The 55125-nt window shown below is 57.5% G+C and carries 58 protein-coding genes, 2 tRNA genes, 2 rRNA genes and 1 pseudogene (2 of these 63 cut by a window edge); 13 read left to right on the top strand and 50 right to left on the bottom strand.

The annotated features are described in order from the left end of the window. From rpsN to K529_RS01010, 11 genes are all read right to left on the bottom strand, one after another. A protein-coding gene (gene rpsN / locus K529_RS01060; RefSeq protein ID WP_005621844.1) for a 30S ribosomal protein S14 crosses the window boundary here: on the bottom strand, window positions 1-99 show its 5' portion. Its footprint begins 207 nt before the window's first position; only the first 99 of its 306 coding nucleotides appear in the window; the start codon lies at window positions 97-99; its stop codon lies beyond the left edge, outside the window. 19 nt (window positions 100-118) lie between these two features. Beyond that, complete coding sequence (gene rplE / locus K529_RS01055; RefSeq protein WP_005621847.1) at window positions 119-682, bottom strand: 50S ribosomal protein L5; 564 nt, start codon at window positions 680-682, stop codon at window positions 119-121. Next, window positions 682-987 (bottom strand): 50S ribosomal protein L24, encoded by a 306-nt coding sequence (rplX, locus tag K529_RS01050; protein ID WP_005621849.1) that lies wholly within the window; start codon window positions 985-987, stop codon window positions 682-684. The genes rplE and rplX overlap by 1 nt, the downstream gene beginning before the upstream one ends. Continuing rightward, window positions 987-1355: a 50S ribosomal protein L14 gene (gene rplN / locus K529_RS01045; RefSeq protein ID WP_005621870.1), complete on the bottom strand. Its 369-nt coding sequence runs from the start codon at window positions 1353-1355 to the stop codon at window positions 987-989. Before rplN ends, rplX begins: the two co-directional genes overlap by 1 nt. A 100-nt stretch (window positions 1356-1455) precedes the next feature. Further along, window positions 1456-1686 carry a 30S ribosomal protein S17 gene (gene rpsQ / locus K529_RS01040; protein ID WP_005621877.1) on the bottom strand — a complete coding sequence of 77 codons (231 nt, stop codon included), beginning with the start codon at window positions 1684-1686 and terminating at the stop codon, window positions 1456-1458. 12 nt (window positions 1687-1698) lie between these two features. Continuing rightward, the gene (gene rpmC / locus K529_RS01035) at window positions 1699-1899 is read right to left on the bottom strand and encodes a 50S ribosomal protein L29 (protein WP_005621881.1); all 201 of its coding nucleotides are present in this window, start codon (window positions 1897-1899) and stop codon (window positions 1699-1701) included. Between the two features lie 186 nt (window positions 1900-2085). Next, window positions 2086-2508 (bottom strand): hypothetical protein, encoded by a 423-nt coding sequence (locus K529_RS01030; RefSeq protein ID WP_005621884.1) that lies wholly within the window; start codon window positions 2506-2508, stop codon window positions 2086-2088. Then, window positions 2508-3548 (bottom strand): succinylglutamate desuccinylase/aspartoacylase family protein, encoded by a 1041-nt coding sequence (locus K529_RS01025; protein WP_005621887.1) that lies wholly within the window; start codon window positions 3546-3548, stop codon window positions 2508-2510. Before K529_RS01025 ends, K529_RS01030 begins: the two co-directional genes overlap by 1 nt. A 72-nt stretch (window positions 3549-3620) precedes the next feature. Further along, window positions 3621-4241 (bottom strand): 2OG-Fe(II) oxygenase family protein, encoded by a 621-nt coding sequence (locus K529_RS01020; protein ID WP_040642357.1) that lies wholly within the window; start codon window positions 4239-4241, stop codon window positions 3621-3623. 131 nt (window positions 4242-4372) lie between these two features. Beyond that, entirely contained in the window at window positions 4373-5083 is a 711-nt protein-coding gene (locus K529_RS01015) for a substrate-binding periplasmic protein (protein WP_005621893.1), read from the bottom strand. Window positions 5084-5152: 69 nt separating this feature from the next. Continuing rightward, on the bottom strand, window positions 5153-5407 hold the full coding sequence (locus K529_RS01010) for a hypothetical protein (RefSeq protein WP_005621896.1): 255 nt from the start codon (window positions 5405-5407) through the stop codon (window positions 5153-5155). Between the two features lie 276 nt (window positions 5408-5683). On the opposite strand from K529_RS01010, the gene K529_RS01005 reads away from it, so the two are divergent. Next, entirely contained in the window at window positions 5684-6334 is a 651-nt protein-coding gene (locus K529_RS01005; RefSeq protein WP_005621899.1) for a glutathione S-transferase family protein, read from the top strand. An 89-nt stretch (window positions 6335-6423) separates the two neighbouring features. Here K529_RS01005 and rplP read toward each other — a convergent pair whose 3' ends face one another. From rplP to K529_RS00975, 6 genes are all read right to left on the bottom strand, one after another. Then, window positions 6424-6837, bottom strand: coding sequence for a 50S ribosomal protein L16 (rplP, locus tag K529_RS01000; protein WP_005621901.1), 414 nt, complete (start codon window positions 6835-6837; stop codon window positions 6424-6426). A gap of 12 nt (window positions 6838-6849) precedes the next feature. Beyond that, the gene (gene rpsC, locus K529_RS00995) at window positions 6850-7569 is read right to left on the bottom strand and encodes a 30S ribosomal protein S3 (protein ID WP_005621904.1); all 720 of its coding nucleotides are present in this window, start codon (window positions 7567-7569) and stop codon (window positions 6850-6852) included. Continuing rightward, window positions 7569-7949, bottom strand: a complete 381-nt coding sequence (rplV, locus tag K529_RS00990) for a 50S ribosomal protein L22 (RefSeq protein WP_005621907.1) — start codon at window positions 7947-7949, stop codon at window positions 7569-7571. The genes rpsC and rplV overlap by 1 nt, the downstream gene beginning before the upstream one ends. A gap of 3 nt (window positions 7950-7952) precedes the next feature. Beyond that, window positions 7953-8231, bottom strand: a complete 279-nt coding sequence (gene rpsS / locus K529_RS00985; protein WP_005621910.1) for a 30S ribosomal protein S19 — start codon at window positions 8229-8231, stop codon at window positions 7953-7955. A 3-nt stretch (window positions 8232-8234) separates the two neighbouring features. After that, on the bottom strand, window positions 8235-9077 hold the full coding sequence (gene rplB, locus K529_RS00980; protein WP_005621914.1) for a 50S ribosomal protein L2: 843 nt from the start codon (window positions 9075-9077) through the stop codon (window positions 8235-8237). Between the two features lie 291 nt (window positions 9078-9368). Continuing rightward, window positions 9369-9872: a hypothetical protein gene (locus K529_RS00975; RefSeq protein ID WP_005621917.1), complete on the bottom strand. Its 504-nt coding sequence runs from the start codon at window positions 9870-9872 to the stop codon at window positions 9369-9371. Between the two features lie 200 nt (window positions 9873-10072). Between K529_RS00975 and K529_RS00970 the strand changes: the two genes are divergently transcribed. After that, window positions 10073-10447, top strand: a complete 375-nt coding sequence (locus K529_RS00970) for a hypothetical protein (RefSeq protein ID WP_005621920.1) — start codon at window positions 10073-10075, stop codon at window positions 10445-10447. Window positions 10448-10510: 63 nt separating this feature from the next. Here K529_RS00970 and K529_RS00965 read toward each other — a convergent pair whose 3' ends face one another. The 6 genes from K529_RS00965 to K529_RS00940 all read right to left on the bottom strand — a co-directional run bounded on the left by K529_RS00965 (window position 10511) and on the right by K529_RS00940 (window position 14022). Then, window positions 10511-10807 (bottom strand): 50S ribosomal protein L23, encoded by a 297-nt coding sequence (locus K529_RS00965; RefSeq protein WP_005621923.1) that lies wholly within the window; start codon window positions 10805-10807, stop codon window positions 10511-10513. Then, window positions 10804-11421 (bottom strand): 50S ribosomal protein L4, encoded by a 618-nt coding sequence (gene rplD, locus K529_RS00960; protein WP_005621925.1) that lies wholly within the window; start codon window positions 11419-11421, stop codon window positions 10804-10806. Before rplD ends, K529_RS00965 begins: the two co-directional genes overlap by 4 nt. Then, entirely contained in the window at window positions 11418-12137 is a 720-nt protein-coding gene (rplC, locus tag K529_RS00955) for a 50S ribosomal protein L3 (protein WP_005621928.1), read from the bottom strand. Before rplC ends, rplD begins: the two co-directional genes overlap by 4 nt. Window positions 12138-12155: 18 nt before the next feature. Further along, window positions 12156-12470, bottom strand: a complete 315-nt coding sequence (gene rpsJ / locus K529_RS00950; protein ID WP_005621947.1) for a 30S ribosomal protein S10 — start codon at window positions 12468-12470, stop codon at window positions 12156-12158. A 199-nt stretch (window positions 12471-12669) separates the two neighbouring features. After that, window positions 12670-13170: a hypothetical protein gene (locus K529_RS00945; RefSeq protein ID WP_065327216.1), complete on the bottom strand. Its 501-nt coding sequence runs from the start codon at window positions 13168-13170 to the stop codon at window positions 12670-12672. Between the two features lie 363 nt (window positions 13171-13533). Then, window positions 13534-14022 carry an NYN domain-containing protein gene (locus K529_RS00940; RefSeq protein ID WP_005621950.1) on the bottom strand — a complete coding sequence of 163 codons (489 nt, stop codon included), beginning with the start codon at window positions 14020-14022 and terminating at the stop codon, window positions 13534-13536. A gap of 213 nt (window positions 14023-14235) precedes the next feature. Between K529_RS00940 and K529_RS00935 the strand changes: the two genes are divergently transcribed. Further along, on the top strand, window positions 14236-15075 hold the full coding sequence (locus K529_RS00935; protein WP_005621953.1) for a hypothetical protein: 840 nt from the start codon (window positions 14236-14238) through the stop codon (window positions 15073-15075). Window positions 15076-15079: 4 nt separating this feature from the next. Further along, on the top strand, window positions 15080-15994 hold the full coding sequence (locus tag K529_RS00930) for an aldo/keto reductase (protein ID WP_005621955.1): 915 nt from the start codon (window positions 15080-15082) through the stop codon (window positions 15992-15994). Window positions 15995-16162: 168 nt separating this feature from the next. Here K529_RS00930 and tuf (K529_RS00925) read toward each other — a convergent pair whose 3' ends face one another. The 4 genes from tuf (K529_RS00925) to rpsL form a co-directional block, all read right to left on the bottom strand. Next, window positions 16163-17338: an elongation factor Tu gene (tuf, locus tag K529_RS00925; protein ID WP_065317462.1), complete on the bottom strand. Its 1176-nt coding sequence runs from the start codon at window positions 17336-17338 to the stop codon at window positions 16163-16165. A 62-nt stretch (window positions 17339-17400) separates the two neighbouring features. Then, window positions 17401-19521 carry an elongation factor G gene (gene fusA, locus K529_RS00920; RefSeq protein WP_005621092.1) on the bottom strand — a complete coding sequence of 707 codons (2121 nt, stop codon included), beginning with the start codon at window positions 19519-19521 and terminating at the stop codon, window positions 17401-17403. A 21-nt stretch (window positions 19522-19542) separates the two neighbouring features. Then, window positions 19543-20013, bottom strand: a complete 471-nt coding sequence (rpsG, locus tag K529_RS00915; RefSeq protein ID WP_005621089.1) for a 30S ribosomal protein S7 — start codon at window positions 20011-20013, stop codon at window positions 19543-19545. Between the two features lie 18 nt (window positions 20014-20031). Next, window positions 20032-20403 carry a 30S ribosomal protein S12 gene (rpsL, locus tag K529_RS00910; RefSeq protein ID WP_005621086.1) on the bottom strand — a complete coding sequence of 124 codons (372 nt, stop codon included), beginning with the start codon at window positions 20401-20403 and terminating at the stop codon, window positions 20032-20034. Window positions 20404-20740: 337 nt separating this feature from the next. Here rpsL and K529_RS00905 point away from each other — a divergent pair, with 337 nt between their 5' ends. Beyond that, a complete protein-coding gene (locus K529_RS00905) occupies window positions 20741-21547 on the top strand; it encodes a putative rhamnosyl transferase (RefSeq protein WP_005621075.1) in 807 nt (268 codons plus the stop codon). On the opposite strand, the gene K529_RS00900 is transcribed toward K529_RS00905, so the two are convergent. The 17 genes from K529_RS00900 to parC form a co-directional block, all read right to left on the bottom strand. After that, window positions 21526-22407, bottom strand: coding sequence for a DMT family transporter (locus tag K529_RS00900; protein WP_005621073.1), 882 nt, complete (start codon window positions 22405-22407; stop codon window positions 21526-21528). The genes K529_RS00905 and K529_RS00900 overlap by 22 nt on opposite strands. 1 nt (window position 22408) lies before the next feature. Beyond that, on the bottom strand, window positions 22409-23221 hold the full coding sequence (locus K529_RS00895; protein ID WP_005621061.1) for a glycosyltransferase: 813 nt from the start codon (window positions 23219-23221) through the stop codon (window positions 22409-22411). A gap of 161 nt (window positions 23222-23382) precedes the next feature. After that, window positions 23383-27615, bottom strand: a complete 4233-nt coding sequence (gene rpoC, locus K529_RS00890; protein WP_005621059.1) for a DNA-directed RNA polymerase subunit beta' — start codon at window positions 27613-27615, stop codon at window positions 23383-23385. Between the two features lie 53 nt (window positions 27616-27668). Further along, the gene (gene rpoB, locus K529_RS00885; RefSeq protein WP_005621057.1) at window positions 27669-31808 is read right to left on the bottom strand and encodes a DNA-directed RNA polymerase subunit beta; all 4140 of its coding nucleotides are present in this window, start codon (window positions 31806-31808) and stop codon (window positions 27669-27671) included. A 293-nt stretch (window positions 31809-32101) separates the two neighbouring features. Beyond that, complete coding sequence (gene rplL, locus K529_RS00880) at window positions 32102-32476, bottom strand: 50S ribosomal protein L7/L12 (RefSeq protein ID WP_005621055.1); 375 nt, start codon at window positions 32474-32476, stop codon at window positions 32102-32104. An 80-nt stretch (window positions 32477-32556) separates the two neighbouring features. Further along, on the bottom strand, window positions 32557-33075 hold the full coding sequence (gene rplJ / locus K529_RS00875) for a 50S ribosomal protein L10 (RefSeq protein WP_005621052.1): 519 nt from the start codon (window positions 33073-33075) through the stop codon (window positions 32557-32559). A 306-nt stretch (window positions 33076-33381) separates the two neighbouring features. Continuing rightward, a complete protein-coding gene (locus tag K529_RS00870) occupies window positions 33382-34329 on the bottom strand; it encodes a glycosyltransferase family 2 protein (RefSeq protein WP_040642320.1) in 948 nt (315 codons plus the stop codon). Between the two features lie 162 nt (window positions 34330-34491). Then, window positions 34492-35190: a 50S ribosomal protein L1 gene (gene rplA, locus K529_RS00865; protein ID WP_005621045.1), complete on the bottom strand. Its 699-nt coding sequence runs from the start codon at window positions 35188-35190 to the stop codon at window positions 34492-34494. Window position 35191: 1 nt separating this feature from the next. Then, window positions 35192-35617, bottom strand: coding sequence for a 50S ribosomal protein L11 (rplK, locus tag K529_RS00860; protein WP_005621043.1), 426 nt, complete (start codon window positions 35615-35617; stop codon window positions 35192-35194). Window positions 35618-35777: 160 nt separating this feature from the next. Continuing rightward, window positions 35778-36992, bottom strand: a complete 1215-nt coding sequence (locus tag K529_RS00855) for a glycosyltransferase family 4 protein (RefSeq protein ID WP_005621040.1) — start codon at window positions 36990-36992, stop codon at window positions 35778-35780. Window positions 36993-37107: 115 nt separating this feature from the next. Continuing rightward, complete coding sequence (gene nusG / locus K529_RS00850; protein ID WP_005621026.1) at window positions 37108-37641, bottom strand: transcription termination/antitermination protein NusG; 534 nt, start codon at window positions 37639-37641, stop codon at window positions 37108-37110. Window positions 37642-37836: 195 nt separating this feature from the next. Next, window positions 37837-38034, bottom strand: a complete 198-nt coding sequence (secE, locus tag K529_RS00845) for a preprotein translocase subunit SecE (protein ID WP_005621023.1) — start codon at window positions 38032-38034, stop codon at window positions 37837-37839. 339 nt (window positions 38035-38373) lie between these two features. Beyond that, window positions 38374-38449: transfer RNA gene (locus K529_RS00840), tRNA-Trp, on the bottom strand. 153 nt (window positions 38450-38602) lie between these two features. After that, entirely contained in the window at window positions 38603-39661 is a 1059-nt protein-coding gene (locus K529_RS00835) for a hypothetical protein (protein ID WP_005621021.1), read from the bottom strand. 213 nt (window positions 39662-39874) lie between these two features. After that, on the bottom strand, window positions 39875-41050 hold the full coding sequence (tuf, locus tag K529_RS00830; protein ID WP_009176153.1) for an elongation factor Tu: 1176 nt from the start codon (window positions 41048-41050) through the stop codon (window positions 39875-39877). 113 nt (window positions 41051-41163) lie between these two features. Next, complete coding sequence (locus tag K529_RS00825; protein WP_005616925.1) at window positions 41164-41748, bottom strand: hypothetical protein; 585 nt, start codon at window positions 41746-41748, stop codon at window positions 41164-41166. A gap of 134 nt (window positions 41749-41882) precedes the next feature. After that, window positions 41883-44231, bottom strand: coding sequence for a DNA topoisomerase IV subunit A (gene parC, locus K529_RS00820; protein WP_005616927.1), 2349 nt, complete (start codon window positions 44229-44231; stop codon window positions 41883-41885). Between the two features lie 305 nt (window positions 44232-44536). Here parC and K529_RS00815 point away from each other — a divergent pair, with 305 nt between their 5' ends. The 4 genes from K529_RS00815 (at window position 44537) to K529_RS00800 (ending at window position 46900) form a co-directional block, all read left to right on the top strand. Next, window positions 44537-45190 carry an SH3 domain-containing protein gene (locus K529_RS00815; RefSeq protein WP_005616929.1) on the top strand — a complete coding sequence of 218 codons (654 nt, stop codon included), beginning with the start codon at window positions 44537-44539 and terminating at the stop codon, window positions 45188-45190. 30 nt (window positions 45191-45220) lie between these two features. Further along, on the top strand, window positions 45221-46051 hold the full coding sequence (locus K529_RS00810; protein ID WP_005616932.1) for an SDR family NAD(P)-dependent oxidoreductase: 831 nt from the start codon (window positions 45221-45223) through the stop codon (window positions 46049-46051). A 71-nt stretch (window positions 46052-46122) separates the two neighbouring features. Then, a complete protein-coding gene (locus tag K529_RS00805) occupies window positions 46123-46326 on the top strand; it encodes a twin transmembrane helix small protein (RefSeq protein WP_005616935.1) in 204 nt (67 codons plus the stop codon). 1 nt (window position 46327) lies between these two features. Then, a complete protein-coding gene (locus K529_RS00800) occupies window positions 46328-46900 on the top strand; it encodes a cob(I)yrinic acid a,c-diamide adenosyltransferase (RefSeq protein WP_005616938.1) in 573 nt (190 codons plus the stop codon). 140 nt (window positions 46901-47040) lie between these two features. On the opposite strand, the gene K529_RS00795 is transcribed toward K529_RS00800, so the two are convergent. Further along, window positions 47041-47850, bottom strand: a complete 810-nt coding sequence (locus K529_RS00795; RefSeq protein WP_080929638.1) for a CatB-related O-acetyltransferase — start codon at window positions 47848-47850, stop codon at window positions 47041-47043. 294 nt (window positions 47851-48144) lie between these two features. On the opposite strand from K529_RS00795, the gene K529_RS00790 reads away from it, so the two are divergent. Further along, the gene (locus K529_RS00790; RefSeq protein WP_005616943.1) at window positions 48145-48903 is read left to right on the top strand and encodes an electron transfer flavoprotein subunit beta/FixA family protein; all 759 of its coding nucleotides are present in this window, start codon (window positions 48145-48147) and stop codon (window positions 48901-48903) included. Further along, on the top strand, window positions 48903-49832 hold the full coding sequence (locus K529_RS00785) for an electron transfer flavoprotein subunit alpha/FixB family protein (protein ID WP_005616945.1): 930 nt from the start codon (window positions 48903-48905) through the stop codon (window positions 49830-49832). Before K529_RS00790 ends, K529_RS00785 begins: the two co-directional genes overlap by 1 nt. Before the next feature lie 80 nt (window positions 49833-49912). On the opposite strand, the gene K529_RS00780 is transcribed toward K529_RS00785, so the two are convergent. Further along, window positions 49913-50737 (bottom strand): DUF6473 family protein, encoded by an 825-nt coding sequence (locus K529_RS00780; RefSeq protein ID WP_040641949.1) that lies wholly within the window; start codon window positions 50735-50737, stop codon window positions 49913-49915. 168 nt (window positions 50738-50905) lie between these two features. Between K529_RS00780 and K529_RS00775 the strand changes: the two genes are divergently transcribed. Together K529_RS00775 and K529_RS23395 are read left to right on the top strand one after the other, a co-directional pair. Continuing rightward, window positions 50906-51781, top strand: coding sequence for a 3-hydroxybutyryl-CoA dehydrogenase (locus tag K529_RS00775; protein ID WP_005616952.1), 876 nt, complete (start codon window positions 50906-50908; stop codon window positions 51779-51781). Window positions 51782-52034: 253 nt separating this feature from the next. After that, the gene (locus K529_RS23395; RefSeq protein ID WP_131665024.1) at window positions 52035-52256 is read left to right on the top strand and encodes a hypothetical protein; all 222 of its coding nucleotides are present in this window, start codon (window positions 52035-52037) and stop codon (window positions 52254-52256) included. Window positions 52257-52582: 326 nt separating this feature from the next. On the opposite strand, the pseudogene K529_RS22980 reads toward K529_RS23395, so the two are convergent. The 4 genes and pseudogenes from K529_RS22980 to K529_RS00760 all read right to left on the bottom strand — a co-directional run. Beyond that, window positions 52583-52993: pseudogene (locus K529_RS22980) on the bottom strand (IS66 family transposase); the annotation flags it as partial. Between the two features lie 173 nt (window positions 52994-53166). After that, a tRNA-Met gene (locus K529_RS00770) sits at window positions 53167-53243 on the bottom strand. Window positions 53244-53292: 49 nt separating this feature from the next. After that, a 5S ribosomal RNA gene (rrf, locus tag K529_RS00765) occupies window positions 53293-53407 on the bottom strand. Window positions 53408-53623: 216 nt separating this feature from the next. Beyond that, a 23S ribosomal RNA gene (locus tag K529_RS00760) occupies window positions 53624-55125 on the bottom strand (it continues 1341 nt past the right edge of the window).

The raw sequence follows: 55125 nt of genomic DNA, 5'->3' as shown, positions 1-55125 counted from the left end.
GTCATTCGCGATCTCTTTAAGCTCGGCACGTTTGGCAGCGTATTTGGCCACCAGGCGCTCGCGCTTTTTCTCGCGTTCGATCATTGCTTTTTTAGCCATGGTCTCTTCCTCTCCGCGATCAGCTGTTGAAGGGCATGTTGAAAGCTTTCAACAGCGCCTTAGCTTCCGCGTCGGTGTTCGCGGTGGTGGCAATTACGATGTCCATGCCCCAGGCTTCGTCGATCTTGTCGAAATCGATTTCCGGGAACACGATGTGCTCTTTCAGGCCAAGGGCGTAGTTGCCACGACCGTCGAAAGAGGTGCCGGACACACCGCGGAAGTCGCGGATCCGGGGCATCGCGATGGTGATCAGACGGTCGAGGAATTCATACATCCGCTCGCCACGCAGGGTCACCTTTGCACCCATCGGCATGCCTTCACGAACACGGAAGCCAGCGATGGAGTTCTTTGCAACGGTGGTCAGCGCTTTCTGACCGGCGATCTTGGTCAGGTCTTCCTGAGCCGATTTCGCCTTCTTGCTGTCTTTGACGGCTGCACGGCCGCAGCCGATGTTCAGAACGATTTTGTCCAGCTTAGGGATCATCATCTCGTTCTTGTAGCCGAATTCCTCTTTGAGGGCGCCACGGATGGTGTCCTTGTAGAGGGTCTTCAGACGCGGGGTGTAGGTTGCATCGTCAAGCATCAGACAGTCTCCCCGGTGGTTTTTGCAAAGCGCACCTTCTTGCCGTCTTCTTCGCGGAAGCCGACGCGGGTTGCTTTGCCGTTGGAGTCCAGCAGAGCCAGGTTCGAAAGATCGATCGGCAGGGCCTTGGGCAGGCGGCCACCTTGCGATGTCTGGGTCTGACGGGTGTGACGGATGGCCATGTTCACGCCATCTACGACAGCTTTACCGGCTTTGGGGTCAACGGAGGCAATGGTGCCTTCTTTGCCCTTATCGCGACCAGCAAGCACGACGACCTTGTCGCCTTTGCGCAGTTTAGCAGCCATTAGAGCACCTCCGGAGCGAGCGAGATGATCTTCATGAAGTTCTTCGCGCGAAGTTCGCGAACAACCGGGCCGAAGATACGGGTGCCGACCGGCTCGTTGTTGTTATTCAGGATAACAGCAGCGTTACGGTCAAAACGGATTGCGGTGCCGTCTTCACGACGGACCTCTTTGGCGGTGCGAACGACAACGGCCTTACGGACGTCACCCTTCTTCACGCGACCGCGCGGGATGGCTTCTTTAACCGAGACAACAATAATGTCGCCAACGGAAGCGTACTTACGCTTGGAGCCACCCAGAACCTTGATGCACTGAACTCGGCGAGCGCCGGAGTTATCAGCTACATCCAGATTTGTTTGCATCTGGATCATGTGGTTTCTCCCGACCTTTGGGGCAGCGATGCGTGCTGTGATCCCCCAGGGTTTCGACTGTGCTAAAAAGCCTAGTCGCCAGGAGCCTCAGACGAGGCTCTTAGGCTTCCAGAACTTCCCAGCGTTTCGTTTTCGATTTCGGCGCGCATTCGATGATGCGTACGGAGTCGCCGACCTTGAAAGCGTTCTTTTCATCGTGAGCCCGGTATTTTTTGGACTTACGGATGGTTTTCTTCAGAACCGGGTGTGTGAAACGACGTTCCACGGACACGGTGACGGTCTGAGCGTTTGCGTCGGAGGTCACGACGCCTTGCAGGATACGTTTGGGCATCTGAGAGGCTCCTTATTCGGCCGCTGCTGCGGCTTTTTCGTTCAGGATGGTTTTCACGCGAGCAGCGTTGCGGCGTGCCGCTTTGATGCCTGCAGTGTTTTCCAGCTGACCGGTCGCTTGTTGAAAGCGCAGGTTGAAGCTCTCTTTTTTGAGGTTTGCGAGTTCATCGCGGAGCTCGTCCACGGTTTTGTCGCGCAGATCCTTGGCGTTCATCGCCTTGCGTTCCTTTCCTTGGCACCAGAGGGCCCCTTATGGTGGGTCACCCTTTACCCTGGTGGGTTATGTCGTCTGCAGGATATGCAGAAAAAGAATCGCCCGACACAATCCGACTCGCGAATTGCGGTGAGCGATGCGTCCCTCTACAGGAGGGGGGCTGGGAGGGCAAGGGAAATCCTGTGGCTACTTAACAGCCCTTGTGCTTGTCACCCAAACGAGTGCGCCAAGGCCCACGACAATGGCGCCGCCCATAATGACCATTGCGTCACGTGCCGTCGCAATCCCTGAAAAGATCAAGCCAGCATTCAAACCGCACGCAGCGAGCGTCACCACAAAGACCCCAATAGACAGATTCCGCCGCAAGCCCGCCACGCTTACGCCCTCAGGTCTTATACATTTTTCAAAAAGACCACCGAAGATCAGGGAAAAGGCGATCACACTGAACAACCATGCAAATACACCGGTGATTACTATGTCTAAGTATGATCGATCTGCCCCTTGCCTCGCGAGAGTTGACGTAACCGTCAACCAGAAAAAGAGCTTCGCAATGTTATAAAATACCACGGGTGAAATGAGAACAAAGCTTACGAGCAGCCCTTTGCGCATCAGATAATCTCGTCCTCATCAAACATCGCTGCCCCATCAAGCTGCGCGTTCAGCGTCTCGATCTGCTGCTCTGCGGTTGCTGAGTTCACGGTTGCGATGTGAAACAACGCATCCCCCTCGTTCACGATGGGTAGGTTGGCGCGGCCGATGATGAGGCCCGTCTGGCTGGCGGTCAGTTCCATCTCTTCCTCGCCGAAAGGATCTGCAACGATCCCCAGCACGTCACCGGGCTCGACCATCTCACCGATGGTTTTATAGGCGCGCAGCAGCCCCCCTGCCGGCGCGCGCTCCCACACAGAATCGGCGGCGCGTACCGGCACGCCTTCGGCCAAGGGTACGCCGTCCTCAGGGATCATATCGAGCGCATGCATCACCCGTAGGATACCCGCAACGCCAACACGGGCCGATTGCTCGTCAAACCTCAGCCCCTCCCCTGCTTCATAGAGCAGAATATCAACGCCCGCCTTTTGCGCTTCTTTGCGAAGGGAGCCATCGCGCAAGCCCGAGCGGATCACCACCGGCGCGCCAAAGGCATCAGCATAGGCGAGAGTCTCTTGCGCCTTGGGAGAAACGCGGATCTGCGGCAGGTTTGTGCGGTGGATCGCAGCGGAATGCAGATCAATACCGAGGTCCGAGCGGGCCACGATCTCGGTCATAAAGAGATGCGCCAGACGGCTGGCGAGTGAGCCGCCTTCGCTGCCGGGAAAACAGCGATTGAGGTCGCGCCGGTCCGGCAGATAACGCGAATGATTGAGAAAGCCGAAGGTGTTGACGATGGGCACAACGATCAGCGTGCCGCGCAAGCGCGAAAACTGGCGGCTGCGCAACAGGCGGCGGGCAATTTCCACGCCGATCACCTCATCGCCATGGATGGCCGCAGACACAAACAGCGTCGGGCCCTCCTCAGCGCCGTGGATGACATGGGCGGACATATTGACCGGCGTATGGTCGGACAACACGCTCACCGGCAGATCGACCGTGCGCCTCGTGCCGGGCGGAATATGAAAGCCGCCGATTTCAAAAGGTGAACGCCGCGCCATGAAAAAGCCTCTCGGAAGTGTTTTCCAAGAGGCTATGCAGCTTTGCGGGTATTTACAATCTGTCTGGCGCGCTCAGGCCCAAGCGTAGTTGAAAGACACGGAAATCCGCTCGTCTTCGGACATGTTCATCGGCACCTCATGGCGAATGAAGCTCTCCCACAAGAGGACATCGCCCACATTTGGTGCCTCGTAGACAAAGGTGCGCAGCTCACGGCGACAGTCTTTGGTGCGGGGTGGGTGCGCCATCATCATGGCGTGACGCGGGTCTTCCAGCTTCAGCGCCGAGGCCCCGTCCGGCATCGACACATAGGTGGTGCCAGAGATCACGGAATGCGGATGGATGTGGCTGGCATGGGTGCCGCCTTCGGGCAGGATGTTGATCCACAGATCCTCCAGCTTCAGCTCTCGCCCGTCGAGATTGAGTTCCAGATCCTGCGCAAAGGCCCCGACATGTGCGTCCAGCGACTTGACCAGATCGGCAAAGATCGGGAACCGCCACGGCAGATCGGTGAGCGACGCATAGGAGGTATAGCCGGGATAGCCGTTTTCCTCGCACCAGTCCTGCCCCGCCTCGTCATCCTCGGCGATGGTGATGCAGGAGGCTTCCATCTCCTGCGGGTCAATCTTGGGGCCGTGCTCGGAGAGCGCAGCCCGGTAAAGGCGGGTCACAAAGAGGGAATCGATCTGGGCCATGGCGCTCTCATAGCGCAAGCGCGGCAGGTTTGGCGAGAGGCCCCGCATTCCGCACGCGGCTCTCGGGATCTATTTTTGCATGGGTGCACACGCCCGACGTGGGCGTGTGCTGTGTCACACAGGGTGACCGGTTATTCGTATTTCGCCATGATTTCGGCCTGCGTGCCGTCGTCAATCATGCTCTGCAGCGCCTCTTGCATACGTGCGACAAGTGCCTGATCGGTCTTGTGGCTACAGGCCACCGACATGGTGGTTGTTGAAATCACCAGCGCCTCTTCGATCTCGGCCCCATCGGCAAGTGCTGCCTCTAGGAACGAACCAGAGGTCGCCATCAGATCAATACGGCCCTGAAGCAGTTTTTTGAGCGTCGCAGATTGCGAGGGTGCGAGATCGATCGCCTCAAACCCTGCCTCCTCCAGCACTCCAACCGTGTAGTCCCCGGTCTGGGTGCCGGTTCGATATCCGCGCGCATCGTCGATTGAGGCCGGAGCGATATCGCTGCCCGCCTTGCGCACCAGAATGGTGCTGTCGCTCGCCAGAGGTTCAACCCACTGAAAGTTCGGGTCGCGCTCTTCGGTGTGCGTGGTGCTGAACACGCAAGTATTGGGGCGACGTTCCGCCTGACCGATGGCGCGTGACCATTGCGTCAGTTCCGCCTCATAGGTGATCCCGGCACGGTTCATCATTTCAAAGACCTGATCCGCCCCGAGGCCGACGATTTCGCCGTCGCGCTCAAAATTCATGGGCGCATAATCCTCGGTCAACAACATGACATCTGCGGCCTGCGCGGCCCCTCCAAGACCAAGGGCAACGGCGGTGGCGACACTGGTTACGAAATTCATGAGGAAGCTCCCTTTTGTTGGTTTCTATTCCGAGCCGGAGTTTATGTGCAGAATCTGAATGAATGGTTCTCAGCCGTTAGCTCTGGGCGGGTCATCAAAAACATAGGCGCAGCCCTCGATCACCATGCCCCGATCCGATGCCATTGGATTCCCCACCAAGAACCAGCGCCAGCCTCCGCGGCCTGAAATCCCGCGGGAGTAGGTGCAGCCATTGGCCAACGTCCAATAGGTGGCATCCTGATACCGATAGGGCGCCTGAGAGATCCGGGTGACCTGCGACGGGTCAGAACTGTCGATAGAAAGAGGCTCTTGTGTGCAGGACATCACAACACTCAGGCTTAGGGCCAAACTGCAAAGCAAAACGCGTCGTATGGGTATCATGATGCAGCCTCATTCAGTCAAAACGCGTGTCATCCACGCAGCAACGACCATAGGAACAATTCATGAACAATTGACCAATTCAGCATGAGATCAGCGTGAATTCACCCACCCGAGCCGATACGAACCGCTGCCATCGCCCCCTCCAGAACAAGGTGATTTTCTTTGGCGGTGCAGCGCCTTAGCATCGCCGCATATCAAACACGCAGAAAGGTCACCGCAATGCTGGAAATTTGGGGGCGCAGATCATCATCAAATGTTCAGGCCTTGATGTGGTGCGTTGAAGAGTTGAACCTTGAAGCGGTGCGCCATGATGCGGGTTTTATCTATGGGGTGACCGACACGGAAAGCTTTGCGAGGATGAACCCAAACCGCACGGTTCCCGTCCTAAAAGATAACGGTGGTGAGGCCTTATGGGAGACGGGCGCAATTCTGCGCTATCTGGCAGACCGCTACGGGCCCTCCTCCTTCTGGCCCAAAGCCCCCGCAGAGCGCGCGCAGGTGGATAAATGGGCAGAATGGGCCAAGCTCAATGTCGCGCTGCAGTTTACGGGGCCGGTCTTTTGGCGGGTTGTCCGCACGCCTGAGGCCGACAAAGACCCGGAGGCCATCGCCTCTGCCCTTCGCGTTCTTCATGCAAATTTATTGATCGCCGAGGAGCACCTGCAGCACAACACTTGGCTTTCTGGCGATAGTTTCACCTTGGCAGACATTCAGATGGGGCATGTGCTCTATCGATATTTTGACATCGATATCGCGCGCCCGAAGCTGCCAAATTTGCGGCGGTATTATGAGCACCTGATGGAACGCCCTGCATATCTAGCGCATGTGGCAATCAGCTATGAGGAACTGCGCGGCGCTCTGCCGGGTTGAACCGCCCGCCCGCAGTGGCCGCCGTATCAAACGAAAAGCCCCCCGCCAGTTGCCTGACGGGGGGCTTAATCAGTTACGGAAAACCGGGATTACCAGTCTTCGCGCACCACGATGCGGGTCTGAACCGGCAGCTTCATGGCTGCGAGGCGCAGAGCTTCGCGGGCGATGTCTTCATTGACGCCGTCAATTTCAAACATCACGCGGCCCGGCTTCACTTTGCACGCCCAGAAGTCCACGGAGCCTTTACCTTTACCCATACGCACTTCGACGGGCTTGGAGGTCACCGGGGTGTCCGGGAAGATACGGATCCAGACACGACCTTGACGTTTCATGTGACGGGTCATTGCACGACGTGCAGCTTCGATCTGACGGGCTGTCACACGCTCGGGTGTCACTGCCTTCAGGCCGTAGGTGCCGAAGTTCAGGTCGGAACCGCCTTTTGCGAGGCCTTTGATCCGGCCTTTGTGCATCTTGCGGAATTTAGTACGCTTTGGCTGAAGCATGTCGCGTTCTCCTTAGCGATCGCCACGACGGTTGCCGCCTGCACCGCGAGGTGCCGGACCGTCCTGGAGTTCCTGAGCCTTGCGATCACGCGCCTGAGGATCATGCTCCATGATCTCACCTTTGAAGATCCAGACCTTGATACCGATGATACCATAGGGGGTGGATGCTTCAGAGTGTGCGTAATCGATGTCTGCGCGCAGGGTGTGCAACGGCACACGACCTTCACGGTACCATTCGGTACGTGCGATTTCTGCACCGCCCAGACGACCAGCGACGTTCACCCGGATACCCAGGGCGCCCATGCGCATGGCGTTCTGCACGGCCCGCTTCATCGCGCGACGGAAGGACACACGGCGCTCCAGCTGCTGAGCGATGGACTCGCCAACGAGCTGTGCGTCGAGTTCCGGCTTGCGAACCTCAACAATGTTCAAGTGCAGCTCGGAGTCGGTCATGGAAGCGATCTTCTTACGAAGAACTTCGATGTCCGCGCCTTTTTTGCCGATGATCACGCCCGGACGCGCGGTGTGAATTGTCACACGGCACTTCTTGTGGGGGCGTTCGATGATCACGCGGGCAACACCGGCCTGCTTGCACTCTTCCTTGATGAACTCACGGATCTTGATGTCCTCGAGGAGGAGATCACCGTAGTCCTTGGTGTCAGCGTACCAGCGGCTGTCCCAGGTGCGGTTGATCTGCAGGCGCATGCCAACCGGATTGACTTTATGTCCCATTAGGCTTGCTCCTCAACTTGACGCACCTTGATGGTGATCTCAGCGAACGGCTTCAGGATCTTGCCGAAGCGACCACGGGCCCGCGGACGACCGCGCTTCATGGTCAGGTTCTTGCCGACCCATGCCTCGGCGACGATCAGTTCATCGACGTCAAGGTTGTGGTTGTTTTCGGCGTTCGCGATGGCGGACTGAAGGCATTTCTTCACGTCCTGCGCGATCCGCTTGTTGGAGAAAGTGAGGTCGGTCAGAGCCTTGTCCACTTTCTTGCCACGGATCATCTGAGCCACCAGGTTCAGTTTCTGCGGGCTGGTGCGAAGCATGCGGATTTTCGCCATTGCTTCGTTGTCTGCCACGCGGCGGGGGTTTTTATCCTTGCCCATGACTTACTTCCGCTTCGCTTTTTTGTCAGCGGCGTGACCATAATAGGTGCGGGTCGGGGAATACTCACCGAACTTCTGACCAATCATGTCTTCCGAGACGTTGACGGGAATGTGCTTCTGGCCGTTGTACACACCAAAGGTCAGACCCACGAACTGGGGCAGAATGGTGGAACGACGGGACCAGATCTTGATCACTTCATTGCGGCCGGACTCGCGCGCTGCTTCGGCTTTTTTCAGCACGTAAGCATCGACGAAGGGGCCTTTCCATACAGAGCGAGTCATAGATTAGCGCCCTTTCTTCTTAGCGTGACGCGAGCGGATGATCAGCTTCTGCGACGCCTTGTTGGTGTTGCGGGTGCGCTTACCCTTGGTCGGCTTACCCCATGGGGTCACCGGGTGACGACCACCGGAGGTCCGACCTTCACCACCACCATGGGGGTGGTCGATCGGGTTCATAACCACACCACGGACGCTCGGACGCTTGCCCTTGTGGCGCATACGACCGGCTTTACCGTAGTTCTGGTTGGAGTTGTCGGGGTTGGACACGGCACCGACGGTGGCCATGCATTCCTGACGGACCAAGCGCAGTTCACCCGAGGACAGGCGGATCTGAGCGTAGCCACCATCACGACCAACGAACTGAGCGTAAGTACCGGCTGCACGGGCGATCTGGCCGCCTTTGCCGGGCTTCATTTCGATGTTGTGAACGATGGTACCGATCGGCATGCCCGAGAACGGCATTGCGTTGCCCGGCTTGATGTCTGCCTTTGCGGAGGCGATGACCTTGTCACCAACTGCCAGACGCTGCGGCGCGAGGATATAAGCCTGCTCGCCGTCGTCATACTTCACCAATGCGATGAAGGCAGTCCGGTTGGGGTCATATTCAATGCGCTCGACGGTCGCGGCGACATCAAATTTATTCCGTTTGAAGTCAACGATCCGGTAAAGACGCTTTGCGCCACCACCACGGCGGCGAGAAGTGATCCGTCCGGTGTTGTTCCGGCCGCCCGATTTGGTCAAACCCTCAGTGAGAGACTTGACCGGACGCCCTTTCCAAAGCTCCGAACGGTCGATCAGAACCAGCCCACGCTGGCCCGGCGTCGTCGGTTTATACGACTTAAGTGCCATGCTTTCTGTCTTCCGTTTAGCGTGCAGTGCCTTAGGTTCTTGTCTTTGGCACCGCTATGTTAAAGCCCCCTGCCTTGGCGCATCCACGCCGGGTTCAGGTGACCAATGAAGGGCCCCGAAGGTCCCTGGGTCGAATGTCCCGACAAAGATAACGGCCCCGGAACGAATCCGAGGCCTGTCAGGATTGGTGCCATGTAGCAGAGGTTGAGGGAGGTGGCAATGGGGATCGAAACCCCAAATGCCCTGCAAGATCTTCCCAGCCCTGCAGAACACCTAATATGCTCCCGCCACTTAACCGCAGCGCAGTTTTGCAAAAAACAAACGCTCATCCTTGCTACTTGCGACCAAACCAATACTTCGAGCCTGCAGGTCGAACGCCCGATCGTAGCCAACCCATTGGCATGAACCCTCACGCCGGACCGCAACTTCCGCAACCTCTACGAATTTAGCGAATGACAGACGGGATGACGCAGCATTCTCGGCCCTTACACCCTTATTCCAACACTCAGCATAGAGACCACTTGGATCACCTGTATACTTATCACAGGAGTTATAATTGTGAACAATCACATCTCCATTCGACAGAGTATACGTCGGCGCCGAGGTGCGACCGAACATATAGATCCCCTCACCAGCATTCAGCTCCAAACTTCCCGGGTGGACTGAACTGATCTTCCCAAAGTCTTTCCAAAAGATATTGAAACCATCGACATTCTGACTCGGCGACTCACTCACAGAAGAGCAAGCAGCCACAACAACAGATAGAACCAACCCGGAAGCAAAAATCCTGAACATATCTAATCTTCCTTTTTTAAACCTGCGCGCCCCCACCGCAAAAGAAGCATCGCATATAGCACACGCAATAGTCGCAGACTTGCATCTTTAGGTCACGTAGGCTTCTTTAACTCTTTTCCGCTTGCCTCCCTTTGAAGACGCGCACGGTAGAAACTACAACGCAAACGTTTCATCCAGAATTCATTCTAGTAAGGCCAATCATGAAACTGGAAATATCCGGAACTGATGAAGAACTACAGCATCTGCTGAACTGCATCCATATAGGGCAACTCTGCCCTGATGAGCGGTTTCTTTTGGTCGGAAACCCTGTTTGGCAGGCGCTCATTGACGCCATTCAAACCCGCTACATCGATCAGGTCGGCGAAGATGCCTATCGTAGCACCTTCACCAGAGACGTCACAGACCCACGTGAAATTGATCTGCTAGCGGGACAGTTGGAGACCATGCTATTGGGCAAAAATTGGCCGCGAGAACGCGCAGAAGCTATTCTGGAGCACATCGCAAGGCCGTGCGTCCTGCCAGCTTCCGCACGAGAGAGAATTTTGGCGCGCTTGGATGAGTTTCTGAGCGAGTAGATCGCACCACGAAAAAGGCCCCCGCTTGCGCAGGGGCCTTTTCAATTCTCAGACAAACAAATCTCAGAGTCCGGTGGACACGTCGATGGTGTTGCCTTCTTCCAGGGTGACGTAGGCTTTTTTCACGTCTTTCCGCTTGCCCAGCTGGCCGCGAAAACGCTTGACCTTACCCTTGGTGACGGTGGTGTTGACCGCTTTGACCTTCACACCAAAGAGAGCCTCAACAGCTTCTTTGATCTGCGGTTTGTTGGAGTCGATTGCCACCTCGAACACCACTGCGCCGTGCTCGGACGCCATGGTGGATTTCTCGGTGATGATCGGCTTGCGGATCACGTCGTAGTGTTCTGCCTTCGCGCTCATTTCAGGCGAGCCTCCAGTGCTTCGACAGCCGACTTCGTGAGCACGAGGGTGTCACGCTTCAGGATGTCATAGACGTTTGCGCCCATCGACGGCAGGATATCCAGACCTTCGATGTTCTTGGCGGCACGAGCGAAGCCTTCGTTGACGGCAGCACCGTCGATGACCAGAGCGCGTTTCCAGCCCAGGTTTGCAACCTGTTTGGCCAGAGCGGCGGTCTTGCCTTCGGCTTCTGCGTTCTCGATCACGACCAGTTCACCCGCTTTTGCTTTGGCGGACAGCGCGTGGCGCAGACCCAGCTTGCGGAATTTCTTGGTCAGATCGTGGCCGTGGCTACGCGGGGTCGGACCCTTGTAGATACCACCTTTGCGGAAGATCGGCGCGTTACGGTCGCCGTGGCGTGCGCCACCGGTGCCTTTTTGGCGGTAGATCTTCTTGGTGGAGTAGGAGGTCTCGGAGCGGGTCTTCACCTTATGGGTGCCGGCCTGCGCGTTGTTGCGCTGCCAACGGACCATACGGTGCAGGATGTCCGCACGCGGCTCCAGGCCGAACAGGTCTTCGGACAGTTCGATGTCGCCCGCTTTGCCGCCGTCCAGTTTGATCACGTCAAGTTTCATGCTTCACCCCCTTCCGCGGGTGCTTCAGCCGCAGCTTCAGCAGCAGTCTTCAGAGCCGCCGGGAACGGCAGACCTTCGGGTGCTTTCTTCTTCACGGCGTCTTTGACGGTGACCCAGCCGGATTTCGGACCAGGAACAGCGCCTTTGATGAAGACCAGACCACGGTCGGCGTCGGTTTTGACAACCTCGAGGTTCTGGGTGGTCACGCGTGCAGCGCCCATGTGACCGGCCATCTTCTTACCTTTGAAGACTTTGCCCGGATCCTGACACTGACCGGTGGAACCGTGGGAACGGTGAGAGATCGACACGCCGTGAGAGGCACGCAGACCGCCGAAGTTCCAGCGCTTCATTGCACCGGCGAAACCTTTACCAATGGAGGTACCGGTGACGTCGACTTTTTGACCTTCCAGGAAGTGCTCGGCGGAGATTTCCGCGCCGACTTCGATCAGGCCATCCGCAGGAACGCGGAATTCAACCAGCTTACGCTTGGGCTCAACTTTGGAGGCCGCGAAGTGACCGCGCATCGCCTTGGAGACGCGCTTTACTTTAGCGGAACCAGCACCGAGCTGAACGGCAGTATAACCGTCTTTGTCTTCGGTACGCTGAGCGACAACCTGCAGGCCATCAAGGGAAAGAACGGTTACAGGGATCTGCTTGCCGTCTTCCATGAACAAGCGGGTCATGCCCACTTTTTTTGCGATAATACCAGAGCGCATATGAATTACCCTCCGATCTTATGACTGCAGCTTGATTTCGACGTCAACGCCAGCAGCCAGGTCGAGCTTCATCAGCGCGTCCACGGTCTGAGGCGTCGGGTCGACGATGTCGAGAAGACGCTTGTGCGTACGGATCTCGAACTGATCGCGGGATTTCTTGTCCACGTGGGGACCACGCAGAACAGTGAATTTCTCGATCTTGTTCGGCAGCGGGATCGGGCCGCGCACTTGTGCGCCGGTCCGCTTGGCAGTGTTGACGATCTCTTGTGTGGACGCATCCAGCACACGATAGTCAAATGCCTTCAGCCGGATACGGATGTTTTGGCTTTGCATCGTATAGCCTTTTAGTCAGGCGTTGGGGTTGAGAGGAAGGTCCCGTGCTCGTCACGCACCCTCATCGAACCCAAAAGGCGGGAATCACCCCGCCCATTTCCCGCAGTGCGGGATGGGGCCTGTTACACCTGTTGCGACAGTGTGGCAAGGGGGAGGAGAGGCTTTATGGATCATCGCAAACTTTCCCTCTCAGAACGGATCAAAACAAAACCCAGAAACACCATGCCAACGCTAAAGCCCAAGAATACAATCTCGCCGATCCAAAGCCACACCACGGCTCGCCCACGCCTGTCAGTGAACACCTCCGCATAGTAAATTTTTCCCTGCAAATCGTACCCCTTGCGCCGAAGGTCGTTGTTGATGCGACGGGCGTCAATATCCCCGTAGTCCGCAAAGCCATGGATACGAACATATGCGGGCCCTCCTTGCTAAGGGGGAACGCGCTAAAAACAGCGTATGACCTCGTTCCCTTATCAACGTCGTAAGAACCCGCCAAGCCAGCGAACCAACCACTGACATCAAACTCGTTGAAAGCACCAACAAAATAGCCGGGATGTAGAAAACGAAGCTGAACAGCTCTCAGTCGCTCGCTATTGCCCTTGATTGCTTTCTCGACGTTATCTTGGAGAGACAGCAGCGCAACCAGCGTTAAACCAACCCCCATGAGCATGAGACCAGCGCCAAATACCAGCTGCGCCATTCTCTTCAGGAATGAGAATGGCATCTTAATCAAATCAGAAACCCAGACATTCAATACTCAACTTTCGACAACGTCCACTGCTCCTCTGAGCAGAACTTTGTAAGTACATCTCCGGTGGATGCGAACGGTAAATCACATAGACTACTGTTCTCGGCTTGGAGAAGCTCACCGCCTCCAGCCCAAGCCCTGTTACGCGCCTGCTTACCTCTTCCGGCGCGCGAGGTTGCGCGTTGCAACCCAAATGGGCGCTGTTTGAGCGTCCTCAAGCCTCTATCTGGCGCGCCAACTCTTGCACTTCCCGCACACATCACGGGGCGGGCCGCCCTCGTAGGTCGCGCCCCCGCCCTTGCCCAATCAGCGCCGCTAAGAGACCTTTTCCTTTGGCAGATCGAGCCAGATCTTGTCACGGCGATAGCCACCACGCACCACCCTGCCCGCGGCAGTCTCCTGCACAAACTCCTGTTCCCAATCGCGAAACCGGTCACGGGAAATCACGATCCCGCCGCTGTCGCGCGCCAGCTTTAGGATATGCGGATCAGCAGGTTCGCCCTTGTGCACCACATGAGACTGCGCAGACCGAAGGCCAAGCCTTTTGGCAAAGCTCGGCCCGTTCAAGTAGCGTCCGGCCACCAGATAGCCTGCGTTCGCGTCGAAGACTACGCAAGGGCGGTAGCCGGCTGTCTCCAACGCCTCGATAGCATCTATCACAGGCTCCAACGATAGAGCCTCACCCTTCCAGTAGAGCAGGTTCGACCCATCAATAATGGCGAGCCTTGCGGCCTGTGTCCCACGGCGACGCAGGAGAAAAACCAGAAGGCCAACTAAAAATGCAAAAAAGAGAAATTCAACCATAGGAGGATTTGCTCTGAAACCACTTTGCAAATCAAGGCGCAAATTTGTCGCCCGCTGACTTTAGCCGCACGACACTTTGAGCCCCGCACGCACTGATCCACCTCGCACCCCAATTGCCGCAATCAATAGAGTTTTTCACTCGTTTTAAACGAATTGCACATATCACACCGACAGACTTCGAAACGGGTCAGATCAGCTACGGGGCGACCGATCATGCAAACTCAGTATATCATCAACGGCACAGAAATCGCAGTTCAGCTCGCAACTGAGGACGCTTACAGTGTGGGCTCAGATGAGGTGTTGTCCACCAAGTTCGACGATATCACCAAACACACCGATTGGTATGACGCTGGCTATACGACGCTGAAGGCTGATGATTTTTACGACCCGGCCACGATCTACAGCGAAACCACAGCGGCAATTATCAAGATCATCACTGAGTTACGCCCAGAAATTGACCTCAGTGGTTTTACACTAGAGCGGTATCACGCTTACGTCGACGATGCGCTCCATGCCGAGGTGATCAAACGTAGCCGACGCCTGTTTCCAGCCGACCTCGGCTTTGATAGCGCCAAGATACTTAAAAATTTTAGCACCTACCTCGGGGTTGATCTGAGCTTTACCAATCCGCAAACGAATACGGATGTTTGGATGATCGCGCGCATCAACAAGCCCAAAAGTCACAACTACAATACGGTTCACAAAGACATTTACGAAGCCTTCGACGAACACGGTTCCGTGCCCAAGATGGTCAATATCTGGATCCCTGTATGTGGCGTGAACGATTGTAGTGGGCTACCGATGGCCCCTGGAAGCCATCTTCTGCCAGAGAGCAAAATCACCCGCACCAAAGCAGGTAGCACGATGAATGCTCAGCGCTACAGTGTTGCAAGTATTCGCGATTGGGGCGGAAACTCCAATCTGGTGCGAGAAAACCCGAAATCTGATGAATTCCTGATTTTCTCCTCCCATCTGATTCATGGCCTCGCCCTGAACAACAACGAAGACGAAACGCGCGTCTCCTTTGAATTCAGACTGTACGAAAAGCTCTGACAACGTGCGCTATGGCAAGATCGGGTTTGGTTGCTGGCAACTGGGCGGGGAACAGACCGTCAACGGGATGCAAAACGGTTGGCACGTGGGTCCTGAGGCGCAACGGATCAAGCTCATCGAAGGCGCAATCTCGAGTGGCATTGATGTATTTGACACGGCGCAAGCCTATGGCGACGGAATAAGTGAAACCCTGCTCGGAACAGCCGTAAGCCGTTCCGGGCGGAGAAACGATCTGCTGATTGTCACAAAACTCTCGCACCTCAACACATTAGCACCGGACGAGATCAATTGGCCAACGTTCCTCTCCTGTCTTGATGATAGCCGCAGGCGGCTCCAGATGGATGCGATCGATGTGGTGTTGCTGCATGCTCCACCGCCAGCGCTGCTCTCCGATAACATCTGGTCGCTGTTTGAGAAGGCGCGGGAGGAGGGCTACATCGGATCTTATGGTGTCAGCCCGCGCAGCTGGGAGGAGCTGCAACATGCGGCTGACATCGGATTTGGCAGCTATCTGCAATGGAACTATTCAGCACTGGAGCGTCGATGCGACGAGCCGTTCTTATCGAGGCTACATCAGCGCGGGCTGAAGTTTATTGGCCGCTCCACCCTGTTTCGGGGCCTGATAACCGAGACCTTCTTTCGCGAAGGTCCGGCCTGCTGCTTTCATGACGCCAGAGACCAGCTACCTCAGGTGCTTCTGACGGAAATCCACGAGAAAATCTCCGCCTTGCGCCCCGTTGCACAGGCTCTTGATCTTACACTCAGCGAGTTTGCCATTGGGGCCACACTGTTAAATGAGCTGTCGCTGTGCAGCCTTGTCGGCATCAGCAAACCAGACCATCTGACCTCTATCATCAAGGTCAGAAACCTCCCGCAGGTCAAGCTCGAAGAGATTCAATCTGCGCTTGAGGCCCTATAGATATCTCAGCGCTAAGGTGGAGCGCCGCTCTATCTCCTAGGGCGAGAGTTTCATCTTTTCCCAAATACCTCGGAGCGAGAGGCGGCGCCTCGCAACAAAAAAGGGCCTCCCGCGAAGGGAGGCCCTTTCTATTGTCACTCGCCGTTTAAATCAGGCGAGGCCCATCGCTTACGCGAGGATTTTGGACACAACGCCCGCGCCAACGGTGCGGCCGCCTTCGCGGATCGCAAAGCGCAGACCGTCTTCCATCGCGATCGGGGCGATCAGTTCAACTTCGAACTTCAGGTTGTCGCCCGGCATCACCATCTCGGTGCCGGCAGGCAGAGTCACGGTGCCGGTCACGTCGGTGGTGCGGAAGTAGAACTGCGGACGGTAGTTCGCAAAGAACGGCGTGTGACGGCCACCTTCTTCTTTGGTCAGAATGTAGGCTTCTGCCTCGAATTTGGTGTGCGGGGTCACGGAGCCCGGCTTACACAGAACCTGACCACGCTCAACCGCTTCACGGTCGATACCACGCAGCAGCGCGCCGATGTTGTCGCCTGCTTCACCACGGTCCAGCAGTTTGCGGAACATTTCCACACCGGTACAGGTGGTGGTGGTGGTGTCTTTGATGCCAACGATCTCGATGTTGTCGCCAACATTGATCACGCCACGCTCAACACGACCGGTCACAACAGTACCACGGCCAGAGATCGAGAACACGTCTTCGATCGGCATCAGGAAGGGCTGGTCAATCGCACGCGCAGGGGTGTCGATGTATTCGTCGACAGCCGCCATCAGCTCTTTGATCTTCTCGGAACCGATTGCGTCGTCACGGCCTTCCATCGCCGCCAGCGCGGAACCTGCGATGATCGGGATATCGTCGCCCGGGTAGTCGTAGGAGGACAGCAGCTCGCGGATTTCCATTTCGACGAGCTCGAGGAGCTCTTCGTCATCAACCTGGTCCACTTTGTTCATGAACACGACCATCTTCGGGATGCCAACCTGGCGGCCCAGCAGGATGTGCTCGCGGGTCTGGGGCATCGGGCCGTCTGCTGCGTTCACAACCAGGATTGCGCCGTCCATCTGCGCCGCACCGGTGATCATGTTTTTCACATAGTCAGCGTGGCCGGGGCAGTCGACGTGTGCGTAGTGACGCGCGTCGGTTTCATATTCCACGTGGGCGGTGGAGATGGTGATACCGCGTGCTTTTTCTTCCGGTGCGCCGTCGATCTGGTCGTATGCGCGGAAGTCGCCGAAGTATTTGGTGATTGCTGCGGTCAGCGTGGTTTTACCGTGGTCAACGTGGCCGATAGTGCCGATGTTGACGTGCGGCTTATTACGTTCAAACTTTTCCTTAGCCATGATGGCCTCCTTTTAGCTTTGGGAGGGAGCGCCGGCCGCGGCACTCCCCCAAATCGTCACGCTTACGCGTATTTCGCCTGGATCTCGTCAGAGATGTTCTGCGGGACCGGATCGTAATGCGAGAACTGCATCGTGAACTGCGCGCGGCCCGAGGACATGGAGCGCAGGGTGTTGATGTAGCCAAACATGTTCGCGAGCGGCACGTTTGCGTCGATCGCAATTGCGTTGCCGCGAGGCTCCTGACCGGACACCTGACCGCGACGGGAGGTCAGATCGCCGATGATACCGCCGGTGTATTCTTCCGGGGTGATCACTTCGACTTTCATGATCGGCTCGAGCAGTTTCGCGCCAGCTTTGCGCATGCCTTCACGCATACACATACGGGCTGCGATCTCAAACGCCAGAACGCTGGAGTCAACGTCGTGGAACTTACCGTCGATCAGGGCAACCTTGAAGTCGATCACGGGGAAGCCAGCGAGCGGGCCGCTGTCCATGACCGAGTTGATGCCTTTTTCAACACCGGGGATGTATTCCTTGGGAACCGAGCCGCCAACGATGCGGGACTCGAAGGAATAGCCTTCACCAGCTTCTGTCGGCGAGATGATCATCTTCACCTCAGCGAACTGACCCGAACCACCCGACTGTTTCTTGTGGGTGTAGGTGTGCTCGACCTCGTGACCAATGGTCTCGCGGTAGGCAACCTGCGGGGCACCGATGTTGGCTTCGACTTTGAACTCGCGCTTCAGACGGTCCACCAGGATGTCCAGGTGAAGTTCGCCCATGCCCTTCATGATGGTCTGACCGGACTCGAGGTCGGTTTCGACGCGGAAGGACGGGTCTTCGGCAGCAAGACGTGCCAGACCCTGGGACATTTTTTCCTGGTCGCCCTTGGTTTTGGGCTCCACGGCGATCTCGATAACCGGATCCGGGAAGGTCATGGTTTCCAGAACCACCGGCTCCTTGGCGTCGCAGAGGGTGTCACCGGTGGTGGTGTCCTTAAGACCCGCCAGTGCGATGATGTCGCCTGCAAACGCTTCTTCGATCTCCTCGCGGTTGTTGGAGTGCATCATCATCATACGACCGATGCGCTCTTTCTTACCTTTGGTGGAGTTCAGGATGGAGTCGCCCTTGTTCAGCACGCCGGAGTAGATCCGGGTGAAGGTCAGGGAGCCAACGAAGGGGTCGTTCATGATTTTGAACGCAAGACCGGAGAAGGCCATGTCATCGTCAGCACGACGCGCGATGTTACGAACTTCTTCTTCGTCGCCCGGCTTAAAGCCCATGTAATCAACAACGTCGAGCGGGCTCGGCAGGTAGTCGATCACAGCGTTAAGCAGCGGCTGAACACCTTTGTTCTTGAACGCAGAACCGCCCAGAACCGGAACGAAGGAGAGCGACAGCGTACCTTTACGCAGCAGGCTGCGCAGGGTCGCGACGTCGGGCTCTGCGCCGTCCATCAGGTAGTTTTCCATCGCGTCGTCGTCCATTTCGACGGCCGCTTCGATCATCTTGCCGCGCCATTCGTCAGCCATGTCTTTCAGGCTGTCGCGAATGTCGACCTGAATCCAGGACGCGCCGAGGTCTTCACCCTGCCACAGCCACTCTTTCATGGTGACCAGGTCGATGAGGCCTTCGAGCTCGTTCTCGGCGCCGATCGGAATACCAACCGGAACCGCGCGGGCGCCGGTGCGGTCTTCGATCATGCGAACGCAGTTGAAGAAGTCCGCGCCGATCTTGTCCATCTTGTTGACGAACACCATACGCGGAACCTTGTAGCGGTCAGCCTGACGCCACACGGTTTCGGTTTGGGGCTCAACACCAGCGTTGGCGTCGAGAACACAGACTGCACCGTCGAGAACCGCCAGCGAGCGCTCAACTTCGATGGTGAAGTCAACGTGGCCGGGGGTGTCGATGATGTTCAGACGGTGCTTCGGAGTGTCAGCGGTTTCGCCGTCTTCGGTGCGTTCCCAGAAGGTGGTGGTCGCAGCCGAAGTAATGGTGATGCCGCGTTCCTGCTCCTGCTCCATCCAGTCCATGGTGGCTGCACCGTCGTGCACCTCACCGATGTTGTGGGATTTGCCGGTGTAGAACAGGATACGCTCGGAGCAGGTGGTTTTACCTGCATCGATGTGCGCCATGATACCGAAGTTACGGTAGCGGTCTAGCGGATAGTCGCGTGCCATATTGGATCAGCCTCTGAAGAGTTACCAGCGATAGTGCGAGAAGGCTTTGTTTGCCTCTGCCATCTTGTGAGTGTCTTCGCGCTTCTTAACGGCAGTACCCCGGCTTTGTACAGCATCGAGGAGTTCACCGGCGAGGCGTTCTTCCATTGTGTTCTCGTTGCGGCCGCGCGCAGCGGTGATCAGCCAGCGGATTGCCAGCGCTTCACGACGCTCGGGGCGCACTTCGACGGGAACCTGGTAGGTTGCACCACCCACACGACGCGAACGGACCTCAACGGAGGGTTTCACGTTGTCGAGAGCTTCGTGGAACACTTCCACGGGCGCGCGCTTGATTTTCGATTCAACGCGATCAAACGCGTTGTAAACGATGCGCTCTGCGACCGATTTTTTACCATCGATCATCAGGTTGTTCATGAATTTGGTGAGAACGCGGTCGCCGAACTTGGCGTCGGGCAGAACTTCGCGTTTTTCAGCAGCGTGACGACGGGACATCTATGCTTATCCTTCTTCTTACTTAGGACGCTTCGCGCCATACTTGGAGCGACGCTGCTTACGGTCTTTGACACCTTGGGTATCCAGAACACCACGCAGGATGTGGTAACGGACACCCGGAAGGTCTTTTACACGGCCGCCACGGATCAGAACCACGGAGTGTTCCTGAAGGTTGTGGGATTCACCGGGGATGTAGGAGATCACTTCGAAACCGTTGGTCAGGCGAACCTTCGCAACTTTCCGCATAGCGGAGTTCGGTTTCTTAGGTGTGGTGGTGTAGACGCGAGTACAAACGCCGCGCTTTTGCGGGCACTGCTCCAGGTGCATGGACTTGGAGCGTTTTACTTTCGGCTGACGCGGCTTGCGGATCAGCTGTTGGATCGTTGGCATTCCGGTTATTCCCCGTTTTGCAACACTATGTCATGCACGGCACGCGCCGTGCGGCGAGATCTTCAGCAGCGTCTGCGCAAACGCAAAAACCGCAAACGTTCCCATTCCGAGGTGAACGTCGCGGTGGGTTTACAGAGGGTCCGGGTGAAAAAAGTGCCCTGACCTTGAGCCACTACAGATATGAGTTCGGCGTAAGAGGGACTTCTCCCCCATGCCGGATAGCGCGCGTATATTGAGAGTCGCAGAGCTTGTCAACACATGCCCCTGCTTGCAGACCTTGTCCGGCCGGGTTCGGCCCGCCATAGTCGCGCATGTTTATTCATGAGGATTTTTAGTGATGCAAGTCATCGGGCTTTGTCGATTTTCCTATCCTGCCATCGGCGGCTTTCAAGTAGAGCACGACAGCATCGAGGAGCGCATCGCTTTCCTCTACGGCGAAGCCCGCCTCGAAGAGCGCTTTCGTCTGTTTGAAACGGTCGCCCTGCCCTGTCTGCGCGCGCAGACAGATCCCGATTTCGATCTGATCGTCGTCATTGGTGACAGCCTGCCCGCCCATCACGAGGCGCGTCTTCGTGACCTCGTCGCGGGGATGCCGCAGGTGCGGATTGAAAAACACCCCCCAATGCCCCAGCGCGCGGTCATGAAGGACATTCTGAACAAGGCGCGCCGCGATCCGGACAAACCTTGCCTCCAGTTTCGATATGATGATGACGATGCAGTCTCGGTCGATTTCATCGAGCGGTTGCGCGGCACCATTTCAGACTGCCCCGGACTGGTCGCGCGTCATCGCAGCGTGGCGGTCGATTTCAATATGGGCTATGCGGCGGAGTTCGGGGCGAATGGGATTTCTGCGGCGGAAATTCACCGTCCCTATTTTGTCGCGGGTCTTGGCATGTATGTGCGTGGCGGCACTAAGCTCACCATCATGAATTTCGCCCATGAGAAGATCCTGCGCTTTATGCCCACCATCACGCTGTCGGATGCGCCGATGTTTGTGCGTGGGCTGCATTCTTCCAATGACTCCCGGCAAAAACGCGTGAAGCCCATCCCCGTGACGCCGCTCACGGTCGCGCAGGTCGCAGAGTTCGAGGCACGCTTTGCCATATCCGAGGCAGATGTGCGTCAGGTGTTTTCGGCCACCTGACGTTCGCGCAGCAACGTGAACAGGCCCGCCGCCACCACGATGCCAGCCCCCAAGAGCGTAAGACCGGAGGGAAATTCACCAAACACCAGCCAGCCGAGCAGCAACGCCCAGACGAGCCCGGTGTAGCGCAGCGGTGCTACCGCAGAGACTTCACCGACACGAATGGTCATCACCGCACAAAGATAGGCCAGCAAGATCAGCACGGCGGTGGCAGACAGCAAGAGCCACTCGCGCCCGCCCACCGGCTGCCAGCTCTCGCCAAAACCCAAACCAAGGCCAAACAGCATCACCGAAAACGCCGATAGAAATGTCACGGTGAGCGAGGGCACGGCCGGTGACATCTGCCGTGTTACCAGATCCCTGAGCGTCAGCAGCGCAACGGCCAGCAGCGCGTATATCGTCGCGGGACCAAAATCCGCACCACCGGGGCGCACAATCAGCAGCATACCGACAAACCCAAGTGCGATGGCAAGGCTCCGCCGCCAGCCGACCGTTTCCCCGAGGAACAACGCCGCGCAGAGCGTCACGGTCAGCGGCAGCATTTGCAGCACCGCCGTGATATTCGCCAGTGGCATCTGCAACAGTGCGGACAGAAAGAAATAGGTCACAGCCATTTCGGTCGCGCATCGCGCCAGAACCAGCCCCCAGTCACGACGCGAGAGATCAAAGCGCAAGGCACCCATTGCGCGTGCGAGACACAGCAGCAGAACGCTCGCCATCACGCCCCGCACAGTCACGATCTGCCACAAAGGCACGGTTTCCCCCACCAGTTTGACCAATGTGTCGTTGATGGTGAAGAACGCCATGCTGCCCAGCATCAGGAGCGCGCCTTTCTGGTTCGGGCTCAACGATCCTGTCATGTCAGATCGCCTTAAGCGCATGAAGGCTCATGCCAAAATGGGCCTGCAGATCTGCATCAATCTCGGCCTCGGTCTGCCGCGCCGTCAGTCCCATCATTGCCGGGGTGGAATGGTTGTCACCGTGGACCGTCCGCAAAAAGGATGGAACGGCAATATCCGAAAACAGCGGATAATGCTGGGCAAACTTGCGGTGATTGTAGCGATAGGGATTGCCCTTGCCCGACACAGGCCGCACCAACGCGGTGCCCGCCGAGAGCGGCGCCCGTTCGCAACTGTCCACCACGACGGGCGGCTGGCCTTCTTCGCGAACAAGATAAATGCCGCGATTAAAGGCGATGGCAAAAGGTGTCTCGGCGCTTGCCTGCAAGGGGAGAAGCCCCGCAGCCAGCCGCTTGCATCGGGCCACATAGCCGCCGTCCAATGCATCGTCATCATCAAGGCGAAACAGGATACGGTGGCTTTCGCCCTGTTCCGGAATTGCAGCATAAGCCTCTTTCAGGATTTGAAAGTGGTTCTCCGGCGCAAACTGCAACAGCCGCATATGATCGTGCGGCGCAAGCAACTCTTGTAGGCGTTTCAACACCGGTTGCGGCAGACGATCAGAGGTCGCAACCAACAAATGGAAATCGGCGTCCCCCTGCCGCACCAAGGAAGGCAGGCACAGCTTTTCAAACAGGTGCAGCCGCAGTGCCATGCGGTCGGGTGCAAAAATCGCCTCAGCCGCGGCGTCCAGATCCGGGTAGCGGTCTGCATTGAAGGTCGGTGTCAGCAGCGAGAAGCGGATCACGCCGACCATATTGAATGTTGCCGCCATCGCGTCGTCTCTCTCCCGGCTTTGACAACCAACAGAAACCACGCCCTCGCCCGCTTGCCAAGAGGCTTGGTGCACCGCTGCCCGGCCCCGCGCGCGCAACGAAAAAGCCCCGCGTCACGGTGGACGCGGGGCTTTCTCAATTCAGCAACAAGCCGTCGAGCTTAGTCGCGGCTTTCCGGGGTTTCCACGAGGAAATCCGCATCCGCAACATCATCCGCCATCGGCGCTGCAAGGGCTGCCGCCGCTTCGGCCTCTTCGCGACGGGCCTCAAGGACCACATTGTCGCGCGAGGATGCGATGTGGCGCACCTGCTGGGTTGCACCACCGGTGCCCGCCGGGATCAGACGACCGACGATGACGTTTTCCTTCAGGCCGACCAGCTTGTCCTTCTTACCTTGCACAGAAGCCTCGGTGAGGACTCGTGTGGTCTCCTGGAAGGAGGCCGCGGAGATGAAGGAGCGGGTCTGCAACGACGCCTTGGTGATACCAAGAAGGATCGGCTCGCCTTGTGCCGGGCGCTTGCCGCGGCTGAGCGCCTTCTCGTTTGCCGCGTCGAACTCCTGCTTGTCGACGTGTTCGCCCTTGAGGAGCGTGGTCTCGCCGGAGTCGGAGATCTCCCACTTTTGCAGCATCTGGCGAACGATCACCTCGATGTGCTTGTCGTTGATCTTCACACCCTGCAGGCGATAAACGTCCTGCACTTCGTCGATCATGTAGTTCGCCAGAGCCTCGACACCCATGATGGACAGGATGTCATGCGGCGCCGGGTTGCCGTCCATGATGTAGTCGCCTTTTTGAACGAAGTCGCCTTCGACAACCGGGATGTGCTTGCCCTTGGGCACCATGTATTCCACGGCCTCCATGGACTCATCTGCCGGCTCGATGGAGATGCGACGCTTGTTCTTGTAGTCGCGACCAAAGCGCACGTAACCATCGATTTCGGCGATGATCGCGTGATCTTTCGGACGACGCGCCTCGAAGAGTTCGGCCACACGCGGCAGACCACCGGTAATGTCCTTCGTCTTCGCACCTTCACGCGGGATACGCGCAACAACGTCACCGGCTTCGATCTTCTGACCGTCTTCACAGGACAGGATCGCATCCACGGACATTGGATAGGTCAGCGGGTTGCCAAGGGAATTGCGGACCGGTTCGCCATCATCACCCACAAGGATGATTTCCGGCTTCAGGTCAGAGCCCTTCGGTGCCGCACGCCAGTCGATCACGATCTTCTGGGTCATGCCGGTGGCATCGTCGGTTTCTTCGCGCACGGCCAGACCGGACACGAGGTCCACGTACTTCGCAGTACCCGGCTTTTCGGCGATGATCGGCAGGGTATAGGGGTCCCACTCGAACAGTTTGTCGCCGCGCTTGACCTGCTGGCCTTCCTTGACGAACAGCTTGGTGCCGTAGCCCAGCTTGTGGCTGGAGCGCTCTTCACCGTGCTCGTCTTGAATGATCAGCTTCATGTTCCGGCCAATGGTCAGAACTTCGCCGTTGGCGTTGGTGAGCGTGTTCGTGTTCTCGAACACGATCTTGCCCTCTTGGGACGCCTCAAGGAAGGACTGCTGACCACCCTGTGCCACGCCGCCGATGTGGAAGGTCCGCATCGTCAGCTGTGTACCGGGTTCACCGATCGACTGCGCCGCGATGATGCCGACGGCCTCACCGGAGTTGACCATGGTACCGCGCGCAAGGTCACGGCCATAGCACATGGCGCAGACGCCCTCTTCGCTTTCACAGGTCAGCGGGCTGCGGATGCGCATGGACTGAACACCGGCTTCCTCGATCGCGTCCGCCATGCGTTCGTCGATCAACTGACCAGCGGCGACCACGATCTCTTCGGTGCCCGGACGTTTGACATCATCCGCGGCAACACGACCCAGAATACGCTCGCCGAGGGAGGCCACAACCTCACCATCATTGACCGCAGTCTCTGCAGTGATCGCACGTTCGGTACCACAGTCGTGCTCACGCACGATGCAATCCTGCGCCACGTCCACAAGACGACGGGTCAGGTAACCGGAGTTCGCAGTCTTAAGCGCCGTATCCGACAGACCCTTACGGGCACCGTGGGTGGAGTTGAAGTACTCCAGAACGGTCAGGCCTTCTTTAAAGTTCGAGATAACCGGGGTCTCGATGATGTCGCCGTTCGGCTTTGCCATCAGACCACGCATCCCGCCCAGCTGACGCATCTGCGTCACGGAGCCACGCGCACCGGAGTGGGCCATCATGTAGACCGAGTTCGGTTCCATGTCGGAGCCGTCTTCTGCCTTTTTGACCGCCGAAATGGTGGACATCATGGCTTCGGTGAGCTTGTCGTTACACTTCGACCAGGCATCCACGACCTTGTTGTACTTTTCGCCCTGAGTGATCAGGCCGTCCATGTACTGCTGTTCAAAGTCTTTAACCTGATCGCGGGTGTCGTCGACGATGGTCCACTTGGAATCCGGGATCACCATGTCGTCCTTACCGAACGAGATGCCCGCCTTGAACGCCTCGCGGAAGCCCATGGTCATGATCTGGTCACAGAAGATCACGGACTCTTTCTGACCGCAGTAGCGGTAGACGGTGTCGATGACCTGCTGAACTTCACGTTTGCGCAGCAGACGGTTCACCAGTTCAAACGGTGCCTTGGCGTTTTTCGGCAGCAACGCACCAAGACGGGCACGGCCCGGAGTGGTCTCAAAGCGTTGGAAGACCTCGTTGCCCTCTTCGTCGATCTGCGGAACCCGAACGGTGACTTTGGAGTGCAGATGCACAACACCAGCGTCCAGCGCGTGCTGAACTTCATCGAGGTTACCAAAGACCATGCCCTCGCCCTTCATGCCTTCACGCGCCAGCGTGAGGTAGTAAAGGCCAAGAATCATATCCTGCGAGGGAACGATGATCGGCGCGCCGTTTGCAGGCGACAGAACGTTGTTCGTGGACATCATCAGGACGCGCGCTTCCAACTGGGCCTCAAGGCTCAGCGGGACGTGCACAGCCATCTGATCACCGTCGAAGTCCGCGTTGAACGCCGAACAGACCAGCGGGTGCAGCTGGATCGCTTTACCTTCGATCAGCGTGGGTTCGAACGCCTGAATACCAAGACGGTGCAGCGTCGGTGCGCGGTTCAGCATCACCGGGTGCTCGCGGATCACCTCATCGAGGATGTCCCAAACTTCGGGACGCTCTTTTTCAACGAGCTTCTTCGCCTGCTTCACGGTGGAGGACAGACCTTTGGCCTCCAGACGCGAGTAGATGAAGGGCTTGAAGAGTTCGAGCGCCATCTTCTTGGGCAAGCCGCACTGGTGCAACTTCAGCTCGGGGCCGGTCACAATGACCGAACGACCGGAGAAGTCGACGCGTTTACCCAAAAGGTTCTGACGGAAGCGACCCTGCTTACCTTTCAGCATGTCGGAGAGCGACTTCAGCGGGCGTTTGTTGGCACCGGTGATGACGCGACCACGACGGCCGTTGTCGAACAGAGCATCAACGGATTCCTGCAGCATCCGCTTTTCGTTGCGGACGATGATGTCAGGCGCGCGCAGCTCGATCAGACGCTTCAGACGGTTGTTCCGGTTGATCACCCGACGATAGAGGTCGTTAAGGTCGGAGGTCGCAAAACGGCCCCCATCCAGCGGAACCAGCGGACGCAGTTCCGGCGGAATGACCGGGATCACGGTCATGATCATCCACTCAGGACGGTTGCCCGACTCGAGGAAGGATTCGACGACTTTCAAACGCTTGATGATCTTCTTGGGCTTCAGTTCGCCGGTGGCCTCGGCCAGTTCGGCGCGCAGGTGCTCGGCTTCTGCCTCAAGATCGATCGCCGCCAGCATTTCGCGGATCGCTTCGGCACCGATATTGGCGGTGAAAGCGTCCATGCCATAGGCATCTTGCGCGTCCATGTACTCTTCTTCGGTCATCATCTGGCCGTATTGCAGGTCGGTGAGACCCGGCTCGATGACAACGTAGTTTTCGAAGTAGAGCACGCGTTCCAGATCACGCAGGGTCATGTCCAGCATGAGGCCGATCCGGCTGGGGAGCGACTTCAGGAACCAGATATGCGCAACGGGGGCGGCCAGTTCGATGTGGCCCATGCGCTCGCGGCGCACTTTTTGAAGGGTAACTTCAACACCACATTTCTCGCAGACAACGCCGCGATACTTCATGCGCTTATATTTGCCGCAGAGACATTCGTAGTCTTTGATCGGACCAAAGATACGCGCGCAGAACAGGCCGTCACGCTCGGGCTTGAACGTACGGTAGTTGATGGTTTCCGGCTTTTTGATCTCGCCGTAGGACCACGAGAGGATCCGTTCCGGGCTGGCCAGCGACACCTTGATCTCGTCAAAGACCTTCGGCGGGGTCAGCGGGTTGAACGGGTTATTGGTGATTTCCTGGTTCATTTTGATACCTCAAATCTTGCGGAAGGGGGGACGTGGGGTGAGGGGAAGCCCCCTCACTCCTCAACCTCCGCATCCAGGAGTTCCATGTTCAGGCCGAGGCCGCGGACTTCTTTAACCAGAACGTTGAACGATTCCGGTACGCCCGCTTCAAAGTTGTCCTCGCCCTTGACGATCGACTCATAGACCTTGGTCCGGCCTGCGACGTCATCCGACTTCACGGTGAGCATCTCTTGCAGGGTGTAGGCGGCGCCGTAAGCTTCCAGAGCCCAGACCTCCATCTCACCAAAGCGCTGACCACCAAACTGCGCCTTACCACCGAGCGGCTGCTGGGTAACCAGCGAGTACGGACCGGTGGAACGGGCGTGGATTTTGTCGTCCACGAGGTGATGCAGCTTCAAGAGATACTTGATGCCCACGGTCACCGGACGTGCGAACTGCTCACCCGTGCGGCCGTCGAACAGGATCGACTGACCGGACTGGTCAAAGCCCGCGCGCACCAGCGCATCGTTGACGTCATCTTCTTTCGCACCGTCAAAGACCGGCGTTGCGATCGGCACACCACGGGTCACGTTACCTGCGGCCTCGATGAGCTGGGTTTCGTCCATGGAAGAGATACCCTCTTCATAGACATTCTCACCATAGGCTTCGCGCATCGCATCACGCACAGGGGTCAGATCGCCAGTGCGGCGATAGTCCTGCAGTGCGTCGTCGATTTTCAGACCCAGACCGCGTGCGGCCCAACCCATGTGAGTTTCAAGGATCTGACCAACGTTCATGCGCGACGGCACGCCGAGCGGGTTAAGGCAGAAGTCTACCGGGGTACCATCTGCGAGGAACGGCATGTCCTCCATCGGCACCACGCGGGAGATAACACCTTTGTTCCCGTGACGACCGGCCATCTTATCGCCCGGCTGCAGCTTACGCTTCACGGCGATGAAGACTTTGACCATCTTCATCACACCCGGGGGCAGATCGTCGCCGCGACGGACCTTCTCGACCTTGTCCTCGAAACGGGCGTCCAGAGCACGTTTTTGCGCTTCGTACTGCTCGTTCAGAGCCTCAAGGATCTGAGCGTCCTGCTCTTCTTCCAGAGCAAGCATCCACCACTGACCACGGGTCAGCTGGTTGTCCAGCAGATCCTCGTCGATGACGGTGTTGCCGCGCACGCCTTTGGGGCCTTTGACGGCAGTTTTGCCGAGCAGCAGGTCCCGCAAACGGGCGTAGATGTTGCGGTCCAGAATGCCGAGTTCGTCGTCCCGGTCACGGGCCAGACGTTCGACTTCTTCACGCTCGATCTGCAGCGCACGTTCGTCTTTTTCGACGCCGTGACGGTTGAAGACGCGGACCTCAACAACGGTACCGTAGTCGCCCGGCTTCACGCGCAGCGAGGTGTCGCGCACGTCGGAGGCTTTCTCACCAAAGATGGCGCGCAGCAGTTTTTCTTCCGGCGTCATCGGGCTTTCGCCCTTCGGTGTGATCTTACCCACGAGGATATCGCCCGGCTCTACATCGGCACCGATGTAGACGATGCCCGCCTCGTCGAGGTTGCGCAGGGCTTCCTCACCGACGTTCGGGATGTCGCGGGTGATTTCTTCCGGCCCAAGCTTGGTGTCACGGGCGGCGACTTCGAATTCCTCGATATGAATCGAGGTGAAGACGTCGTCACGCGCGATACGCTCGGAGATCAGGATGGAGTCCTCATAGTTGTAACCGTTCCACGGCATAAACGCGACAACCACGTTTTTACCGAGGGCCAGTTCACCCATATCGGTGGAGGGACCATCTGCGATCACTTCGCCCTTCTCGACCGTCTGACCCACTTTCACCAGCGGACGCTGGTTGATGCAGGTGTTCTGGTTCGAGCGCTGGAATTTGCGCATGCGGTAGATGTCCACGCCTGCGTCGCCCAGCTCCAGATCGGAGGTGGCCCGAATAACGATACGCTGAGCGTCGATCTGGTCGATCACGCCTGCGCGCTTCGCCATGATCGCCGCGCCAGAGTCGCGCGCCACGATTTCCTCGATACCGGTACCAACCAGCGGCGCTTCAGCGCGCAGCAGCGGAACCGCCTGACGTTGCATGTTCGAACCCATCAGAGCGCGGTTAGCATCGTCGTTTTCAAGGAACGGAATGAGCGAGGCCGCAACCGATACCAACTGCTTGGGCGAAACGTCGATCAGATCAACGCTCTCGTTCGGGGCCAGCGTGTAGTCGCCCGACTGACGGGTGGACACGAGGTCGTTCACAAAGCGGTTGTCTTCATCGAGGTTGGCGTTCGCCTGCGCCACGGTGTGACGCATTTCCTCGGTGGCAGACATGTAGTGAACCTCATCGGTCACCTGACCGTTGTTCACCACACGGTATGGAGTTTCGATGAAGCCGTATTTGTTCACGCGGGCAAAGGTCGCCAGCGAGTTGATCAGACCAATGTTCGGACCTTCCGGCGTTTCAATCGGACACATCCGGCCATAGTGGGTCGGGTGAACGTCGCGCACCTCAAAGCCAGCACGCTCGCGGGTCAGACCACCGGGGCCAAGCGCCGAGAGACGGCGTTTGTGGGTGACTTCCGACAGCGGGTTCGTTTGGTCCATGAACTGCGACAGCTGCGAAGAGCCGAAGAATTCGCGCACAGCCGCGGCGGCAGGCTTGGCGTTAATCAGGTCCTGCGGCATCACGGTGTCGATCTCGACAGAGGACATACGCTCTTTGATCGCGCGCTCCATGCGCAACAGACCAACGCGGTACTGGTTCTCCATCAGTTCGCCAACGGAGCGAACACGACGGTTGCCGAGGTGGTCGATGTCGTCGATGTCGCCCTTACCATCGCGCAGTTCCACCAGCGCCTTGATGCAGGCGACGATGTCTTCTTTGCGCAGGGTACGCTGGGTGTCTTCTGCATCCAGAGCCAGACGCATGTTCATCTTCACGCGGCCAACGGCAGAGAGATCATAGCGCTCGCTGTCGAAGAACAGGGTGTCAAACAGCGCGGACGCGGCTTCGACGGTGGGCGGCTCGCCCGGACGCATCACGCGGTAGATGTCCATGAGCGCGGTGTCGCGACCCATGTTCTTGTCTGCCGCCATGGTGTTACGCATGTAGGGGCCAACGTTGATGTTGTCGATGTCCAGAACCGGAATGTCGGTAATACCCGCATCCAGCAGTTCTTTGACGGACCCGCCAATGATTTCGCCGCCTTTGTCATACTCAAGGGTCAGCTCATCGCCAGCCTCGACGTAAATCGCGCCGTTTTCTTCGTTGATGATATCCTTAGCAACATATTTGCCAACGATATGCTCGAAGGGCACCAGAAGCTCGGTGATGGTGCCTTCGTCGATCATCTTCTTGACCGCGCGTGGGGTCACTTTCTTGCCCGCTTCGCAGATGATTTCGCCCGTGGCGGCATCTACGAGGTCATAGGTCGGACGGGTGCCGCGCACACGTTCGGGGAAGAAGGGGGTGATCCAGCCGCGCGACTTCTCAAGCTTGAAGTCGACGGTGTTGTAATAGGCATCCATGATGCCTTCCTGGTCGAGACCCAGCGCATAAAGAAGCGTGGTCACCGGCAGTTTGCGGCGACGGTCGATGCGGGCAAAGACGATGTCTTTGGCGTCGAACTCAAAGTCGAGCCAGGAGCCGCGATACGGGATGATGCGGCAAGCAAACAGCAGTTTACCGGAAGAATGGGTTTTGCCCTTGTCGTGGTCAAAGAACACACCCGGTGAGCGGTGCATCTGAGACACGATCACACGTTCGGTGCCGTTCACGATGAACGTACCGTTCGGGGTCATCAGGGGCATATCGCCCATAAAGACATCTTGTTCCTTGATGTCTTTTACCGATTTCGCACCGGTGTCCTCGTCGACATCAAACACGATCAGACGCAGCGTGACCTTCAGCGGTGCCGAATAGGTCATGTCGCGCTGCATACATTCGTCGACGTCGTACTTGGGACGCTCAAGCGCGTAGTTCACGAACTCCAGAACGGAGGTTTCGTTGAAATCCTTGATCGGGAAAACCGATTGGAACACGCCTTTGATGCCTTCGCCGTCAAGCGGCTGAGGTTCATCGCCGGAGCGCAGGAAAAGATCATAAGAAGATTTTTGAACCTCAATGAGGTTCGGCATATCCAGCACTTCGCGGATCTTGCCGTAATATTTGCGAAGACGTTTCTGGCCAAGGAACGTTTGAGCCATGTCAGAGTTCACCTTTCAGAGTTCTCAACAAACAAGGCAGCCGCCGGGCCCCGGCACCTCATCCGTCAGAGACAGCGTGGTCTGGATCAATTCATGGCCACCGTCCCGAATGGCGACCTCCCGATCCAACGAACCTCGCCTGAAAAAAGGGCCACCACACATAGGTGAAAAGGCCCCTTTCTGAGACAGGTTCAGCTGGACCCGGGTTTCCCCGGATCCAGCCAAATGATTTGAGGCCTATAGAGCAGAAGTTCCAGCAGGAAATCCAGCCCGAATGTCCTCTATCGAAGGGCTTAAGCCAGCTCGACTTCGGCGCCAGCTGCTTCCAGCTTGCCTTTGATGTCTTCGGCTTCGTCTTTGGAAACGCCTTCTTTGATCTTGCCGCCGGCTTCGACCAGTTCTTTCGCTTCTTTGAGGCCCAGGCCGGTGATGCCGCGGACTTCTTTGATGACGTTGATTTTGGATGCGCCGGCGTTCTTCAGAACGACGTCGAATTCGGTTTTCTCTTCCTCAGCAGCTGCTTCACCGCCTGCAGGACCAGCCATCATCACTGCGCCGCCAGCTGCGGGCTCGATGCCGTACTCGTCTTTGAGGATGGTTTTCAGTTCTTGTGCTTCCAGCAGGGTCAGACCAACGATGCTTTCCGCGAGTGCTTTCAGATCAGCCATTGTATTAGCTCTTTCCGTTTACAGATGTGTGTTCCAACGTGGGTAATGTCACCCTACGCCAGTCATTAAGTGCCAACCGCTTACGCAGCTTCCGCCTTCTCTTCGATGGTCGAAAGAATGCTTGCGATGTTGCTTGCAGGTGCGCCAATTGCGCCGGCGATGTTGGAGGCCGGTGCGCCGATGCAGCCAACGATGGAAGCAATAAGCTCCTCGCGGGACGGCATTTTCGACACGGCTTCAACGCCTGCGCGGTCAAGAGCGTTCTCGCCCATTGCACCGCCAAGGATTTCGAACTTCTTGTTCTCCTTGGCGAAGTCCTCGGCCACCTTGGCTGCTGCCACGGGGTCCTCGGAATAGGTCAGAACGGTCATCCCTGTCAGCAGGTCAGCCATGTTTTCACACGGTTTACCCTCGAGGGCGATTTTGGCGAGCCTGTTTTTGGCAACACGCACGGAGCCGCCCGCGTCACGAGCACGTGCGCGAAGGTCCTGCATCTCGGCAACTGTCAGACCGGTGTAGTGGGCTACGACCACCACGCCAGAGCTTTCGAAGATCTGGCCGAGTTCCTCGACCACTTTCTCTTTCTGGGCTCTATCCACAGTTCTCTCCAAATTAGGGGCAGATGCCCCGGCTCATTTTCTGCCACACCTCGAAAGGCATGGCGGTCAAGTCCGTTTTACGGGGTTTCAGCCAAAGTCGCCCGAGAGTCGAAAAACCCTCGATCTTTCATTGGTCCTACCCGTCTCAGGAGGGAAATTAAGGCCCGATCGACAGGCCACCCACCATCTTGGACGAAAAGGAGAAAAGCGCACGACGAATCGCACGCTTTACTCCGTGGACGCTACATAGTCCTGCGGCTCATGATTTCCAACCCCTAAACGACACATCAACCCATCGGGTATGTGTCATCCTGGCGTGTCGATGCGTTCCAGAACGATGCCGAATTCTCGCTGCATCAGCGCGGTCAAATCCCACTTCAGGCGCAAAAGCGCATCCTCCCGTTCCAGATGCGCCACCTGATCAGGGCGAAGCGCATGAAGGCGAGAGAACAGATCCCGCAACTCCGTTTCGCTTTGCGAGGAAGCCAGTGCCGCCTCAATACGCTCTGTCAGCGGATCGGTAAAGCCGCGCGACCCGCAGCGCCATGCCAGCTTGTTGCGCCAGATTTCAAAATCGGCCCCGATCATGTGCAGCAAATGCGCGCCATCACGATGATCGAGCAGAACCTCTCCTCCGGCCTCCACGCTGCCAGCGCGTGGCCAATGTTGGCGCAGCTGCAATCCCGCAACACCGCACCGCACGAAGGATTTCCCCTGCGGATGCCCCACCAGACCGGACCGTTTGGGGCCAAAAAGTTTCGCATCCGTGCCGTAGACCGATTTGCGTACATCATAAGCCATCGGGCGGCGGAACAAGGTCTCGCCCACCCCTTCGGGCGCAATCACACGCTCTGCCGTGATGACCCGGATCGACAGCACCTGCCCGCCTTCTTGCTGCAGCACATCCGCTACACCGCGCCCCTCGAAATACATGAACTCATCCGCATCGACGTTCAGCAGCCAGCCGTCAGGGTATTGCCCATAGATCCATGTCAGTGCCGCATTCTGGCGTTTGACAAATGCGCTCTCGGCTGTGAGGCCAAGCGATTGCCAAAATGCTGGGGTACAGGGAATGCAGCGCACGCGAGGATGTTCGGAGAGAGCTTCAATCGCCGGATCATCAGGATTGTCAAAACAGATCGTCAGCTCGTCGGCACCCAGCGCGAGATACCACGCACAGAACTTCAGCACCTCTTTGAAAGGTTCATTCATGATGGCGCCAACGCGCCAAACCTGCGTCACTGCTGGTGCCATTTCCGCACTCACTTCACTCGTCATTTTGCCAATCAGCACTTTCTGCCTGATCGCCCTATCAGCGCCGGATACCTTGCCAATTTCTCACTATACGGAGATCTTGCGCAAAAAAAGGCGACACCGAAGTGCCGCCTTTCTTTTCTCAAACATGGAAGGGTCCGATTACTCGGAAACAGCGCCGTCCACGTCAAGTGTCACGCCCGGGCCCATGGTGGAGGACAGGACGATCTTTTTCATGTAGGCACCTTTGGCACCGGTCGGCTTCGCTTTGGCCACAGCGGACACAAATGCGCGCACGTTTTCAGCCAGTTTGGCTTCGTCGAAGGACGCTTTGCCAACGCCTGCGTGCACAACGCCGCCTTTTTCAGCTTTGAACTGAACTTCGCCGCCCTTGGCTGCTTCCACGGCCGCTTTAACGTCCATGGTCACGGTGCCAACTTTGGGGTTCGGCATCAGGTTGCGCGGGCCAAGGATCTTACCCAGACGACCGACGACGGGCATCATGTCCGGGGTTGCGATGCAGCGATCAAATTCGATGGTGCCGCCCTGGATGGTTTCCATCAGGTCTTCTGCGCCAACGATGTCTGCGCCAGCGGCCTGAGCTTCTTCCGCTTTGGGGCCACGCGCGAACACGGCAACACGCATGGTTTTGCCGGTGCCGTTGGGCAGGCCAACAACGCCGCGCACCATCTGGTCTGCGTGACGGGTGTCAACACCGAGGTTCATCGCGATTTCGACGGTTTCGTCGAATTTGGTGTTGGCGTTTGCCTTCACCAGTGCGACGGCTTCCTCGATCGTGAGGTTCGATTTGCCTGCGAAGGCTTCGCGCGCTGCGCGGGTACGTTTACCGAGCTTTGCCATCTTACTTCACCTCGATGCCCATGGAGCGGGCGGAGCCCAGGATGATCTGCATCGCGGCTTCGATGTCGTTCGCGTTCAGATCTTTCATCTTCGCTTCGGCGATCTCTTTCACCTGAGCGGCAGTGACGGTGCCTGCGGTCTCACGGCTCGGGTTGTTCGCGCCGGATTTAATCTTTGCAGCCTTCTTCAGGTAGTAAGACGCGGGCGGCGTCTTGATGTCCATGGTGAAGGACTTGTCCTGATAGTAGGTGATCACGGTCGGGCAAGGAGCGCCGGGCTCCATGTCTGCGGTCTTGGCGTTGAACGCCTTGCAGAATTCCATGATGTTGATGCCGCGCTGACCCAGCGCCGGACCGACCGGCGGGGACGGGTTTGCCTGACCTGCAGGAACCTGCAGTTTCATCGAACCAACAAGCTTCTTAGCCATGTGGTTGTCTCCTTTTCAACAGCTTTTGGGCGCGCCCAAGAGCTCTTTTACGTTGCGTGGTTCGATCCATCACGTCGCGACGCTTGGGCCTCCCACAAGAATCACGCCCGGTTAAGGAACCGGGCAGATTGGCGGCTGATACGCCCCCTTGCTGCAGGAATCAACCCCCGGTGCTGCGCTTTGCGCCTTGATCATGCGCCGAAAGGGCTGCGGCGTACCAGCTCTGTGCCACCTGCGCCCATGGAAACGCGGCCTCGGCCTTGATGCGCGCCGCTTTTGACAGGGCCTCGGCGCGTTCGGGCTGTTGCGTCAACTCTACAATCGCGGCGGCCAAGTCCCGCACCACCTGTGTCGGATCATGGGCCTCGACGAACAGCGCTTCGTCATCTGTGGCCAACCCAAGTGGGCCGCCCCAACGCAACGGCACCACCGGCAGGCCAATGGCCATGCATTCCTGCACAATAATGCCATTGGCCTCCTTGAGGCTCGGGAACAGCAGCGCACGATATTGGCCCAGCTCCTGCGACAGATCCTCATGCGCGAGCCAGCCGGCAAATGTCACCCGCTCAGAGAGACCGAGATCACGCACCAAAGCCTCCAGCGCGGCACGTTGCGGCCCATCCCCATATAGCGTGAGCCGCGCCTCCTGTGGGGCTTGAGACAGCGCACGAATAGCCAGATCTGCTCCCTTGTAGGGCACCATACGGCCGATCCAGACAAAATGCGCCGGGTTTTCAGCCGGGCACACACGGGGCCGCGCAAAGAGGTCATCGCTGAGCCCGGCATCCCAAACATCCCGCATCCGAGCCTCGGGACAGCCCGCCCAGCCCAACGCCTCTCGCGTGCGCATATAACCCGAAACCAGCACCCTGTCGGCGCGCACAAACTGGCGAGAGACCAGCCCCAGAGCCTTTTGCAGAGGGCGATAGATGCGCTGCTGCAGTCGCAGGCTTTTTTCCGCGAGATGCTGGAACCCTTGTGGATAGAAGATATTGCCCGAAAGCGGCCCGATCACATAGCAATAGCCGCTTGGTGGGAAACGCTGCTCCACCGGTGAGATCGGACATAAGTAATGGATCACCACCTGTGCGGGATCAAAGCCGCGACAGATCCGGGCGACCTCGACATGGAAGAAACTGTTCACAAACCGCGCCAGACCCGGCGTGCGCCAACAGGCCTTCATCAAGGTGCTGTCACGCACATAGATCACCCGATCCGCTGGCAACTCCCCGGCCAAGGCGTCGCGGCAGCGCTCATGAGTGATGAGGGTGGCGTCGCGACCATCTGCCAGCAGTTGCTGCATGTATTGCAGCGCCTTCATCGCCTCGCCCCCCATCGTCTGGGCAGCGTTCGTCGACACGACGAGCAATTTCATGGGCGCAAAACTCCAGTGGACAAAACAAAATCGGCCCCACTCTAGGGGCCGATCGTCAGGTTCCCAATGGGAAATGCGATGCAATGTCCGGCATTTGTACCGAAACAGGCGTGGATTACACCTGTTTGGTGACCTGCGTGAAGTCCAGCTCCACCGGGGTTTCGCGACCAAAGATGGACACGGTGACCTTGAGCTTCTGGTTCTCGTCGTCCACGCCCTCGACCATACCGTCGAAATCCTCGAACGGGCCGTCGTTGACTTTAACCTTCTCGCCCACCTCGAAGGAAATGAGCGTGCGCGGTGCCTCAACACCTTCTTCGACGCGGCCAAGGATGCCCTGCACCTCAGCATCGCGCATCGGCATCGGACGGCCCTGCGGGCCGAGGAAACCTGTGACGCGGTTGATGGAGGAAATCAGGTGATAGCCCTGATCGGACATCTCCATATGCACCAGCACGTAGCCCGGCATGAAGCGGCGCTCGGTCGAGACTTTTTTGCCGCGACGAATTTCGATCACTTCCTCAGTGGGAACCAGAACCTCGTCGATCTCGTCCTCAAGACCCTGCTCCACGACTGCGGTGCGAATCTGTTCTGCGATTTTCTTTTCGAAGTTCGAAAGAACGCTGACCGAATACCACCGTTTCGCCATGAACCTGCTCGTCCTTCTTGTTCCCTGCGGGCCTGTGCCGCGAAATATCTCCGTGCAGCCATTGGCTGCGGTCCAACAAAAATCGGCGTGCGAATCGCCGCACGCCTCATCCAGTATCGGCTGAACTATCCCTCTGAGCAGGCAAGATCAAGAGGCAACGGCGCCACAACAGCTGCAGCGCATCAAATGCCTATCTTAGCCAAAGATCCCGTAGATGCCGCTCAGACCGGTGCGGATCAGCAGATCCACCACTGCAAAGAACGCCGCAGCCAGTGCCGCCATGATGAACACCATGACCGTGGTCAGCAGAACCTCGCGGCGAGTCGGCCAGACAACCTTGCTGACTTCTGCGCGCACCTGCTGGATGAACTTAACGGGATTGATGGTGGCCATAGGGCTCTCGCACTCTCTCTTGTCGACTAGGAGGGCGATCTACCCGAGAGCGGTGGTAAATTCAAGGCCCGCCGCTCGGATGGAGCGCCTCTGCGGCCAATTCAACCTCAATTTCTGAAAACCACAGCCTGAATCCACTGAGCCGCGAAACTCTCACCTGTGTCGCGCCATGGCGTTCCGAGGCGCGCAGTCGCCTGAAACGGGGCAAGATCCATCACCATCGCCTTCTTTGACCACGATCAATTCGCTGGAAGTATCCGGTAACAGCTGAAAAAATCACAAGCGCCCAACGTACAGATGATGGTTCAGCGGTGGATTTTCTGATGTTCTTGATTTTAATGGCAGGGGCAGCAGGGTTCGAACCCGCGACCTACGGTTTTGGAGACCGTCGCTCTACCAACTGAGCTATACCCCTGTGGTGCGGCGTTCCTAAGCGAGTGCGTCAGAGGACGCAAGAGAGAAGTTCGCATTTTTGCACTTGCTAGCACGCGCACGGATCAAAGACCGCAGGTATCGTACCGCGCATACCGGAAATAAAGGCGATGTCAGCCCCGATTCCGTCTCTGGTTTATGACGAAAACAGACCCGTCGCCTTTCGCTTGAGGCGGTACGCCCAGCGCCGCACGAAAGGCCAGCGCGGGCCGAAATCGCCATCCACCATAGTTTTGACCAGAGGCTCAACGCGCTCAGCGGGAAACTCCAGCTCCTGCTGGGCGGCGTAGCGGTCGAACATGGTTTCAGCTGGAACAACGTCCTCCCACGGTGCGCCAAAGTGTTCTGCGGCGACCGCTGCGGTTTGACGGGAAACTCTGTGACGTATTTTCTCGGCATATGCGTTGTCACAGCCAACAAAACCCGTCTCAAACCCCTCAAGTTTGGTCAAGACAGACTTAAACTCCAGACGCCTGCGACGGCGTTCCGGTGCAGTGATGTCAGAGGGCAAACGCGCATATATTTCCCGAGCGACATGGATCGCAAATGGCCCCATGCTTGGGTTCTGAACAGAAATAGCCTGTGGCTGGCATCGATCAATTTCTTCGCTCGAACGGCCCATCGCCTCCAGAAACACATATTCCAACGCTTTGCTGTCGCGACGAAAGGGCAAGGCAATCACCGGTGCAGCAGAGGCGAAAAACTCTATGCGTTCCGCATAATTGCAATACCCCTGCTTGAGCTTTTCTTCGGCGTAGTCCTCAAAAGAGCAGCCTGCATTAAAGCGTTTGACCGCCTGAACATAGAGAGAGTTCAGATAGGCGGGTGGATCGCGCAGAAAGATAATGAACTTTGTCTCCAACCCAAGGTCGGCAAAGAAGCGCACTAAGCGCCTGACATGTTCTGGCGCCTTCATCCGGTCACTGAAAGTCTCCGAAGAGATCACCACATCGCCCGAGGTTTCCGCAACAGTGTCTGCAAGCTGCGCCCATGACTCGGTCTCGGACAATGTGTCAGGTGCGGTGCGCGCCTCTAGCGCCAACACTTTATGTGCGGCATCTTTTGGCGTCAGGCCTATGTCGGGATACACGATCCCGAGTTGTGCGAGCGTATTTGCATTCTTGCGCATCCAGCTTTGCAGATAGGTCGTGCCAGTCTTGTGCGTACCGATATGGACATATGCTGTGCGAGGCAAAAAATCGTCTTTCCGTTTTCATATCCACCAGAAGTCCAATGTGGTGATCTGGCGAAAACACCCATTTTTCATGTGTATGCACAGCCTTGAGCACCGAGGCAAGGCATCCCGGCGCCAAGGCCCAGAACGCGCAAAAACACGAGAAAAGGGCCTCCCGCGAAGGGAGGCCCTTTCTATTGTCACTCGCCGTTTAAATCAGGCGAGGCCCATCGCTTACGCGAGGATCTTGGACACAACGCCCGCGCCAACGGTGCGGCCGCCTTCGCGGATCGCAAAGCGCAGACCGTCTTCCATCGCGATCGGGGCGATCAGCTCAACTTCGAACTTCAGGTTGTCGCCCGGCATCACCATCTCGGTGCCGGCAGGCAGAGTCACGGTGCCGGTCACGTCGGTGGTGCGGAAGTAGAACTGCGGACGGTAGTTCGCAAAGAACGGCGTGTGACGGCCACCTTCTTCTTTGGTGAGGATATACGCCTCAGCCTCGAATTTGGTGTGCGGGGTCACGGAACCCGGCTTACACAGAACCTGACCACGCTCAACCGCTTCACGGTCGATACCACGCAGCAGCGCGCCGATGTTGTCGCCTGCTTCACCACGGTCCAGCAGTTTGCGGAACATTTCCACACCGGTACAGGTGGTGGTGGTGGTGTCTTTGATACCAACGATCTCGATGTTGTCGCCAACATTGATCACGCCACGCTCAACACGACCGGTCACAACAGTACCACGGCCAGAGATCGAGAACACGTCTTCGATCGGCATCAGGAAGGGCTGGTCAACAGCGCGCTCAGGGGTCGGGATGTACTCATCCACAGCCGCCATCAGCTCTTTGATCTTCTCTTCACCGATTTCCGGGTCACGACCTTCCATCGCCGCCAGAGCGGAACCTGCGATGATCGGGATATCGTCGCCGGGGAAGTCATAAGAAGACAGCAGTTCACGGATTTCCATCTCGACGAGCTCGAGGAGCTCTTCGTCGTCGACCTGGTCCACTTTGTTCATGAACACGACCAGCGCGGGAACGCCAACCTGACGCGCCAGCAGGATGTGCTCGCGGGTCTGGGGCATCGGGCCGTCTGCTGCGTTCACAACCAGGATCGCGCCGTCCATCTGCGCCGCACCGGTGATCATGTTTTTCACATAGTCAGCGTGGCCGGGGCAGTCGACGTGTGCGTAGTGACGCGCGTCGGTTTCATATTCCACGTGGGCGGTGGAGATGGTGATACCGCGTGCTTTTTCTTCCGGTGCGCCGTCGATCTGGTCGTATGCGCGGAAGTCGCCGAAGTATTTGGTGATTGCTGCGGTCAGCGTGGTTTTACCGTGGTCAACATGGCCAACGGTGCCGATGTTGACGTGCGGTTTATTACGCTCAAACTTTTCCTTTGCCATTCCTTAGGCGCCCTTTTGAAAATTGGGGGGTCCGACCGGACCCGGTTTCCTCTGCGCGCGCGGCTTATTTGGTTTGCGCGCAAAAATCAAGCGGTTCGTTCTTGACAAACGCGCTATCCGCTGGCCGCGTCGGCGGCGTTCTCAACCACATCCGCCTCACGCGCATCAAACCAGCCGTTTTCCTTGTGCTGTTCAACCATCCAGGTCTCGATGGCCCTAACCGCATTGCGGGCCAGACCCTGCATCTGCTCTTCACGTGTGCGGGCATGGCCCGACCCAACCAGGAAGCTCTCTCCCGAGGTGGTCTCAAACACGGTGAAGGTTTTGGGCTCTGTGTTCAGCTTCTTATTCGCGGCGTCGTCCCAGACGGTGACATTTACCGCCAGCACAGATTTCGGACTCAGCACCAAAGGCACACCGCCGGGAGCGACAAAATACCCCTCTACGCTGATGCCAAAGTGATAAAGCTGATCGCCCTCATACTGAGAAAATCTTGCGGACACTTCATTGGTCAGCACATCGACCCATTCCTGCGCCTCCACTGGACGGGAGCCGGGTACCATCTGCACCTTGGGCGCGACCACGATATTGTGGCCGAGTTTGTAGCTGCCAAGATCGCGCAGCTCATCGTCGGGGCTGGGCGGGGTACAGGCTGCGACAAGAACAGTCAGGGCCAGAAGGGCTATCGTGCGCAACATCAAATCTCTCTATCTCGCTCTCGGATCAGGGTGGCCAAGTGATAGACCGGGATTTCCCTCCCGGTAAACCCGCACAAAAGCGAACCCCCGCGCGGTTGCGCAGGGGCCACATGTTTTCCGGCAATATATTGCCGTTATTTGAATTTGTAATCCTTGGGGAACCCATAGGGGGGGCGCTTGCCAACCCCTGCCCGCTTGCCAAGCCACTGGCTGAGGTCGGTTTCATGGCGGGTTTTGCCGCCGCCCATTTCCCACTGCAGCCCTTCATCCCAGTTGAAGGTGGTGACATCCGCAAGGCCGCCATCCAGCTCCAGCGAGCCCTGACGCCCTCGGGCCATGTTGTATTTCTGCAGGCGCACGCCCTTGCCGCGGGTGAGTTCAGGCATTTCCTCAATAGAGAATACAAGGAACTTGCCATTCTCGGAAACCACCGCAACGTGATCGCCAGAGACAGGAGTACAGATCTTGGCGCGCTCGTCGTCCTTGACGTTCAACACCTGCTTGCCGCCCCGTGTCTGCGCCACGATCTCTTTCTCTGCACAAACAAAGCCATTGCCAGCATCCGATGCCACCAGCAGACGCCCTTCCGGGTTGTGGATGAAGAGATCAACGATCTCCACCTCATTGGGCAGATCCACCATCAGGCGCAGAGGTTCGCCCATGCCACGACCGCCGGGCAGATTGGCCGCTGACAGGGTATAGAACCGCCCGTTGGAACCAAAGACCAAGAGCCGGTCGGTGGTTTCCGCATGGAAAATAAAGCGCGGGCCGTCGCCGTCCTTGAACTTCAACTCACGGCCCAGATCGATATGGCCGGTCATCGCGCGAATCCAACCCATTTGCGAGCACACCACGGTGATCGGTTCGCGGTCGATCATCGCCTCAAGCGGCACGTCTTCGACCTCGCCCGCCTCGGCAAACTGGGTGCGACGACTGCCGCCCTCATAGTCTTTGCCGAACTGTTTTTTGGTCTCACGCAACTGTTCGGTGATCTTCTTCCATTGCAGATCTTCACTCTCCAGAAGCTCGGCAAGGCCCGCGCGTTCCTCGCGCAAGGCGTCCCGCTCGCGGGTGAGTTCTATCTCTTCGAGCTTGCGCAAGCTGCGCAGGCGCATGTTGAGGATCGCCTCGGCCTGCACCTCGGAGAGTTCGCCGTCGCCTGCGACAGGCGTGACATACTCGGCCTCGGTGAAGGCACGGGGAAGTTCGCGCTCCCAATTTTCACGCATCAAGGCCGCTTTGGGATCATCGTCATAGCGGATGATGTCGATCACCCGGTCGAGATTCAAAAACGCAATGATGAAACCGTCGAGCACCTCAAGCCGGTGGTCGATCTTGGCCATCCGGTGGCGCGAGCGGCGCTGAAGCACATCACGGCGATGGTCGAGGAAGGCGCGCAGCACCTCCTTCATCGAGCAGACCTTGGGCGTCACGCCGTCGATCAGCACGTTCATATTAAGCGAGAACCGCACCTCCAGATCGGAGTTACGATACATCAACCCCATCAGCACCTCGGGGTCGACGTTCTTGGATTTCGGTTCCAGAATGATGCGGATGTCTTCGGCGCTTTCATCGCGCACATCCGCAAGGATCGGCACCTTCTTGGTCTGGATCAGCTCTGCGATTTTCTCGATGAGCTTGGATTTCTGCACCTGGTAGGGGATTTCCGTGACAACAACCTGCCATTGACCCCGGCCCAGATCCTCAATTTCGTGTTTGGCGCGCAAACGGAATGAGCCACGGCCCGTGCGATAGGCCTGTGCGATGTTTTCCTTCGGTTCCACAATGGTGCCGCCGGTCGGGAAATCCGGCCCCGGCACGTGTTGCAGCAGCGTGTCATCACCCGCGTTCGGTGCCTTGATCAGGTGAATACAGGCATCGATCAGCTCGGAAATATTATGCGGCGGAATATTGGTCGCCATACCCACGGCAATACCGCTGGATCCATTGGCGAGAATATTCGGGAAGGTCGCAGGCAGAACGCTCGGCTCTTGCAGGCGGCCATCGTAATTGTCGCGAAAATCGACCGCGTCTTCGCCCAGCCCCTCCAGCATCGCCTCAGCGATGAAGGTCATCCGTGCCTCTGTGTAGCGCGAGGCTGCAGGGTTATCGCCGTCGATGTTGCCAAAGTTACCCTGACCGTCAACCAGCGGATAGCGCACCGCAAAATCCTGCGCCAGACGCGCCATGGCGTCATAGATCGCCGCATCCCCGTGAGGGTGGAAATCCCCCATCGTGTCGCCGGAGATCTTGGCGGACTTCAAAAATCCGCCCGATGACGACAAGCGCAATCGGCTCATGGCGTATAGGATGCGCCGATGCACAGGCTTCAGTCCGTCACGCGCATCGGGCAAGGCCCGGTGCATAATCGTGCTCAGCGCATACGTTAGGTATCGCTCGCCAATGGCGCGTCGCAGCGGCTCGCGCAGCTCGCCATTTGCAGGCATCTCGGGGGTCGTGGGATCATCAACGATGTCGGTCATCTCATCCTGATACTGCCCACCTCGTCATGCGGCAAGCGGGCATCGCCCGTTTTCCACAGAAGAGCGACATGGCGTGACCGCGTTGCCCTGAAATCATTTGAAAATTCGCCCCATCAAGCCACTGCGGGGGAGGAATTTACCACCTCTCCCCTCGTTTTATGTTAAAATTGTGGAATATGATCGCACCCAATGCGATTCTCGCTGCCAATTTCAGGTTCGGAACATCTGTGTGCCTGCCGCGTTGAGCGCGGGAGCGGGGTAAGCTGTCTGAACTGCAGCGATCAATTTTCGGGGGAGTGTACGCGATGTCGCGGTTTTTGGTGGTTTCTTTTGCCGGTTTGGCACTAGCTTTTTACGAACTCAGCGGAGGTGCGGATTTCTCCCCACCCGAGCGCGCTCAAACTGAGACCCCGAGTGCCCGCGTCGCCGCAGCCAGTGACCGTGGCCGGATAGTCAGCCGCCCCGCAGAAACCCAGCTCGCCAGCCCTGTTCTGACACCATATAGTGCACCGGCTGTGATCAAAACCGCCACTGGCAACCGTGCGGATACCGCATCCGACACCCCGACAGGGTCGGATGCTGCGGTTATCAACATCTCCTTGCGCGAACCGGCCTCGGTGGTTTCCCTACCGCAGCCGATTTCTCTCAATCTGCCCGTCACGGGTCTGCGGATCGGATCGATAGAAGGTGGTCTTGGCGCGATCACAACCGATGAACCGCAGCCCGTCGCTGCTGTCGCAACCCCCGAGCCGATTGGCGACATGCGCAAGATACGAGCCTCTCGCGCCAATGTGCGCCTTGGGCCCGGCACCCGTTTTCCGGTGCTGATGCAACTGCTTGCCGGGGATAAGGTGCGCGTGCTTAACGACGATCCTTCCGGATGGTCACTGCTGGAAAACCCAAAGACCGGTCAAGTGGGCTGGATTGCGGCTTCCCTGCTGAGCGCGAAACAGTCATAACTCGGCCCCGGACCTACCCGGGGAGCGACGATGACCAAAACCTTGCTGATTACTGGCTGCTCATCCGGCATTGGCCACGCAGCCGCCAATGACATGCGCGCCCGTGGCTGGCGGGTGTTTGCCTCATGCAGACAGCAGCGCGATTGCGACCGCCTGCGCGCCGAAGGCTTTGAAAGCCCGCGCATTGATTACACTGACGCAGACAGCATTCAAACTGGGCTGGCCGAAGTGCTAAAATCCACCGGCGGCACGCTGGATGCGCTGTTCAACAACGGCGCACACGGGCTGCCCGGTGCGGTCGAGGATCTGCCCACAGATGGCCTGCGCGAGATTTTTGAGACCAATGTGTTTGGCTGGCACGAGTTGATCCGACAGGTGGTCCCGGTTATGCGCGCGCAGGGACGCGGGCGGATTGTGCAAAACTCATCTGTGCTGGGGCTGGTAACATACCCATGGCGCGGGGCCTATGCGGCAACAAAGTTTGCAATCGAAGGGCTGAGCGACACCCTCCGGCTAGAGTTGTCCGGCACCGGGATCGACGTAATCCTGATTGAGCCAGGCCCCGTGACATCCAAAATCCGGGAAAACTCCATTCCGCATTTTGAAAAGCACATCGACTGGAAAAACTCGCCGATCCGCGACCGATACGAGGGATCACTGTTGAAGCGGCTTTATGAATCCAGCGGGCCAGATGCGTTTGAACTGCCCCCTGCGGCAGTGTCCAAGAAACTCGCACACGCCTTAGAGGCACGCCGCCCACGTCCGCGTTACTATGTCACCACGCCAACCTATATCGCCGGGACGCTGCGCAGGGTACTGTCCACGCGCGCGATTGACCGCATCCTGCTGCGGTATAGATAGACGCACCACAGCGAACCGAATGCAAATCAGAGGCATCCGGCGCCACAGGACAACAAAGGACCACACGGATCATGGGCTCTCCACTCTATATTTTGGGCATCCTCGCAATGGCCGCAGTGGCCATCGTGCTTGCTATCGGCATCGGCGGCTTTGGCGTCGGCGGAGAATTCAACCGCAAGAACGGCAACAAGATGATGCGCCTGCGTATTTTCTTTCAGTTCATCGCCGTGGTTTTGATGGTTGCTTTTGTCTATTTTGCCGGCACAGGAAACTAACATGGTCGTTCTCAGCAAAATCTACACCCGCACCGGCGATAAGGGCGACACCGCGCTTGGCAATGGGGCGCGCGTTGCCAAACACTCTGCCCGTGTGACCGCTTATGGCACCTCGGATGAGTTGAACGCGCAGGTGGGCGTTGCCCGCTTGGTCGCTGAGGGTGAAATGGACGCCGCTCTGGCACGCATTCAAAATGACCTCTTTGATCTTGGCGCTGATCTTTGTCGGCCCGAGATGCATCTGGATGCGGACGCTGAGTATCCGCCGCTGCGTATCGCGCAAAGTCAGGTGGATCGCCTCGAGGCGGAAATCGACGTCATGAACAAAAATCTGACGCCCCTGCGCAGCTTTGTTCTCCCCGGCGGCAGCGCGCTTTCGGCGTATCTGCACGTTTGCCGCACCGTCGCCCGCCGCGCTGAGCGTTTGACAACGGAACTGGCTACAGAAGAAGACGTCAACTCATCGGTGACGATCTACCTCAACCGGCTTTCGGACTGGTTCTTCGTTGCCTCGCGCATCGCCAACGAAAATGGCGAGAAAGACGTGCTCTGGGTGCCCGGCGCGAACCGGTAGTCCTTTTTTGCCTGCGGAGCAGTTCCAGCTTCAAAGAAGAAAACTCTACAGGACAACGAGGTCTTCGGTCTACCAACGCCCACACGCAACCTGTTCCTTGGGGATACCGCTCTGAGGATCAGCAAGGTCTGGTTGAGTGCCTACGTTCCGATCGCAAGTGTTGGGCAATCGGCAAAATGCGTCTCGGAGATGTTCAAGGCCTCGACTTCATCAAGGAATGACAGAACATTGCCCGATTGAAATGCCTTAAGCGTTTCCAATGACAGGTCCCACCACTGTGATTGCAGCAGTCGCTCCCGCACCCTCTCCGGAAAGCGGAATCGAATGTGACGTGCCGGGCATCCTGCGACTATCGAATATGGGGCAACATCTTTTGTGACCACGGAATTTGCGCCAATAACGGCTCCTGCCCCAACAACCACACTCGGCATGACAATGGCCCCATCTCCGACCCAGACATCCGCCTGCAGGATGGTGGGCGCATCTCTCCTGGAGGCAGCCGAGAACTCAAGTGCCTCCATCTCATCTGCGCTATAGAACGCTTCGGCAGGCCCCTGTGCCAGCGCAGGATTTGTAGACACTCCCGTCATGTAGTGCGCACCTGCTGCGATCGAAACGCGACGACCTATACTGCAGTACCGTCCGATAAAGACCCTGTCCCGCACAATGCCCGAATCATTCATATAGCTTTGGGCACCGATGAACACGCTGTGTTGAGAAATAGGGGCCGGGCTTTCCATTCGCGCAGTCTGCTCAAAAAGGAATGAGCGTAGAGGTGCGAACTCTCTCGCCAGTCCTGCAGCGCTTATGCTCTTGGCATCCAGCCTGACCGAAGGGGCGAGTGTGCCCGCGACAAATTGTGCTTCCTTGCTGGCCAATGACTGCATTCGTAAATTTCTCATCGATTTTTTCCGAATGAAGTGAACTACACAACTGTTAACAAACCCCATTCAAAAGCCATAAAGCGCACGCAAGCATCAGCTGCGACCTGCGTTTCACCCAAACCTGAATTGGCCCGGGTACTGCCCGACTATCGGCGAGAGGAACTTTTATATGCCCCTCAGCAGGTTTCCGGAAAGAAAATTCCGTAACGAAATTTGGCGTTATTGCTGCAAACGCGACGTCCTCGAGCCACAACGTGACGATTTTACCCTGTTGCCGTCGCCCTCTAGTCGGTATCAACACCTCGAGAGCATTCATGGGACCCGTGGGAGCGGGACCCGATTGTTAAGGAGAAACGCACTATGAAGGTACTCGTGCCTGTCAAACGCGTGATCGACTATAACGTGAAAGTCCGCGTCAAAGCGGATGGAAGCGGTGTTGATCTCGCCAACGTCAAGATGTCGATGAACCCCTTTGACGAGATTGCCGTCGAAGAGGCCATCCGCCTCAAAGAAGCTGGCAAGGCGGATGAGGTGGTCGCAGTCTCCATCGGCGTCAAGCAGGCTCAGGAAACCCTGCGCACCGCGCTCGCCATGGGTGCCGACCGCGCCATCCTCGTAGTTGCAGCCGACGATGTGCATCAGGATATTGAACCGCTCGCGGTCGCCAAGATCCTTGCCAAAGTTGTCGAAGAAGAGCAGCCGGGGCTCGTGCTGGCAGGCAAACAGGCGATCGACAACGACATGAACGCCACCGGTCAGATGCTGTCGGCACTGCTGGGCTGGTCTCAGGCAACCTTTGCCTCCGAAGTCGACATCGACGGCGATAACGCGAAGGTCACCCGTGAGGTGGACGGCGGTTTGCAGACCATCTCTGTGAAGATGCCAACAATCGTCACCGTGGATCTGCGCCTCAACGAGCCGCGCTATGCCTCCTTGCCGAACATCATGAAGGCAAAGAAAAAGCCGCTCGACGAGAAAACCGCTGCTGATTACGGCGTCGACGTCACCCCACGCCTGACCGTGGTGGAGACCAAGGAACCCGAGGCCCGCTCTGCAGGCATCATCGTGGGCTCCGTGGACGAGCTGGTCGCGAAACTCAAAGAAGCGGGGGCTGTGTAATGGCTGTTCTTCTCCTTGCCGAAGTCAACGCAGGTGAGCTGGCGTTTGATGCCACTGCAAAGGCTGTTTCCGCCGCGAAATCTCTGGGCGATGTGACCGTACTGGCTGCAGGCGCATCCGCTGCTGCTGCGGGCGAAGCTGCCGCCAAAATCGACGGCGTTGCAAAGGTGCTGGTCGCCGAAGACGAAAGCCTCGGCCACCGTTTGGCAGAACCCACAGCAGCGCTGATCGCGTCGCTCGCGGGTGACTACAGCCACATCGTCGCGCCCGCGACCACCGATGCCAAGAACATCCTGCCCCGCGTGGCAGCTCTGCTTGATGTGATGGTGATCTCGGACGTGACAGCCGTAGTTGACGCCGACACATTCGAGCGCCCGATCTACGCAGGTAACGCCATTCAAGTGGTGAAATCAGCGGACGCGAAAAAGGTCATCTCCTTCCGGACGTCCACCTTTGATGCCGCTGGCGAAGGTGGCTCGGCTTCTGTCGATACCATTTCCGCAGCCGATAACCCCGGCCTCAGCTCTTGGGTTGAAGACAAGCTCGCCACCAGCGACCGCCCCGAGCTCACATCCGCTGGTGTGGTTGTCTCCGGTGGTCGCGGTGTCGGGTCTGAAGAAGACTTCAAGATCATCGAAGCCTTGGCCGACAAACTGGGCGCTGCAGTTGGCGCATCCCGTGCCGCGGTCGATTCGGGCTTTGCTCCGAACGACTGGCAGGTGGGTCAGACCGGTAAGGTGGTTGCGCCTGAGCTCTATATCGCTGTCGGCATCTCCGGCGCGATCCAGCACCTTGCAGGTATGAAAGATTCCAAGATCATCGTCGCCATCAACAAAGACGAAGAAGCACCGATCTTTCAGGTTGCCGACTACGGGTTGGTTGCAGACCTGTTCCAAGCCGTACCGGAACTGACCGAAAAGCTCGGCTGATCCAAACAGCTTCGAAGAATGAGAAAGGCCCGCCGATTGCGCGGGCCTTTTTTTGCATTTCAGGCGTATTTCCGTGTGGCTCAGGCAGCCGCCAACATATTGAGTAGTCTTGACGCCACCACATCCGCGATCCGGTCATGTTCCTTGGGGCCAAGCATCATCTGCGCAGCAGGCAGGTCCATCGGGCCAAACATCATCCCCGGAATATCCTGCGCCTGCCCGGCTGTCGTCACCTCAAGCTCAATCACGCCAGATACACGCGGACGCAGAACATCAACCATAGACCGCTCCACAAGGCTTGGAGAAGGACCAAGCGTGTCGACCGTTCCCATATCATACCGGAGCCACAGCAGCACAACGCGCCCACCAAGCGCATCCACGATGCGGCTCATTCGTGTCAGCCAAGTTTCTTGAAGGCCAGCTCGTACCCGCTCAAACCGGTCCTCGGACACGCCCCTGAGTGACGTCAGCAGATGCTTGTTGAAGTTGAAGTCGGTAAAATCGACCTCTGGAAACAAATGCACAAGCGCGTCATAGGCGCGCAAAAAGCGATCATTGCGCCGAGGATGGACCTTATAGAAACTATTGGTGAGGTTCTGCGCACCCATCACCTGCAGCACGGTCATTTGCCCACCCGCCGCGATGTCCATCAACGCCTCATCATGTAAAAACGCATCAACCCCTGCGTTCACACAACCCAGATTGATACAGGCCAAACCAATTTGCCCTTCGACGCCTTGGGCGAAAGGCCGTTCAACGAAACGCCCAAACACTTCGGTTCCACCAAGGAAACTGATGTAAGGATCACTCAGCGCACGCGCGGGTCCCCTGACACGAAGCCGCGACTCTCCGTAGCTGCATAACTCGCTCACGAGCGCGTCTGCGCTTTTGAGTTCATAGCTCATTTCATCCACCACTTTTTCACCCAAGAGCCATATTGCCGCCCGAATCTTTCCAAACTGCTAAACGGCGAATTTGCTGAAAACAGAGGCAATCGGCCTTGTTTCTGCAGGCGCGAAACCTTTAGTATCCGCCCGCAGGCACTAGGCAGGCGCAAGGAAAGGCCATCCATCATGGACGTGAAAAAAGTTGGGGTTATCGGTGCAGGTCAGATGGGCAACGGCATTGCCCACGTCTTGGCGCTTGCAGGATTTAATGTTGTTCTCAATGACATAAGCCAGCAGGCGCTCGACAGCGCGCTGTCACTGATTCAGAAAAACCTCGCCCGTCAGGCCAGCCGTGGCAAGATTGAAGACGCTGAAGTTACCGCCACGATGGACCGGATCTCGACCACGCTCACTCTGGCAGATTTGGGTCAAACCGATCTGGTGATCGAAGCTGCAACCGAGCGTGAAGCCGTAAAGCAGGCAATCTTTGAGGATCTGCTGCCCCATTTGCAACCGCATACGATTCTCACGTCCAACACATCATCGATCTCAATCACACGTCTGGCGAGTCGCACGGATCGGCCTGAGCGTTTCATGGGGTTCCATTTCATGAACCCGGTCCCGGTGATGCAGCTGGTCGAACTCATTCGTGGCATTGCGACTGATGAGGACACGTTTCAGACCTGCCAAGCCGTGGTTGAAAAGCTTGGAAAGACGGCTGCCAGCGCCGAGGACTTCCCTGCCTTCATCGTGAACCGCATTCTCATGCCCATGATCAATGAGGCGGTCTATACGCTCTATGAAGGCGTAGGCAGCGTGCGCTCCATCGATGAGTCCATGAAACTCGGTGCAAACCACCCGATGGGTCCACTGGAGTTGGCGGATTTTATCGGCCTCGACACCTGCCTTGCGATTATGAACGTGTTGCACGACGGGTTGGCAGATACGAAGTACCGTCCCTGTCCCTTGCTAACCAAATATGTCGAAGCGGGATGGCTTGGCCGTAAAACCCAACGTGGTTTTTACGACTATCGCGGTGAAACACCCGTTCCAACGCGCTAACAAATCATACCTAGAGTTTGTGAGAGGCGTTACGGGCTGCAACTTCTGTTGGGCGCCTTATGGCGTCTTGTCCATAGTGTCTGATCTCGAGCGATTGAATGACACTCAGTCAAGCCTCATGATCGACATCCAGCGGCTGGTCATTTTGCGTGAAATCGGACGGACCGGCAGCTTAATCGATTCCGCAGATCGGCTGAACCTCACCTAATCGGCCGTCTGCTATGCGATCCGGCGCTTTGAATAGCGACACGGCATGAAGCTCTGGGAGTGGCGCAAGCTGCGGCTCAAACCGACAGGGGAATATCTGCTTGGGTTGACCATGCGTGTCTTGCCGCAACTTGAACACGGCGCTTCGGTGCTGGAGGATTACGCGCAGGCGACGTGGGGCGATCCGAGTGGGCATGGAGTGCCACCCCTGTCAGGACTGGCTGATGCGGATCGTCGATCCGTTTCTCGCTGGGTGGCCAGATGTTGAACTCGACGTGACCTCGGTTTTCAGTTCCGCGGGCTCGCTGTCCTGCCGGGACACGAGATTGATCTGCTGGTCACTCTCGATCCGGTAGAGCGTCTAGGCCTTGAATATGCGCTAATTTAGAGGCCGTACCTTGCTCAGAATAGAGTTGAAAATGGAAGCCAGATGGTATGCGTCCGGTCTAACTTCTCTTCGTTGGCGCGCTAAGTTACGAACGTCAGTCCCAATATTTTTCGAAGTATTCATCGAAGCGGCGATGTTTCCCTAGCCCGATGCTATCAAACTCGTCTTCATTCTCTGAGCGCGTGACCCCAATCACTGACTGGGCTTGATTGATGCCAAATGTTGTTGTCAAGTTCCAGCCATCCGTTGTTGAGGTAGACACGGGCTTTGGGCATGCGGTTTAGGGCATAGTGGATCGCCTCGGCCAGCTTGGTCTTGCCTGAGATTTTGGGGAGTTGGGCTGAAAGCCATGCTTCCAGTTCATCGAAGATTGGTTTTGCCTTCTCCTGGCGCAGGGAGACCCGTTCTTCGGGCGATTTGCCTCGTGCCTCCTTCTCAACAGCATAGAGGTCTGCGATCTGCGTGATCGCATGCTAGGCGATGTCCGCACCGGTGCGCTCGAACTCATCCACAAACTTGCGACGCACATGCACTATGCACGCTTGTTCACCAGCTTTGTCTTTACCGACCAGCCCATTGAAGCCCGCAAAGCCCTCCGCATGCACGGCACCAGTATATCAAGCACTCCATCACGCCGTCAGACCGGACAGATACGCCAGATGCAACGCTTACGACCTTGCGGCTCTGCTGCGTCTTGCGACGGGGTCGGCGGCGGTCACTGGAACGCCGAAGGCCGCGCACTCTGGCGAGGCACGGCTGGAAGGTTTTGATATTATTGGAGAATTAGTATTGGTTGCGGGAGTAGGATTTGAACCTACGACCTTCAGGTTATGAGCCTGACGAGCTACCTGGCTGCTCCATCCCGCGGTGTTTGTTTTTGATTTATCGATTTAGAGAGAATTTGGGTTCTTATTAGGTTTGGCGGTGCCCTACTCTCCCACACCTTAAGATGCAGTACCATCGGCGCAACAGCGCTTAACTTCCGGGTTCGGGAAGGGACCGGGTGTTTCGCTTGTGCTTTGGCCACCAAACCGAATAAGAACCCATGATCTTCGATCCTGGGTTTTTATTCGGTCGGCTGTGAGAGACTTTTGAAGCAAGTCTCGTAAGCCGCCGGAAGGCTTGTACGTTTGTACGAGCCACCCAGGGTCTAGATTTATCAACGTGTTGATCGTCCTGTTTTCAGGAGGTCAACGAGTTGTCCAAGTCAGTTTTGCTTTTTGGTGTTTGGCTGTCTTTTACTGGATCAGATCAAGCCAATCGGGCGATTAGTACCGGTCAACTGAACGCATTGCTGCGCTTACATCTCCGGCCTATTGACGTGGTGGTCTTCCACGGCCCTCAGGGATACCTTGTTTTGAGGGGGGCTTCCCGCTTAGATGCCTTCAGCGGTTATCCTTTCCGAACATAGCTACCCAGCACTACCGTTGGCACGATAACTGGTCCACCAGTGGTTCGTTCACCCCGGTCCTCTCGTACTAGGGGCAACTCCTCTCAAGTATCCTACACCCACGGCAGATAGGGACCGAACTGTCTCACGACGTTCTAAACCCAGCTCACGTACCTCTTTAAACGGCGAACAGCCGTACCCTTGGGACCTGCTCCAGCCCCAGGATGAGATGAGCCGACATCGAGGTGCCAAACACTGCCGTCGATATGGACTCTTGGGCAGTATCAGCCTGTTATCCCCGGCGTACCTTTTATCCGTTGAGCGATGGCCCTTCCACTCGGGACCACCGGATCACTATGGCCGACTTTCGTCTCTGCTCGACTTGTCAGTCTCGCAGTCAGGCTGGCTTTTGCCATTGCACTCAACGAGCGATTTCCGACCGCTCTGAGCCAACCTTCGCGCGCCTCCGTTACGCTTTAGGAGGCGACCGCCCCAGTCAAACTACCCGCCACGCAGGGTCCCGGACCCAGATAATGGGCCGCGGTTAGACATCAAGAGTGCGAAGGGTGGTATCTCAAGGAAGGCTCCACCGCGACTAGCGTCACGGTTTCGATGCCTACCACCTATCCTGCACATCACAATCCTGATGCCAGTGCGAAGCTGTAGTAAAGGTGCACGGGGTCTTTCCGTCTAACCGCGGGAAGCCTGCATCTTGACAGGCAATTCAATTTCGCTGAGTCGATGTTGGAGACAGCGGGGAAGTCGTTACGCCATTCGTGCAGGTCGGAACTTACCCGACAAGGAATTTCGCTACCTTAGGACCGTTATAGTTACGGCCGCCGTTTACCTGGGCTTCAATTCGGAGCTCTCACCCCTCCTTTTAACCTTCAGGCACCGGGCAGGCGTCAGACCCTATACGTCGTCTTGCGACTTCGCAGAGCCCTGTGTTTTTAATAAACAGTCGCCACCCCCTGGTTTGTGCCCCCGGATTCCACTTGCGTAGGACCCGGGCCTCCTTCTCGCGAACTTACGGAGGTATTTTGCCGAGTTCCTTCAACATCGTTCTCTCAAGCGCCTTGGTATTCTCTACCAGTCCACCTGTGTCGGTTTAGGGTACGGTCTGATGGAGGGCTATTTCCAGGGACTGCTCAGCAGCCTGCTCAATCCGATAAGAGCAAACTACCTTCGCAATCCGTCACATCCTCCTGGCCCAGGAATATTAACCTGGTTCCCATCGCCTACGCCTTTCGGCCTCGGCTTAGGGGCCGGCTTACCCTGCTCAGATTAGCTTTAAGCAGGAACCCTTGGACTTTCGGCGAGAGTGTCTCTCACACTCTTTGTCGCTACTCATGTCATCAT

This window comes from Tritonibacter mobilis F1926, from assembly GCF_000376545.2.
In the GTDB taxonomy this organism is placed as follows: Bacteria; Pseudomonadota; Alphaproteobacteria; order Rhodobacterales; family Rhodobacteraceae; genus Epibacterium; species Epibacterium mobile.
This window is presented reverse-complemented; position numbering and strand designations above follow the sequence as displayed.

Bases quoted from the DNA above. Each gene is read 5' to 3' on its own strand.
- rplE (WP_005621847.1), bottom strand. From the start codon at position 682: ATGCTTGACGATGCAACCTACACCCCGCGTCTGAAGACCCTCTACAAG.
- rplX (WP_005621849.1), bottom strand. From the start codon at position 987: ATGGCTGCTAAACTGCGCAAAGGCGACAAGGTCGTCGTGCTTGCTGGT.
- rplN (WP_005621870.1), bottom strand. From the start codon at position 1,355: ATGATCCAGATGCAAACAAATCTGGATGTAGCTGATAACTCCGGCGCT.
- rpsQ (WP_005621877.1), bottom strand. From the start codon at position 1,686: ATGCCCAAACGTATCCTGCAAGGCGTCGTGACCTCCGACGCAAACGCT.
- rpmC (WP_005621881.1), bottom strand. From the start codon at position 1,899: ATGAACGCCAAGGATCTGCGCGACAAAACCGTGGACGAGCTCCGCGAT.
- K529_RS01030 (WP_005621884.1), bottom strand. From the start codon at position 2,508: ATGCGCAAAGGGCTGCTCGTAAGCTTTGTTCTCATTTCACCCGTGGTA.
- K529_RS01025 (WP_005621887.1), bottom strand. From the start codon at position 3,548: ATGGCGCGGCGTTCACCTTTTGAAATCGGCGGCTTTCATATTCCGCCC.
- K529_RS01020 (WP_040642357.1), bottom strand. From the start codon at position 4,241: ATGGCCCAGATCGATTCCCTCTTTGTGACCCGCCTTTACCGGGCTGCG.
- K529_RS01015 (WP_005621893.1), bottom strand. From the start codon at position 5,083: ATGAATTTCGTAACCAGTGTCGCCACCGCCGTTGCCCTTGGTCTTGGA.
- K529_RS01010 (WP_005621896.1), bottom strand. From the start codon at position 5,407: ATGTCCTGCACACAAGAGCCTCTTTCTATCGACAGTTCTGACCCGTCG.
- K529_RS01005 (WP_005621899.1), top strand. From the start codon at position 5,684: ATGCTGGAAATTTGGGGGCGCAGATCATCATCAAATGTTCAGGCCTTG.
- rplP (WP_005621901.1), bottom strand. From the start codon at position 6,837: ATGCTTCAGCCAAAGCGTACTAAATTCCGCAAGATGCACAAAGGCCGG.
- rpsC (WP_005621904.1), bottom strand. From the start codon at position 7,569: ATGGGACATAAAGTCAATCCGGTTGGCATGCGCCTGCAGATCAACCGC.
- rplV (WP_005621907.1), bottom strand. From the start codon at position 7,949: ATGGGCAAGGATAAAAACCCCCGCCGCGTGGCAGACAACGAAGCAATG.
- rpsS (WP_005621910.1), bottom strand. From the start codon at position 8,231: ATGACTCGCTCTGTATGGAAAGGCCCCTTCGTCGATGCTTACGTGCTG.
- rplB (WP_005621914.1), bottom strand. From the start codon at position 9,077: ATGGCACTTAAGTCGTATAAACCGACGACGCCGGGCCAGCGTGGGCTG.
- K529_RS00975 (WP_005621917.1), bottom strand. From the start codon at position 9,872: ATGTTCAGGATTTTTGCTTCCGGGTTGGTTCTATCTGTTGTTGTGGCT.
- K529_RS00970 (WP_005621920.1), top strand. From the start codon at position 10,073: ATGAAACTGGAAATATCCGGAACTGATGAAGAACTACAGCATCTGCTG.
- K529_RS00965 (WP_005621923.1), bottom strand. From the start codon at position 10,807: ATGAGCGCGAAGGCAGAACACTACGACGTGATCCGCAAGCCGATCATC.
- rplD (WP_005621925.1), bottom strand. From the start codon at position 11,421: ATGAAACTTGACGTGATCAAACTGGACGGCGGCAAAGCGGGCGACATC.
- rplC (WP_005621928.1), bottom strand. From the start codon at position 12,137: ATGCGCTCTGGTATTATCGCAAAAAAAGTGGGCATGACCCGCTTGTTC.
- rpsJ (WP_005621947.1), bottom strand. From the start codon at position 12,470: ATGCAAAGCCAAAACATCCGTATCCGGCTGAAGGCATTTGACTATCGT.
- K529_RS00945 (WP_065327216.1), bottom strand. From the start codon at position 13,170: ATGGCGCAGCTGGTATTTGGCGCTGGTCTCATGCTCATGGGGGTTGGT.
- K529_RS00940 (WP_005621950.1), bottom strand. From the start codon at position 14,022: ATGGTTGAATTTCTCTTTTTTGCATTTTTAGTTGGCCTTCTGGTTTTT.
- K529_RS00935 (WP_005621953.1), top strand. From the start codon at position 14,236: ATGCAAACTCAGTATATCATCAACGGCACAGAAATCGCAGTTCAGCTC.
- tuf (WP_065317462.1), bottom strand. From the start codon at position 17,338: ATGGCTAAGGAAAAGTTTGAACGTAATAAGCCGCACGTCAACATCGGC.
- fusA (WP_005621092.1), bottom strand. From the start codon at position 19,521: ATGGCACGCGACTATCCGCTAGACCGCTACCGTAACTTCGGTATCATG.
- rpsG (WP_005621089.1), bottom strand. From the start codon at position 20,013: ATGTCCCGTCGTCACGCTGCTGAAAAACGCGAAGTTCTGCCCGACGCC.
- rpsL (WP_005621086.1), bottom strand. From the start codon at position 20,403: ATGCCAACGATCCAACAGCTGATCCGCAAGCCGCGTCAGCCGAAAGTA.
- K529_RS00905 (WP_005621075.1), top strand. From the start codon at position 20,741: ATGCAAGTCATCGGGCTTTGTCGATTTTCCTATCCTGCCATCGGCGGC.
- K529_RS00900 (WP_005621073.1), bottom strand. From the start codon at position 22,407: ATGACAGGATCGTTGAGCCCGAACCAGAAAGGCGCGCTCCTGATGCTG.
- K529_RS00895 (WP_005621061.1), bottom strand. From the start codon at position 23,221: ATGGCGGCAACATTCAATATGGTCGGCGTGATCCGCTTCTCGCTGCTG.
- rpoC (WP_005621059.1), bottom strand. From the start codon at position 27,615: ATGAACCAGGAAATCACCAATAACCCGTTCAACCCGCTGACCCCGCCG.
- rpoB (WP_005621057.1), bottom strand. From the start codon at position 31,808: ATGGCTCAAACGTTCCTTGGCCAGAAACGTCTTCGCAAATATTACGGC.
- rplL (WP_005621055.1), bottom strand. From the start codon at position 32,476: ATGGCTGATCTGAAAGCACTCGCGGAAAGCATCGTTGGTCTGACCCTG.
- K529_RS00870 (WP_040642320.1), bottom strand. From the start codon at position 34,329: ATGGCACCAGCAGTGACGCAGGTTTGGCGCGTTGGCGCCATCATGAAT.
- rplA (WP_005621045.1), bottom strand. From the start codon at position 35,190: ATGGCAAAGCTCGGTAAACGTACCCGCGCAGCGCGCGAAGCCTTCGCA.
- rplK (WP_005621043.1), bottom strand. From the start codon at position 35,617: ATGGCTAAGAAGCTTGTTGGTTCGATGAAACTGCAGGTTCCTGCAGGT.
- K529_RS00855 (WP_005621040.1), bottom strand. From the start codon at position 36,992: ATGAAATTGCTCGTCGTGTCGACGAACGCTGCCCAGACGATGGGGGGC.
- nusG (WP_005621026.1), bottom strand. From the start codon at position 37,641: ATGGCGAAACGGTGGTATTCGGTCAGCGTTCTTTCGAACTTCGAAAAG.
- secE (WP_005621023.1), bottom strand. From the start codon at position 38,034: ATGGCCACCATCAATCCCGTTAAGTTCATCCAGCAGGTGCGCGCAGAA.
- tuf (WP_009176153.1), bottom strand. From the start codon at position 41,050: ATGGCAAAGGAAAAGTTTGAGCGTAATAAACCGCACGTCAACATCGGC.
- K529_RS00825 (WP_005616925.1), bottom strand. From the start codon at position 41,748: ATGTTGCGCACGATAGCCCTTCTGGCCCTGACTGTTCTTGTCGCAGCC.
- parC (WP_005616927.1), bottom strand. From the start codon at position 44,231: ATGACCGACATCGTTGATGATCCCACGACCCCCGAGATGCCTGCAAAT.
- K529_RS00815 (WP_005616929.1), top strand. From the start codon at position 44,537: ATGTCGCGGTTTTTGGTGGTTTCTTTTGCCGGTTTGGCACTAGCTTTT.
- K529_RS00810 (WP_005616932.1), top strand. From the start codon at position 45,221: ATGACCAAAACCTTGCTGATTACTGGCTGCTCATCCGGCATTGGCCAC.
- K529_RS00805 (WP_005616935.1), top strand. From the start codon at position 46,123: ATGGGCTCTCCACTCTATATTTTGGGCATCCTCGCAATGGCCGCAGTG.
- K529_RS00800 (WP_005616938.1), top strand. From the start codon at position 46,328: ATGGTCGTTCTCAGCAAAATCTACACCCGCACCGGCGATAAGGGCGAC.
- K529_RS00795 (WP_080929638.1), bottom strand. From the start codon at position 47,850: ATGGGGTTTGTTAACAGTTGTGTAGTTCACTTCATTCGGAAAAAATCG.
- K529_RS00790 (WP_005616943.1), top strand. From the start codon at position 48,145: ATGAAGGTACTCGTGCCTGTCAAACGCGTGATCGACTATAACGTGAAA.
- K529_RS00785 (WP_005616945.1), top strand. From the start codon at position 48,903: ATGGCTGTTCTTCTCCTTGCCGAAGTCAACGCAGGTGAGCTGGCGTTT.
- K529_RS00780 (WP_040641949.1), bottom strand. From the start codon at position 50,737: ATGAGCTATGAACTCAAAAGCGCAGACGCGCTCGTGAGCGAGTTATGC.
- K529_RS00775 (WP_005616952.1), top strand. From the start codon at position 50,906: ATGGACGTGAAAAAAGTTGGGGTTATCGGTGCAGGTCAGATGGGCAAC.
- K529_RS23395 (WP_131665024.1), top strand. From the start codon at position 52,035: ATGAAGCTCTGGGAGTGGCGCAAGCTGCGGCTCAAACCGACAGGGGAA.